Origin of the sequence: Desulfopila sp. IMCC35006 (assembly GCF_005116645.1) — a bacterium.
GTDB lineage: Bacteria > Desulfobacterota > Desulfobulbia > Desulfobulbales > Desulfocapsaceae > Desulforhopalus_A.
Map to the genome: position 1 here is coordinate 1 of NZ_SWCM01000020.1, position 57,671 is coordinate 57,671.

Below are 57,671 nucleotides of genomic sequence, written 5' to 3' on the forward strand. Positions count from 1 at the left end.
TGTTTTTCTTTACTCTTTTTTGTTTTTGTTTCCCGCTGCAATGCGGTGCTGACCGTTCAGGTCGATGCCGCATTCCGTGTTCCTCAAAGACCGCGGCAAACTACTTGATTGCCTGGGTGCCGTCAAGAAGAAAATGGTCATTCTTGACGACATTTGCAAGATTTTAAGAAGAATTAATTCTGATTTGCTTGTTAGCTCACTGATGTTCTGTTGTAAATACGTTCCATGTTGGCGAAGCAATAATACTGATTAATCTTCACTTGTCCATTTCGAAAGGGTGTCGATGATTTTTTTTGCCTGCTCAGTGCTGGAAATATTGAACTTTGATTTGGTAATGTATTCACCCTGTCTTTTCTGATAACGGCGGATGGTATACATGTCCTTGCCGAATTCACCTGTTTTCCGGTCCAGGTTCTGGAAACGATACAATATGGTGGTCCAGGCACCTTTGGAAAGGATCTCCTTGCCGGTTTCTTTGACGACCTGCACTCCGTCTTCTTCGTAATTAATTGTTAGATCTTCTACAGTTGCACTCATTTATTCTATCCAGTTGAGGGGAAAGTGTTGCTTATGGCCTGCCCAGCCGAGGTCGGTTTAAGTTGGCATCAGCTGGGCAGGGGGCGAATATTCACGTCAGTATGTAATGCAAGTCAACAGGTGTGTAAAGCGAAAGGTGCCGCCTTGTCGCTGTCTTGTCATGAAGATTTGTTCTGACGCAAAAATTGTAATCCTCTGGAAGAACCTTCAACCACAATATGGTCTTTGTCGGTAAATTCACCTTCCAGAAGCTTGAGAGCTAAGGTGTCTTCCAGGTACCTCTGGATTGCCCGTTTCAGCGGTCGTGCGCCAAATGCCGGGTCATAGCCATTTTCAACGAGAAACAACTTGGCGCTCTCTCGTACATGGAGCGAAATATCTTTGGTTTTAAGACGAGCAACCAATCTCTTGAGCTGGATGTCGACGATGGCCATCATATCTTCACGTTTTAAACGGTCAAAAATAACTGTTTCATCAATACGATTGAGAAACTCGGGTTTAAACTGTTGGTGCAGGAGTTCATCGATCTGGTTCTGAATAGTACTTTTGGCAATGCCGTCTTCCTCCATTTTCATAATCAAATTACTGCCGAGGTTCGATGTCATAATCAGCAGGGTATTTTTAAAATCAACCGTCCTCCCTTTTCCATCGGTCATTCTTCCATCGTCCAGAACCTGCAGCAATACGTTGAAGACATCCGAGTGTGCTTTCTCGATCTCATCGAGCAGGATGACCGAGTAGGGCCGTCTGCGTACCGATTCCGTCAGGTATCCGCCTTCTTCATAGCCGACATAGCCTGGAGGCGCACCGATCAGTCGGGCTACGGAATGCTTCTCCATGAATTCCGACATATCGATTCTAATCATCGCCTGCTCGTCATCGAACAGAAAATCTGCGAGAGATCTGGCCAGTTCCGTTTTGCCAACTCCGGTTGGACCAAGAAAGATAAACGACCCCAACGGTCGATCCGGGTCCTGCAGCCCGGCCCGCGCCCGTCGAACAGCATTGGCAACCGCATGGATGGCCTGCTCCTGGCCGATAACTCTTTTGCCCAGCATCTCTTCCGCATGAACCAGTTTGTCTTTCTCGCCTTCAAGTAATTTTGCGGTCGGTATTCCCGTCCATTTGGCCACAACCGACGCGATATCCTCTGCATCAACCTCTTCCTTCAGCATCATCTGATTCTTCTGAATCTCCTGGAGCTTGAGGTTCGCTGCCGTCAGGTCGCGTTCAAGCTGGACCTTCTGGCCGTATCTGATTTCTGCGACACGGCTCAAGTCGCCCACCCTTTCGGCTTTTTTCTCCTCGATATGCACCTGGTCGATGCTTTCCTTGATTTTGCGGATATTTTGAATGGTGTCACGTTCCAGCAACCACTGGGCTTTCATGGAGTGGAGGTTCTCGTCCAGGTCGGCAAGTTTGGTTTTGATCTCGTCGAGTCGGATTTTCGAGGCACTGTCTTTTTCTTTTTTCAGCGCCTCCTGCTCAATCACAAGTTTGATTTTGTTCCGTTCCAGTTCGTCGATTTCAGCAGGCATTGAATCTATTTCAATGCGCAGTTGCGATGCCGCTTCGTCAATGAGGTCGATGGCCTTGTCCGGCAGAAACCGATCGGTGATATAACGACTGGACAGGACAACCGCCGCAACCGTCGCAGAATCTTGAATTCGCACCCCATGGTGGATTTCGTATTTTTCTTTAATGCCTCGCAGAATGGCGATAGTGTCTTCTTCGGATGGTTCCTGGACCAGTACCGGTTGGAAGCGTCTTTCCAGAGCGCTGTCTTTCTCGATATATTTTCGATATTCATCAAGGGTTGTTGCCCCGACACAGTGCAATTCCCCCCGAGCGAGGGCTGGCTTGAGCATGTTTGATGCATCCATCGAACCTTCCGCCGCACCGGCGCCGACAAGGGTGTGAATTTCGTCTATAAACAGAACAATTTCACCCGCTTTTTCTTCTACTTCTTTGAGAACCGCCTTCAGCCGGTCCTCGAACTCACCCCGGTATTTGGCACCGGCGATAAGAGATGCCAGGTCGAGGGTTATGACCTGCTTGTTTTTCAGCGTTGCCGGAACATCACCATTGACAATGCGCTGGGCCAGTCCTTCGACAATGGCCGTTTTGCCGACACCGGGTTCACCGATCAGCAGCGGATTGTTTTTGGTTCGTCTGGAAAGCACCTGGATGATACGGCGGATTTCCTCGTCACGGCCGATTACCGGATCGATTTTACCAAGTTTGGCGAGCTGCGTTAGATTGCGGCCGTACTTTTCAAGAGCCTGATATTTTTCTTCCGGATACTGGTCGGTGACCCGGTGACTCCCCCGTATAACTGACAGCGCCTGGAGAAAACTCGACTCGATGATCCCCCTTTTCTTCAACGCTTTGCTGACATCGCTAGTGGAATTTTTAAGAATTGCCAGAAAAAGATGTTCCTGGCTGACGTACTCGTCCTGCATCTGCTTGGCGATACCAAATGCGCTGTCGAGGACCTGCTGGAGCTCTTTTGAGGCGTAGCTTTGGCCTGCTCCTTGTCCGGATACTTTTGGTAGTTTTTCCAGGACCTGGTTTATGTCCATGAGAACCATAGACGGATCGGCACCCGATTTCTGGAGGACCGGGACAACAATGCCTTCCGGCTGTGTTATGATCGCTTTTGCCAGATGGGCGGTATGGATCTCCTGATGGTTGCTGTCCTGGGCAAGCTGCTGGGCAGTTTTGATGGCTTCCTGAGATTTCAGGGTGAATTTATCGAATTGCATGTATCGCTCCTTTTGCTAATTACTCCATTATACTCGACTGATGCAGGAGATCTGCATAACATATCAATTGCGCACAGAATATAAGAATAGCAAATTACAGTGTCAAGTTTTTGACACTGCCGTGAGAGCAAAAAAAAAGCGAGCCCCGTAAGGGACTCGCCTGTTGTTTTTTGCTTCAGGTCGATTACAGAAGCAGGCGCATCAACCGCAGGATCCGGAGCCACAGGATCCAGAACTGCATCCACCACCCGAACTTATCGGATTTACGGAAGTAATTCCAAAACCAGAACGGGGCCCCGCGTCCACATAATCAACTGTTATTCCACCACAAGTTACCATGAGACTGTCTTCTACCAGAAACTTGAGGGTATCGTTCTCAAATACTTTGTCGCTATCTTTTGGCTCATCCAGAGCCAATCCCAAAGAGGGGCCTGCTCAGCCGCCCTGCATCAGCGCAACGCGCAATGCAGATTCGATATTGTTTGCCTGCATGTATTCTTTTAATTTTGTAACAGCCAGATCTGTTACATTTAGGTCAGACATGAAATTCCTCCGTGAAAAATGTTTCTTACATACCTTCTCTTATAAGCGTACTGCTTGTGAGAGAAGCCATACCGATATACAAACACCTTAAGGTGAGATGAAAAATAGTCAATCATCTATCCCGCGTAAAATAATGGTTGTGCCGCAGGGCGCAAGTTTTTTCGTAAATGTTGCTTGAAGGTCGATGTTATTTTTATAAAGGAGTTTCGGAAAATCGGGTCGAATGTGGCTGAAATAAGACGGTATTAGCATGATATTTCCGGAGAAATCATGTCCTGCTCTATATAATCATGGATTATAAATTGTTTTTTGGTTTATAGTTCTTCCGAAGCATAAATATCTGAGCAGTTATCGACAATCCACTCTTCTTGATTATCTTCCCAGAGGAATGCAGGTTGCGATCAAAAATTTTGCAAAGGAATTACTGTTATGAAGAAAATAGTCATTTCGACAGGAGGCGGTGATGCGCCCGGTCTGAATGCCGTTATATATGCCGTTGTTCACTCTTGTTATCGCAAGGGTTGGGAAGTGTATGGCAGCAGGAATGGCTACGGCGGATTTCTGGATATCGAAGATATGGTGCGTCTTTTTCCCAGAGATGTGGAGGGGATTTACTCAACCGGAGGCACTATTCTGGGGTCCACCAATAAAGGCAACCCGTTCTCAAAGCCGGTGAAAAATCTGGCTGGAGAAATACAAGTTATCGATATTTCCGATAAAATCCTTCGCAATTTTAACAGAATGGGCTTTGATTGCCATATTGCCATTGGTGGCGATGGGAGCCTGGCTATCGCCCATCGCTTTGCTGAAATGGGCATGCCGGTAATAGGGGTGCCTAAGACCATTGACAATGACCTGGAAAAAACCAACAGAACTTTTGGTTTTGATACGGCGGTATCTACGGCAACCGAGGCTTTGGATAAGCTGCATTCAACCGCAAAATCCCACAATAGAGTCATGGTTGTTGAGGTCATGGGACGGGATTCCGGCTGGATAGCCCTGTATTCAGGGATATCAGGGGGGGCCGATGTAATCTTGATACCGGAAATTCCTTTTGATATTGAAGAGGTATGTGAAAAAATATCCGATAATGAATTGCATGATAAGCTGTATTCCATTGTTGTTGCCGCTGAAGGAGCGATAACAATTGATGGTCAGAAGTTCAATAAGGGCAAAGGGGAACTGGGCAGAGAAGAGGTCATTTTAGGCGGGGTGGGGGAATGGGTCGCAGCGGAAATCAGAAAGCGAACCGAAAAAGATACCCGCTCTCTGGTTCTTGGCCACTTGCAGCGCGGCGGTTCGCCAACGACATTCGACAGATTGCTCGCCTTAAGGTTTGGTGCAGCGGCAGTTCGTTTCGTGGAGGGAAAAATATTTGATCACATGGTCGCCTTGAACGATTCACAGATGGTTGCGGTACCCATTGCTGAAGCGATTAAAATGCGAAAAAAAGTCGATCTCAGCAGCGACAAGGTTTTGACTGCACGTGATATCGGGATCTGTTTTGGTGATACTGATACCCGCGGACAGGTAGAATAACTCACAGGAACTCCCGCTTGAAGACGAAAAGCTGTACCAATAATTACACAAAAGCGTATCGGCTATTGTATGAATATTTCGGTCCGCAGGGGTGGTGGCCGGGAGATTCTCCCTTCGAAATAATGGTTGGTGCTATTTTGACCCAGAACACCAACTGGTCAAATGTGCGAAAAGCCATCGACAATCTTAAATTTGAAGGCTTGCTCAGCTACCAGTCTCTTTCTCTTCTGACAGCCGAGGAGATAGCGCAATATATTCGCCCGGCAGGGTACTATAACCTCAAGGCACAACGTCTGAAAAATCTCCTCAATATGGTCGCGGGCATTTATGCTGGCGATCTGGCCGCATTTCTCGATGATGAGCTGGGCAACGCCCGGGAAAATCTGCTCGCCGTAAAAGGGATAGGACCGGAGACGGCGGACTCCATTCTCCTGTATGCGTGCGGACATCCTGTTTTTGTCGTCGATATGTATACGCACAGAGTCTTCAGTCGCCATAACATGGTGGAAGAGGAGACGGATTACCTGTCCATCCAGGATGTCTTTCTCGATAACCTGCCTCAGGATAAACAGCTCTTTAATGAATTTCACGCGCTGATCGTCCGTGTTGCCGGCACCTTTTGTAAAAAGACCAAACCCCTGTGCGCGGAGTGCCCGCTTAACGGATTGAATCTATGATTTTAAATGTAATAGGGTTCCCGTCATTTCATTGGCTGTTTCGATCGTTTTCAGGTTGGCTTTATACATGGTGCTGTTCAGGCTCATGTCGACGATTTCTGTTGCCAGGTCAACATTGGAGAGTTCCACTTGTTCCATCTCTGTGCCTGTTTGCTGCAGGATGCTGGTTCCCGGAGTGGCACTCTTCTGAGTCACGGTCTTAACGCCTGACGGGACAACGGCCGCATTGGTGATCTGGGTTTTCTTGAAGCCGTCGGTATTGGCATTGGCTATATTATTGCCATTGGCCTGCAGTTTGGTGCCAAATGCCTGTAGCCCGGTAAGGGCAGTTTGCGACGCTGTTATCATCTGATCCTCCTGTCTGTTAAAAATCAGTTGTTGCTATAATGTGATCTATATATGCACTCGCTTCTTCTGGCGTGTACTCTGCTTTCAGAAGCGCTTTCCGGTAGCGCTCCAAAATCTCTCTTGACTTGAGATGATTGTTATTTCGGCAGTAGAATTTGTAGAGAAGTATGGTAAGTCCTTCCTCAAGATAGTTGAGCAAGAGAATACGTTCGAGGACGGCGATAGCTTCATCCAGCCTTCCTGCCTCGGCGAGATTTTGGGCCCAGGTCGAGCCTATCTCTGTCATGAGGTTGGCCAGAATATCATTGAAAGTAAGCACCTGTTCGCTACGGAAGGTATCCTCGGGCATGGCTCCCCGCCACAAAGGAATTGCCGTTTGAAAGGCGTTATGCGCCTGCCAGAAATAACCTTTTTGACAGTGCGATAAGCCGGCTCTGGCAATTTCCATAAATTGCAGTGCGTCGATGTCACAATGGTTCAGACAGAGGATTCCTTTCTGCAGATAGAAATAATCTTTTACCGGCCGTGGCAGGTGCGGGGCAATAAGTTTACGCAGTCTGGCCAGCAGGGTGTCAAAACTTTTTCTGGCGTTTTCGGGGGTGCTGTCGGGCCAGAGCTCCAGCTGAATTTTTTCCTGGGCGATTCGCTGACCTTTGGCGGTTATCAATAACCCCAGCAATTCGCGTTGAAAAGGGGTGAGATCTTTTGACTGGAACAGCACCTTGCCGGACATGCTCAGTTCAAAGCTGTCCATGAGCTTTATTTTTAACAGAGAAATTATGTCTCCGTTGTCGGAGAAATTGAGATGCAGACGGGTCTTCGCCAGACCCTGGACGAAGTTTATTTTAATCTTTCTTTTTACTGCCAGGGCGAGCAGGGTCGTCATCATTACCGGTTCCCAACTCCAGAAATGGTTGTAGCCGTTCTCCTGCAGAAGAGAAAGGCCGGCTTCCAGATCGTCAAGAGCCGCGTCGGGATTTTCTGCCTCGTACCTGCAATAGCTTAAATTGAAATGGGCGCACATCGTCAGGTACGTCGATGAAATTGTCCGGCTGATGGCTAATCCTTTATCAAGACTGCTGCGGGCATGGGCAAATTTTTTAAGGCGGATATACACTGCACCGGCAAGAATATGGTGAAACGCGGTATAGAAGACGCCTCCGGCTTTTTCCCTTAACTGTCCGGCCTGTACAATGTATTTTTCTGCCTCATTGCCGGCTCCGGTTAGAGCGAGACCGAAGGCTTTCCACTGGAGAAGCTGGCTGTGCATATGATTCGTTGACGCGGTAGCGCTCACGTCCAGACCTTTTTCCAGCAGATCGAGAGCCTTTTGGGCCTGGCCAAGAGAAAATAGATTGCTGCACCCCCAGACATAGAGATACGGAGCAGCGATGGTCTGGTCCACCACAATCTGATCGATGGATTTCTGCAGGGCGAGCTGCTGGGCCGCATAATTCTGATGATCGCCGGTCATGGAAAGATAGCAGAGATTCATGACCCGCAGGGATAAGCGGTTTGATTCGCCGACCAGGGGGTCATTGAAGAGCGAAAAACAGACTTCCGCCTCATGGAGATACTTCGCCCTGTTGCCGCTGAAGAGTTCAATGTATCCTTGGACAAACCGGGTTGAGGCGATAAAATTGTGGCTATGGTGTCTCCCTGCAAGGGTTGTCGCAATCTGGATGTAGTGGCGCGCTTTTTTCATGTCCCCCTTGAAAAAACAGTAGCCGGATGCCAGATTCCGAGCGGCTATAATGATTATCGGGATGGGCAGTGACGCTTTGTTTTTTTCGAGCAGGGCCTCGGTCCGCTGGAGCAGCTCAGCCCCGTTGTTGTATTCTCCCGATACGACAAAATGGAAATAAATGGTTTGCGATAAAGCAATTAATTCGCCGATCTCTTCCTTTGCTGCGATAAATTGTTCCCGGGCAGAATCCCAGAATGGTTGTGTCGTCTGGGGGACAAAATCTACCCGAAGCAGTCCGGCGTATAGCGTAAGCCATCTGTGTTTGAAAAGAATTGCTGATGGAATGCTTTGCAGCAGGCGAAGAATGGAAAATGTCTTGTTCCTGGCAATCAAGTCCATTCCCTTTTCCTGAAGAATGTCTTCCATTGCCGCAAAGTTGGCACCGTTTTTATAACAGGTAAGAGCCTTCTCGGTGAGGTTTCGTTTCTGATAGTAACGCGCTTCCAGGTTGTAAATGTTATTAATTGTTTTTTCGCTGAACAGCGCCTTGGCACGCTGCTGAAGAAACTCCTGAAAAAAATGATGAAAACGGAAAACCTGCTGCCGGTCGTCGAGGTTATAGATAAAAAAGTTTTCCCTGGTCATATCTGAGAGTATCTGGCCGACAGTATCAATGTCGGAAATCTCCCGTGCCAGGTCGGCAGGAATTTCCTGGAGAAATGAAAATTTCAGGAAAAAATCATGCAGTTTCTGGGGAATCTGAGCGAAGATTTCATCTTGAAAAAAATCAAGCATATGGCCGGGTTGTGGTTTGTTGCCGAGGGTATCGGTGGTCGAATCATACCAGAATTTGCTCCTGCCGGATATAGGGTGGCTGGCGAGGATAATTCCCATGATCCAGCCATTGGTGATTTTTTGTATTTTGACGGCATCCTGCCTGCTTATTTCCTTGTGCAGAACGCGCGTGTAGAGGGTTTCAATGTCCTCATTGCCAAGAGCCAGGTCCGCTGTGCTGAGATAGGCTATTTGTGAGCCGTTACGAATTGTTGTCCCTTTTATTTCAAGGGGTTGCCGGCTTATGAAGATGAAGTGCACTCTGGGGGGCGAGGTGTCAAGAAGGTGTTCGAGGAGTTTGTGGGTCAGTGCCCCGAATTCAATACGGTGCAGGTCGTCGAAAACCAGATAGATATCGTTTTTCAGGTACCTGTCGAGATTTTGCAGGAGGATGTTGGCGCAGCGGGTCAGGTCGAATGGTCCGACGCTTCCCTCGTTGAGAATAGTTGTCAGTTGAGGGGAGGTGAATCCCGGCAGGTTGGCCTGGAGATTCATAAGCAGGGAAGACAGCAGGAGTACGGGGTCGGAGTCCTCGGGACCGATCTGATACCAGATATAGGTATGGCCGTTGGTATTGAGGAACTGATAGGCCAGAGTTGTTTTGCCCTGGCCTGCCTGTGCTTCGATTATAATAAGCTTTTTCGTGTTCTTTTGGTCTGGAAATTTCGTCTGAATCAGGCCGGTTCGGTGCAGCGATTGAGACGGATCAATGTGCGGTGGATAAAATTTGTTGGAGGGCACCACATAGCTGGTTAAACTCTCATCCTGTTTCATAACTCACCATCTTCCCCGCTTTTTGGTATTTTCTGCTGCAACAGAAACTTTTTGCTGACACCTCTGATAATATTTGCGTCTTTTGAAGTAAGTTGCATTCTGCTGAAAAGGTTTCGAATATTACTCATCCAATAAGTATGGCTGACTTTTTCCATAAAATCAATTTTGAGCAACATTTTTTCCAGATATGCATACATGCTTTCGAGTTCAAAGGATGTCGCCAGCTGGGGAGAGTGGTGCATGTTCTTCGGGGCATGTATGATGCCGTAATGCAGTTCATAGCAGTGGATCGCCACCGCCTGCGCGAGGTTGAGTGAAGAAAAGTCGGCGGTGGGGATGGCGGAACTCATCTGGCAGTATTTGAGGTCGTCATTGGTCAGACCGGTGTCCTCGGGGCCGAAGATGACGGCTGCCTGATTGTTCTTCAGTTGTGGGAGGAGTGTATTGACCATGTCCCTGGGAGTCTGGGTGACGAACCTTTGGCGACCTCTTCTCGCCGTAGTTCCGACGACCACAGTGAAGTTTGCCAGGGCTTCCGATAAATCGGGGTATACCTCCATGCTATCGATCAGGTGCGCGGCTTTATGGGTAGCCATTTTGGCCATCGCTTCCCGGTCCGGCAGACTGTCCCTGACCACGATGAGCCGATTGATCCCCATGTTCCAGGCAATTCTGGCTGCTGCCCCTATATTTTCGGGAAACTTTGGACGGACCAGGACGATGGCAACATGGTCGAGCAGGGTTGTATTTTGAACCATTGCTATTTATTTATGGCATCGTAAAAGAGGTTCATATCTTCGCATATGAAGCTCTTTACTTAGCCATCCACGATGTTAAATTTTATGAGATTATCACTTATTGCATGAAGGTGGGGGCTAAGGCAAAAAGGATTTTTTTGCTGAGGATATCCACATCGACAACCGTTACCTGAACCAGGTCGCCGATCTGATAGGTTTTGGCGGAAATCTCGCCAAACAATCGGTAGTTTTTCTTGTCGTAAAGGAAATAGTCATCCCCGAGTAATTCTGCCGGTATCGAGCCGCTGATGCACATATCCTGGATTTCGACATACAGTGCATTTTCTGTCACCCCGGAGATAATAGCCTCAAAGGTTTCACCGATTCGGTGCTGCATATAGCCGATTTTCAGGCGGTCATTCATATCTCTTTCGGCCATTACTGCCGTTCGCTCGCGGGCAGAGAGAAACTCGGCAGCCTCTGTCAGTGATAGTTTTCTGGGCGGACTCTTCTGGAGGAGTTGGAGCAGTTGCCGGTGAACGATTAAATCCGGATAACGCCTGATTGGTGAGGTAAAGTGGGTATAGTCGGTTGCGGCAAGGCCAAAGTGGCCGACATTATTGGCTGAGTACTGGGCTTGCTGCATGCTCCGCAACAGCAGATTGTTAATAATGTATTCATATTTGGTTTCTTTGCATTTTTCCAGAACTCCGGCAAACCAGGCTGGCGTGTTGACAAAGGGTGCCACGGGAAGGCCGAGGGTTTTGATAAAATCGAAAAATTCTTCTGCCTTGATCAGTTCCGGTGGTTCATGTACCCGGTATATAGCTGGAATCTGCTGGCGGGTGAAGAATTCAGCGACCGCTTCGTTGGCTGCCAGCATGAATTCTTCGATAATCTGGTGGGCAAAGTTTCTTTCTGCTCTGCTGATCGATTCAATTTTCCCTGATTTTGCCAGGGTGAATTCCGCCTCGACCAGATTGAAGTCAATCGATCCGCGTTTTTTACGTCTATCCTGGAGGGCGGTTGCCAGTTCCTCTGCCCACTTGAGACCGGTGAGGAAAGCTTTGTGTTCTTTTCTGAGAACAGGGTCTTTGTCGATGAGGATTTTTTGGACAGTCGTATACGTGAAGCGTTGCCGGCTGCAAATTATCGATCGGCTGAAACGTTTAGCGAGAAGTGTACCCAAACGATCAAAGTCGAGTATGGCTGAGACGGTAAACCGGTCTTCTCCCGGCACCAGACTGCAGAGGTTATTGGATAATTTTTCCGGCAGCATGGGAATAACTCTGCCGGGAAAATATACGGAGGTGCCTCTGTTATATGCTTCCCGATCGATTGCCGAGCCGGGGGCAACGAAATGGCTTACATCGGCTATGGATACAAAAAGTCGAAAACCATTACGGGTTTTTATCACGCAGATCGCATCGTCGAAATCTTGGGCACTTTCTCCGTCAATTGTAATGTGATTGGTGGTCCGGAGGTCTTCTCTGTCCTGCTCGGGCATAAAGCTCTCGTCGAGTCCCGCTGTTTCCGCTATGATCTCGTCGCTGAATTGCCAGGGCAGGTTGAATTGTTCTATCACCAGCCGCATCTGGCTGTCTACATCATCTGCTGCGCCGAGTATCTCGATAATTTTACCCGGTAAAAAATTGGCCGCCCCGGTTGCTCTGTCAAACTGGGCGATGACGGCGTCACCATTCTTTGGCTGCAGGCCGTCCGCGTCCTTGATTCGAACGGTAAACGGGAATCGGCGATCATCGGGATAGACCAGGCGGTTGCGGCCTTCGGTGCGGAAAATCCCGCCAATTCTGTTGGTCCCTGGAACAAGTACTTTGACCACACTGCTTTCCGGTCGATCATCGGCACGGATACGGAAAACCCGTATCAATACGGTATCTCCGTGATGGGCTTCGCCCATCTGACCAGGCGATATAAAGGGATCTCTTTTCAGGGGGCGGTTGACGGGACTTTTGGTGACACTGACAAAACCGAACCCCTTTGGGTGCAGGGTCAATGTCCCTTCATAGAGGGAGGTGTTTTTGTGGAGTTTGTAGTGGTTTTTACTGTCTTTAACAATCAACCCGGCCTGAAGCAGCGTGTCAAGAGCAGCCCGGATGTCGTCTTCACTGTACCGTGCCTGGGAAAAATTACTGTACAATTGGGCAAATGACAGCGGAGCGTCGGCGGTGTAGAAAAAACCAAGGGCCATATTTTCGACCTGGCTGTATTTCTCGTCGTTTTTATTAGACTGGGACAACCGTTTTGACGAATGTGACTTAACGTGTCTGGAAGATTTTCTTTTTTTAGACATTTTTGGATTTTTGATTTCTCCCATAGGAGAATTTTGTTAAGCTGAAAGATAGTCCACTGTCTTATCACTGGTTAGATAAGGAAAAAGCAAATGGTCGGGAATGTTTTGGCCCATTAATCTAACACATATAAAGATTCTGTCTACCGACAGGCGTTGTTTTTAATATAGTCAGGAGAGTATGCGACGTATTTCATTTGATCTTGAGCTCTATCGCAATCAGATGCTGGCCTTGATTGGCGATAAACCGGAGACGGAAACATTCTGGCAGGCACTTGATTTCTCAGTCGAGGCGCATGCCGACCAGTGGCGCCGTTCCGGAGATGCATATATCCTGCACCCCTGTTCCGTGGCAAAAATTCTTGCCGAAGAAATGGATATAACCCATCCGGAGATCCTTGCCGCTGCACTTCTGCATGATACTGTTGAAGATGTTGAGGAAATCACCGCTGATCTGGTCGGTCAGAAGTTCGGCAGTTATGTCCAGGCGATTGTTGAAGGATGCACCAAGGTGACGCACGTCTCCGGCGATAAACAGGCCAACAGCCAGAATACGCACCGGAAAATATTTAGCGGGGCGGCCTTGCGGCCTGAGGTTATGCTGGTGAAACTGGCCGATCGCCTGCATAATCTGCGAACCCTGATGGCCATGCCCAAAGCCAAACGTCAGCGAATAGCCGATGAAACCATCGATATTTACGCTCCACTGGCTACTGTTTTCGGCCTCTTCAACATGAAGCGGGAGATGTATAATCTCGCTCTTTTGTATAAATACCCCAAGCAGGGTGCCCGCCTTAACAACCATATCCGCCAGTTGCAGAGATCGCCGCTAGGCCAGACAATTGTTGAAAATGTTCTGAAAAATGCTGAAAAGGAAAATTTTTCCTGCAAGGTTACGGTGCGAACCAAAAAACTGTGGGCTTATTATGATTTGGTCAACCGCATCCTTGTCCAGCGTATAGATACACCGCTGGAGATTCTTATTGTTGTCGATGATGTCCAGTCCTGCTACAGGGCACTGGGAATTGCCAATCAGACCTATAAACCGATCCCGCGGACCATCCGTGATTTCATCGCCAACCCCAAACCGACCGGGTACCAGGGATTGCATGCCAAAGCAATTGTCGAAGGGCAAAAGTTTCTCTTTAAGATCCGCACCGATGAGATGGAACGAAAGGCGCAGAAGGGCCTGTTTCGCAACTGGAGCTCGAAAGCAGGAAAACAGGTCAAATTCATTCGGGAAATCCAGGAATTGTTCGATGTAATCGGCTCCGAAGACTCTTTTTCCTACCGGGATGTCATTGCTGCCAGTGGGAGAAAGGAGATTTATACCTACACTCCCCAGGGAGATCTAATCTGTCTTCCGGTCAACTCCACCATCCTCGATTTTGCTTTCCGGGTGCACACCGAAATTGGTCAGACCTGTCTCGGTGCAATGATCCGCAACAAGCGCGTCCCGCCGTCGCATATTCTGAAAGACGGGGATATGGTACGCATTGTCCGCGCTGAGCGGCCTATCAGGTTTGAGCAGCATATGCTGGCCATGTGCAAGACGCCGAGAGCAAGGGGGGAACTTGCCAAAAACTTTAGAGTCAGATGCCAGAAAGTAACGCGGGAAGTGGGAGTATCGATGCTGCGGCAGGAGATGCTTCGCTATGGCATTCCATTTGATGTTCTGGAAGGCAAGGATCTGCCTGAACTTTTGGCCCATGAAGCTCTTCCATCGCTTGACGAGTTATATGTGCGGATAGGCGAGGGGAGAGTGCACCTCAAAGAGTTAATGGAGGACATCAAAAATATTATGTATGGTGGGGTGTCTCCTCTGGTGACACCGACCGGTGCGTTCAATAAAATTGAGTTGACAACCCTCGATCCGGTTTCGGTCAAGCTGTCTTCGTGCTGTAAGCCTAATCCAACGGCCAAAGATAATTGTGCGCTGCTCACCCCGAAAGGGCTTTCGGTCCACCATAAAAACTGTGAACGATTTCGAGAGCTTAAATTTCAGCGGGAAGACGCGGTCGATATCTCCTGGAAAATCAGACAGACCCATGTCCGCAAACAACAGATTCTGCATATTCTCCGGGCGACCAGAAAGAGTGTCATGCAGACTATCGGTTCTGCTCCGCTGGAACTGGATATGCAGAGGCTCGAGATTCTGTCCAGTTATTCTTCGCTTTATCCCGCCTGGGAACTTGTCTTCAGGGTTGTTAATCTGTATGACCTGCAACGGGTGTTAAAACACTTCGATAAATCTGGTCTGCCCTATGAATTTGATCTCGACTGTTGAAAAAATATGTCACTGCGACGGGATCAGGAAACAGCAGTCTCGTTCTTTGCCGTCTCCTTGTCGCGTGGTGATTCCTGTTCTTTTTTGTATTTGGCAAGTATTCTGCCAAGCATGTCCGGCAGGTCGTTTGGCTGCCTGGAGCTTCTCTCCAGTTGAATAAGCGTTTTTTCAAGGGTGAGTCTTTCACCTATGAAAATATGGCGTAAAATAAGAGAAATAAGTCTGGTTATCGTGGTGAGATTGGAGATGCGGGACTGAAGATGCTGGTCACGATCAAAAGCCGTGGAGGCAAAGATTTCCACGGGGTTGCCGTCAAGCTGGCTGACCGAGACATACCAGGTGTTTCTGTCCCTGTCTGTTGTCCGGTGCCGGACTCCATCCAGAACGTCGGGGAGTTCCTGTTCCCCTTGCGGCGATGGAATAGTTGAGACCTCAGAGACGCCAACCATTCTGGACAGCTTTTGCAAGGCATCGGGTTTGTTTTGCAATAGTTCGACGATGCTCGAACAGGTTGCGCAGATCTCATCTTTTCCAGTGCCGGTCAGGGTGCCGTTTTTTCCGCAGAGGGCACATGTACCCTGCTTTTTTTTAACTTTCATTGTTCCAGTCGTCATAAGGGATGATATTTTTGATGTGTTCTTTCAGGTGGCGGCGAAACTCCTTGCCGCTAATTTCTCTTGCCCCGAACCGTAATAAGTGATCGGTTGTCATCTGGCAATCAATCATTTGGAAATTTCTGCTTTGTAAATACTCAACCAAAGCGATCAAGGCAAACTGGGAAGCGCATTTTGTTCGGGAAAACATGGATTCGCCAAAAAAAACTTTATCTAATGCGATACCGTATAAGCCGCCGATCAGAAGATCATCCTGCCAGCATTCAACTGAATGGGCAAAACCGAGATGGTGCAGTCTCGTGTAGGCCTCCTGCATTTCGGGGGTGATCCAGGTCTCCGTCCTGCGCTCTGTCCGTACTTCCGCGCATTCGCTGATGACTCTTGAAAATGCCCGGTCACGGGTTATGCTAAAGGAAGCGTTTCTGGCATATCGGCCCAGTCGTTTTGGTACCCTGAACTCCGCTGGAAAAAGTACCAGGCGAGGGCTGGTGAACCACCAGAGAATCGGATCGCCGATCGAATACCAGGGAAATATTCCCTGGCTGTATGCCATCAGCAGTCTTTCCGGTCGAAGATCCCCGCCTATAGCCAGGAGACCGTTATCTTCTGCATACTCGGGGTGGGGGAATTGAATGTGCTCGTTCAGGCGAAAAATGGGCATTCATTAAATGGTGGTTCGTTTGTTAATAAGTACCTTGCGGATTGTTTTCATCTTTTTTAGAGCGATAAGAGGTGGAATGCGGTCTGCCCGGGGCGATACGGCGACAATACGCTGTTTATTTATTTCTGGAGTAGAGTATTATTATGCCGTCCTCTTGTCGGTGGGGCAAGAGGAGGGTTCGCCAAAGCGAAAAACTATAACCGTTTCCATTCCATTATGATAGAGATTAATAAAGATTTAGACAACGGTGAAAAATCACCATTTCTGGACGAAGTTGTCGTTGCTAACTATTTCCCTTGTGCCAGTCGGGCGGAGGTCTTGTCCCAGATGCAAAAGGCTGTGCAAAACGGGGTTGCTCTCATGCTGCTCTCAGGAGATGAAGGCAGCGGCAAGACAATGCTGTGTCGTATGCTCGAACATGAAGCCTCGTGCCAAACTGTTTTATTCTCCCGCACCGTCGATTCATTTGAAGAGGTTGTACGGACTATAGCCATCAGCCTGGAATTGATAAGTGAGATTGACATTGATAGCGGCGATATTGATCACTCGTTACAGCATATCATTGATTTCCTGCTGGACCAGTCGATGGAACTGCTAATAATTTTCGATGAGGCTGAAAATATATTTCTGGCCACCCTTGAACGAATTCGGAGAATGCTCGACCGATTCAACGAGGCTGGAGTGGTGATACATATCCTTTTGTCCGGCCGAAAAACTCTGCTTGAAAATTGTGATCAGGTCTCCTTGTGCAATTTTCGAAATACCGATGAGCGTCATTTTGAGCTTACCCCGCTTTCTGCGTCCGAATCTGTCGCGTATTTGCAGTGGTGTGCTTCGCGATTAACCGGAATAGATGTGGAAAAGGTGTTTTCCGATGCGGTGTTGCATGACATGAGTGATCAGGCTCATGGTAATTTTCGGAAGATCAACCTCCTTGGTGCCGAGGCCGTAAAACCGCACAACAGCGATAATTCGTTTATGGTGCTTCTGGAAGGTGTCGAGGAGGGCGGCGATATCGAGGAAGAGGTCCCGCCTCGTGCCAGATACCCGCAACTGGTTGAAAAGATAACGGCATATTCTCCCTGGATTGGCGGAGCGGTGTGTTGCCTGCTGTTGCTTTTCTTTCTGTTCAGGTCAGGGGAGCATCCGGTTGAAGTCGGCAAAGAAATACCGCAGCCGCCAAAAGTCGAGCAGGCTGAAACGGTGGCAACGAGCCAGGAAACAGTTGACAGTCTCGCTGAGAAAAAAGAAATGGCAGCCTTGGCTCCGGTAGAGGAATTGCAGCCACCGGAAGAAGATGAATCGTCGGCATCAGCGCCGGCGATAACAGCGCCTGGACAGGATGCTGCTGTTGTTTCTCCGTCTGTTGATAAACCCCCGCAGGCGGCTGTTACCCAGGAACAACCAGTGGCTGAGCATGTTGCACCTGAGACCAACAAAACCGAAGAGGCTGTTGCAACGGCCGACAGCGAAGGTAATCCGCCTGTTGCTCCAAGAGAAGAAAAAGAGGTTGTTGGCTCGGCAGAAGACAATCCATCGCAGGAAGCGGTTACCAATGATATGAAGCCAATAGCCCGGTTGTCTGCAGGCAGCCATGTGAAGAAAAAAACGGTATTGCCGCCGACGCAAAAGCGGGGAAATGTCAAGGCTCAGCCCATAAAGAAACCCGTACCAACGGCGGTTGCATCGAGGCCGCATTCTGCTGCTGACAGGTTGTACGACGCACGACTCACTGCCGGTACCAGATGGGGAAATACAGAAAAGAAAAAAATGTTTACCGTCCAGGTTATGGCTTTGACTTCAAAAAACGCGGAGAAAAATCTTAAAGAAATGCTGGCGCAGGTCAAATACCGCCAAGAGGCAGGGAATTTTTATATTCTTAAGAAAAAGACAGCTCCGGAAGGTCTCTTTGTATTCTACGGGGAGTATTCCAGCATTGACCGAGCCCGTCTTGCTCAGAATAGTCTGCCGCCGTTTCTTCGCGACCACAAACCCTATACTTTGTCAATTGAAGGTGCCATCGCCAAGGTCGGTAAATAACGTCGGCAGCCTGCCGTCGAGCGGCAAAAAAAAAGGGTTGGTTCAGTTTTGCACTGTACCAACCCTTTTTCTATTTGGTGGAGCTAGACGGGATCGAACCGACGACCTCTTGACTGCCAGTCAAGCGCTCTCCCAGCTGAGCTATAGCCCCTTACGTTTGCTGAATTAACTTAACCGTAAAGTTGCACCATCATTAACAGGGATTGTTTTTCGTGTCAATAAAAAATAGTACATTCTTTTGATTGTTATGCCATTTCCATTGCTAATGGAAATGAGGTTTGTTATGCTTTCATGTTTCGTGAGATGTACTGTTATGGCTGTCCCTTTACGTTACTCTGACAAGCCCCGCTCTTCAAGCCAGCGGCTGCTGATATATTTTCAAGGCGCGACATGGCGTCTTTCATAGCAAGGAAGAATGTATGTATTCACCATTTAATTTTCTGTTCGGCTGGTTGTCAAACGATCTGGCTATAGATCTCGGCACGGCAAATACAGTCCTGTATGTCAAGGGCAAGGGGATTGTGCTGCGGGAACCATCCGTCGTTGCTGTTCGGCAGGACGGGCGGATGAGCAAGGTCCTGGCCGTTGGACAGGAAGCTAAAATGATGCTTGGTAAAACACCTGGCAATATCACTGCCATCCGGCCAATCAAAGACGGGGTTATTGCCGATTTTGAAGTAACTGAGGCAATGCTCAGATATTTTATCAACAAGGTGCATAATCGAAGAACTTTGGTTCATCCACGTATTATTATTTCCGTACCGTCCGGAATTACCCAGGTGGAAAAGCGGGCGGTGCGTGAATCCGCTGAGTCGGCTGGGGCGAGGGAGGTTTATCTTATTGAGGAGCCGATGGCGGCAGCAATCGGAGCTGGTCTGCCCATTACCGAGCCGACCGCCAATATGATTATTGATATTGGCGGCGGGACCACCGAAGTGGCCGTTATTTCACTGTCCGGCATCGTCTATGCTAAATCGGTCCGGGTCGCCGGGGACAAAATGGATGAATCCATCCTCCAGTACATCAAACGCAAGCACAATCTGGCGATTGGGGAACGAACGGCAGAGTTGATCAAAACGACCATTGGCAATGTCATGCCGGAAGAACCGTATGAGACGATGGATATTAAAGGGCGGGACCTTGTCTCAGGTGTGCCGAAGACCCTGCAGATCTCAGCTGATGAAATTCAATCGGCAATAGCTGAGCAGGTGGACGTAATTGTTGAGGCGGTAAGGATTGCGCTCGAAGTGACTCCCCCTGAATTGGCGGCAGATATCGTCGACAACGGCATTGTCCTTACCGGTGGCGGCGCCTTGTTAAAGAATCTTGATAAATGTTTACGGGAAGCGACGGGTATGCCAATAATTGTCGCTGAAGATCCTCTGTCTTCCGTTGTCCTCGGTTCCGGGAAAGCGCTTGATAATCTTGATATCCTTCGTGAGGTCACAATCGAGTAATCTCTGCTTCCGGCAATGTATTTCTTTGTGCCGGTTGTAGCTTGCCGGTACTCCATGTGGTGCTCTAACCTGTTGTGATCTGTGCGAAAAAAAACGAAAGCCATACAGGGACGATCTATCTATGGAACCATTCGAATCTTGATTCTGGTGGTGATATTAGGTATCGTTGGTCTGTTGCTGCTGGCCTCAATGCTTGGTGGACGGTTTGGTACGCCGCATCAACTTACCCTGGATTTTATTGGCCCCATGCAGAGCGCAGTGACGCGTTCGCTGTCCGGGATTGTGAGCCTGAAAGACGATTATATCGCTCTGTGGAACGTTAGGGCAGAGAATAAAAGACTTCAGGCGCTTGTCGATAAATATCTGAAAGAACTAGGTGAATATCGAGAAGGATACAGTACCAATTTGCACCTCGAAGAGCTGCTGGCCTTTAAAGACAAACTGAGTTTTCAACCATTGGCAGCCCGGGTTGTCGGCAAGGAACCGGCGTACTGGTATCAGACCATTGTTGTTGATCGCGGTCGGAAAGATGATGTCATGGAGGGGATGATTGTGCTTGCTCCCAGTGGCGTTGTCGGGCAGATCATTCATACGGCGGATCATTACTCGAAAGTTTTGCTTGCCAATGCTCCAAGCAGCGCTATTGACGCGATGATTCAGAAGAACCGGACTCGGGGAATTTTGAAAGGAGCTGGTGAGCATGGTTATGTGCTCGAATATGTCTTGAAAAATGCCGATGTTGAGGAAGGCGATTATATTGTTACCGCTGGTATCGGTGGAGTTTTTCCTGCCGGAATACCCCTTGGCAGGGTGTCGAAGATACATCAAAAGAAGAGGGGGATGTTCCAGGAAATCGAAGTGCAGCCGAGTGTCGATTTCCAGAAATTGGAATTTGTATTTATTGATCCGACAGATCGGAGAAAAATACTCGATTCAGCGAACCTTTCACCAGGGAGGTAGAAGCGGGTAATGTTGTTTCTTTCATTCTGGCTGCTCGGGATTGTCTTGATTGTTCTTCAGACAACTTTGATGCAGTCACTGCCTCTGTGGCTTGGTCGGCCGGATTTTCTTTTTATTCTCGTAACCTTCATTGCTTATCGTTTTGCCTGGGTACCCGGTATTGTCCTGGTTTTTACCCTGGGATGGGTTATGGATGTCCTCGTGGGATTGTATCTTGGTTTTTATCCTCTGATGTGCCTATTTACTTTTGCTGCACTGAAATTCCTCACCAACAAAAGCCCCATAAAGGAGTCGACTTACCAGATTCCCCTTGTTGGCCTGAGTTATTTTCTGGTACAGATAATACTCTATTGTGTGTATTCCCTTGCTCTGCCCGAAGAGTTGCCGGAATGGTCGTGGGGGATTACACTGCAGAGAACTGCCCTGCAGGTGGCGGCGGCAATTCCCCTTATTCTCCTATGCAGCAGTCTGTATGATTTTCTGCTGAAACATCGGTTGCGTACTAAACCTGCCCGTCGTCGCCCTCGAAAACCGATGTGATCGGAAAAGTAGAATGAAGCTTAAATTTTCATTAAAAGATGTTGCCGATATTGCAGAGCATGATGAAGGTGCGCTTGATCTGTTAAAAAAACGATTGCTGGCAGCTTCCGCCGTGGTGCTTTTTTTCCTGATCGTCATTGTCCTGCGCCTGTGGATCCTGCAGATCAATGATGGTGAGGAATACGAGAAACGGGCCTATGGCAACAGAGTCCGGATTCGTCAGGTAGCACCGCCCAGAGGTCATATCCTTGACCGAAATGGCAAGGAGATTGTCACCAACCGTCCGTCATTCAATGTTGCGCTGATCCAGGAAGATTCCCATGATCTGAGTAATGTCCTGAAACGGCTTGCACCTGTCCTTGACATGGGTGTTTCTGAGCTGTGGGAGAAAATCCGGGAGGCATCCGATACTCCAAAATATGTGCCGGTCATGCTCAAAGAGGATATCGACTGGCAGACTCTTGCCTACCTGGAGAATCATAACCACGAGTTTTCCGGGATCCGAACGGAAGTGCAGCCTGTTCGGGTCTACCATTATGAAGACCTGGCGGCAAATATCATTGGCTATCTCGGATCAATTTCCAAAAAAGAGCTGGAGTCAGCCGACCGTGACATCTATACCGGTGGAGACATCATCGGTAAGAAAGGTCTGGAAAAAGAGCGGGAGGAGGATCTTCGAGGCGAGAAAGGATTCAGTTACTCAGAAGTCGACGCAAGAGGCTTTGAACAGCAGTTGCTGAAGGCGGTCGAACCGCTGCCAGGCAGAGAGATCCGGTTAACCCTCGATGTCGATCTGCAACAGATAGCCGAAAGCTATATGATGGCCGGTGAAAAGTCCGGGGCCGTAGTTGTCATGGAGGTAAAGACGGGCCGATTACTGGCCGCTGTTTCCGAGCCCACGATTCATATCAACGATTTTGTCGGCGGGATTTCGGTCAAAAAATGGCAGGAATTACTGGATAACCCCAAACATCCCCTGATCAACAAAGTTGTCCAGGCCACATACCCGCCGGGGTCCACCTACAAAATGGTGGCGGCGCTGGCAGGCCTGGCAACTGGAGTGATAGATGAAAATACGGTCTTTTACTGTCCGGGGCACTACTCGTTTGGCAACAGAATATATCGTTGCTGGAGACATTCAGGACACGGGCCGGTAAATCTTATCAAGGCCCTCAGCGAGTCCTGTGACGTGTACTTTTATCAGGTCGGCCAGAGAGTGGGTGTCGACAGGCTGGCGGAATATGCCAATAAGCTCGGGTTAGGATTGAAGACCGGGGTTGAAATGGAATATGAAAAGGCCGGCCTTACCCCGACAAGAGCATGGAAGGAACGATATCGTAAGGCCAAGTGGCAGGATGGAGAGACGCTTTCCGTTGTTATTGGCCAGGGTTTTAACCTTGTTACTCCTCTGCAGTTGTGTGTTATGACGGCTACACTGGCGAATGGGGGAAAATTATACCGGCCCCAGCTGGTCGAACAGGTTACGGATCCGGAGGGGAAGGTCGTTGAAAACTTTTCACCGGAACTGGTGAATGAAATTACCGGATTCGACCGGTATTTCAAATTGATCCGAAAAGGAATGGAGGGGGTGGTTCAGGGAAAACACGGTACCGCTCGCTCGGTTGCCATCGACGGGCTGACGATTGCCGGTAAAACCGGGACTGCTCAGGTGGTCAGGTTAGCTCAATACCGCAACCTTAAAGAAGAAGATATTCCCTATAAATATCGGGATCATGCCTGGTTTACCTGCTATGCTCCGGCGGAAGACCCGGAAATCGCTGTGACCGTACTGGTTGAACACGGCTTGCACGGTGGGTCGGGGGCCGGGCCGATAGCCAGGGCTGTTTTGAACCAGTATTTCAGCGGCAGGCTGAACCAGACGGGACAGAAGCAAGGCGCAACAGAAGTGCCTTCTGCAGATGAATAGGTATACGGTGTAGGCCATGTTTCGTATAGATCGACGATTGTTTGAACATTTTGATATGGTGCTGATGCTGCTCATCTTCCTGATTTGCACGATGGCTTTTTTCAACCTTTACAGCGCCTCGTTCCCACCTAAAGGGTATGGCATGCCCCCGTATATCAGGCAGGGGTACTTTTTCCTCATGGGCTTTGCCGCGTTTGTCTTTATTGTCAGTTTCGATTACCAGGAACTGCATTCGTGGAATTATCCCTTCTACGTCTTAACTATTCTTCTTCTGCTGTTCGCCTTTGTCGCCGGGCATGAAGCCGGCGGAGCCCAACGCTGGATTAACCTCGGGTTTTTCAAACTGCAGCCGTCGGAACCGGCCAAACTCATGCTGGTTGTCACACTTGCCAGCTATTATTCAAGAAAGGAAATTAACGACGGATATGCAATCAAAGATCTGGTTATGCCAATCGTGCTGACCGGCATCCCTTTTGTGCTTATTTTGCTTGAGCCCGATTTGGGCACGGCCCTGATGCTCGGCATTATTTTTGTCTCGATGACGGTGTTCGTCAAACTCAGGATGTCTACCTACCTCATCATGGGGAGTCTCGGGATTGGGGCGATATTATTTGCCTGGGAAAGCCTTTTGAAACCCTATCAGAAGCAACGCATAGCAACCTTTCTTAATCCCGAGCAAGATCCGATGGGGCATGGCTATCAGGTATTGCAGTCGAAAATCGCCGTCGGCAGCGGAGGACGATTCGGCAAGGGCTATATGGAGGGGACGCAGGGGCACCTGCATTTTCTCCCGGAACGGCACACCGATTTTGCCTTCTCGGTATGGGGGGAAGAATGGGGATTTGCCGGAAGTGTGATTTTTATCGGAATTTATTTCCTGCTTTTGCTTTGGGGCTTGTATGTCGCAATGTATGCAAAAGATCGATTTGGTGTGCTGCTCGCCTACGGGGTGGTTATGCTCATTTTCTGGCAGGCTGTCATCAACCTGTTCATGGTCATGGGCTTCCTGCCGGTCGTCGGTATACCTCTGCCGCTTGTCTCCTATGGCGGTTCTTCTCTTCTGACCACCATGCTTGGGCTGGGGCTGCTGATGAATGTCCGCATGCGCCGGTTTCCAAACTCCATGGGCAGGGGGGAATAGGCAGTCAGCTTTTTTTCTGCAGAACTAAAGACTTAAGTCCTTGAATAAAGCGTGGATTGGTATTGAGCGAGGGACTCGATTTAAGGCACATCCCCAGCTTGGCTGCCTGTTCGCGATACAGCATGTTTATTTCGTACAGGGTCTCAACGTGATCTGAAACAAAGCTTATTGGTACCATCAAGATATTTTTACACCCCTCCTCTGCAAGAGATTGCAGCATTTCCGGGGTTGAAGGGGAGAGCCACTCAACCGGACCGCTCCGGCTCTGATAACAGAGTCTGCCGCTTTGCCCGGTGATTATTTCCACTGCCTTGATGGTCTGCTTGATATGCTCTACATAGGGATCGCCATCCCGGATAAAAGAGACGGGGAGGCTGTGAGCGCTGTAGACGATGTGCACGGGCTGAGACGCAAAGGATGGCAATTCCTTCATAATGTTGTCTGCCAGCGCGGTAATATAGTCGCTCTGGGTGGGCCAGGAAGAGATACAGGTGAAAGGCATATCCGGGGCAAGCCGCTGCAGGCTCTGCTGCAACTGCGACAGCGATGAGCCGGTGGTGGCTTTTGAATAGTGGGGGTACAAAGTGAGAGCGGTAAGATGCGCAACTCCTGCGGCCAGCAACTCCTGTATTGCCTGGTCGGCAAACGGCGGCCAGTACCGCATGGCGACGGTCACTATATAGTCGCCATCCTCACAAAGAACATTCTGCAGGGCTTTTGCCTGACGAAAACTGATATCTTTGAGCGGAGAACCTCCGCCTATCTTGGCATAGATAGCCCGGCTTTTCGGTGCTCTTCGCCTCGCTATTATCCAGGCAAGAAATTTTTGCATAAAAGCGGGACCCAGCTGGATGATGTCCCGATCGGCAAAGAGGTTGAAGAGAAAGGGGCGGACGTTGTCCAGGGTGTCCGGACCGCCCATATTGAGAAGGATGACTCCGTTTTTGCCGTTGCGCAATGTGCCACTCCTTGAGTATCAACAGGTTTTCTGGTGAGGTTGAAAAGCACATAATTATACAGAGAAAATTTATGAATAGCCACGTTTGTCGCTATTTTTTCAGGTAAAAAGTTAGAACTGCCTGAATTGCACCGATAAAATACGGTGCGGACTTGATTCTCGGGAAGAGGGAAATATAATAGCAACAAGAGCAGACCGTCTTCGACCAGGATTTTTGAGATGTACCCTCTGTCTGGTTCGTCGATGGATTGCAGGGGATGCATCGGACGATGCAAGAGTAAAACGGCGGCAAGACTGCCGTTTGAAACAGAGCTGGAGGAACTATATGGAACTGAAGATCGAAGCCAGAAATGTTGAGTTACGTAAAGGTTGGCAGACGAAGATCGAAGAGGAACAGGAAAAACTCATTCGGTTCTATCCAAATTTTGTTTTGCATTTACGTGTCAGCATTGAAGCCACGACCCATTACAAAGAAGGTGGGTTTGAGATCAAACTGGTTGCGACGGTACCCAATGATACGGTTGTTGTCACCAGGAACGCAGAGACTGTACGTGCGGCGCTCACTGAGTCCTTTGACGTGTTGACCTTACAGCTCAAAGAGATCCAGAGGAAAAAAAGAAAAAGTCATAAGCAGCCCGGTCAGGCGGTATCGACCGACAGTCTTGGTATCATCAGAAAGCTTTCTCCACATGAATCCTATGGGTTTATAACCTCATCGGATAAAAGAGATATTTATTTTCATGAAAACGCTCTGAAAGACTTGAACATGGACGACCTTACCGAAGGAGACAGCGTTTCCTTCGGGGAGACTGTCGGTGATAAGGGTCCTCAGGCTTCCTGGGTGAGAGCGCCAAGGTAAGCCAGTAAAAGAGAAAAAACCATAGGCCTCGGGCATGCCATGTCCCGGGGCTTTTTTTTGTCTTTTTCGGCCCGTGCCCAGGAAACCCGATTCTTCAATGTGATTACCACTAATCCTCATCTGTATGGGGATATGAGGTGCCCTTTGCACGGGTGTTCCGCAGCCTGGATGGCTGCGGTCAAGCCCCCAGGGATGGGTTTATGGCGTCCCGTGATAAGGGTACCTCATATCCCTCTGAACCTTCTAAGCTGAACTTTAGTGGTAATCACATTCTTCAATGCAAAAGCATGAAAACCAGCTATAGTCCTCCCATTATATATTACCGAGGCCGGCCTGTTCTCTGGCCTGATCTTGTGCTGAATGATTTTCAAATATAAATGGAGTTACAGGCAGTGAAAGAAGAAATATATATTATTGATGGCAGTGCCTACATCTATCGGGCCTACCACGCCATAGCACCGCTTTCCAACAGCAGTGGCGTTTCAACCCATGCGGTTCTCGGTTTTGTTACCATGGTCAAACGGCTGATACGGGAAAAAAATCCCAAATACCTGGTCATGGCTTTTGATTCCCGGGGCCCGGTATTTCGCCATCAGCTCTATGATCAGTACAAGGCTAATCGTCCACCTATGCCGGATGACCTGAGTATGCAGATCCCGTTTATCAGACGCTTTGTCGCCGCATCAAACATCCTCATGCTCGAGGAACAGGATTTTGAGGCCGACGATATCATTGCCTCCGTGGTGAAACGATTCACCGCTCTTGGTCACAAAGTTGTGATCGTCTCCGGGGATAAGGACCTCCTGCAGCTTGTATCAGACGATGTGGTCATGTGGGACCCCATGAAAGATAAGGTAATGGACCTGGAGGCGGTTAAACAGAAATATGGCCTGCGGCCGGACCAGCTGCTCGATTTTTTTGCCTTGATGGGGGATAGTTCCGACAATGTGCCGGGGGTGCCGGGGATCGGACCGAAAACCGCCGAGAAACTGATCGGAGATTTTGCCAGTCTTGATGGCTTGTATGCCCATCTCGATGACTTGAAAAAATCCAAAATGAAAGAAAATATCATCGGCAATCGCGCCAAGGCCTATCTCTCCAGAGATTTAATCAGTTTGAGATCGGATGTGCCAATCCCAACGCAACTGGACAGCTACCTGTTACGGGATGGAGACGACCTGCAGTTGGCCGAGATTTACACCGAACTCGAGTTCGCCAGCCTCTTGAAAGGAATTGATACCTCAACGGCGGTGCCGGTCGAGGGTTTTATGACCGTCCGCGATAGTCGCCAATTGGCCGAACTGGTTGAGGCGCTAAAGGATATCGACATTCTCGCGGTCGATACGGAGACGACCTCCTTAAATGCCAGAAATGCCCGCCTTGTCGGGATTTCCCTCTGCGCTGATCTCAAGAGGGCCTGGTACATTCCTGTTGGCCACCTTGATGCAGATGGCAATCTGGCCGAAGGGCAACTCGACGCTCGGGAAGTACAGGCTGCTCTGACGCCGATCTTGTCGTCACCGTCGATTACGAAAGTAGCGCACAATCTTAAATATGATTTTACGGTAATAAAACAGCAATGGGGAATTGAGATTGCTGCGCCGCTTGCAGACACACTGATTGCCGCATATCTTCTGGAGAGTGAGGGCCGGTCTCTTAAGCTGGACGCACTCTGCCTGCAGCGAGGTTTGAAGATGACCTCTTTTGATGAGGTAGTTGCCGGGGACAAGAGAGAGGATTGCTTTGCCTATGTGGATATCGGCAAGGCGGGGATCTATAGCTGTGAAGATGTCTACGGCACGCTGCTGTTGTGGCAGGAATTTGAGCCACAGCTCCATGAAAATAAGCTGATGGAGCTGTTCCGTGACGTTGAGATGCCGATTGTGACCATCCTGGCCCGAATGGAACTGACCGGTATCTGTCTTGACCCGAGCGTTCTTGATACCCTGTCGGTCGAGTTTACCGGCAAGCTCAAAATTCTGGAACAACAAATCTATGGCCTGGCCGGTCATGAATTCAATATCAACTCGCCGGCCCAGCTTGCCCAGATATTGTTTGAAGAGCAGGGGTTGCCGCATGGCAGAAAGACCAAAACCGGCTTTTCAACAGACGTAAAAGTATTGGAGCAACTGGCCAAAAAACATGACCTGCCGGCGCTGATTCTGCGCTACCGGACGCTGACCAAACTGCTCACAACCTATGTTGATAAGCTCAGTTTGTTACAGGATCCGAAAACCGGCAGGATACATTCATCATTTAATCAGGCCGTTGCCGCGACCGGTCGGTTGTCGAGCAGTGATCCTAACCTGCAGAATATCCCCATACGTACCGAGGAAGGCGGGCGCATCCGCGGTGCCTTTGTGCCCGGACCCGGGCTGCTGTTTCTCTCGGCGGATTATTCACAGATAGATTTGCGGGTCCTTGCCCACTATTCGCAGGATCCTGCGCTGCTCAAGGCTTTTCGTTCTGGCGAAGATATTCATGCCAGGACCGCGGCAGAAATTTTCGGGGTGTCGCCCCTGCTCATTACCTCTGAGATGCGTCGGGTGGCAAAGAGTATTAATTTTGGTATCGTCTATGGCATGAGCAGCTTTGGTCTTGCCAGTCAGCTTGATATCGGCCGCAAGGAGGCGCAGCGATTTATTGACAGTTACTTCCACCTGTATACCGGGGTTGAAAAATTTATGCGGGACATCGTCGAAAAAGCCAGGGAAAATGGTTATGTGACGACTTTGCTCGGACGTCGGCGAGCTGTGCCGGAGATCAATTCGAAAAACAAGGTGCGTCGGGAATTCGCCGAGAGAATCGCTATCAATACTCCTATCCAGGGGACTGCCGCCGATATTATCAAGCTGGCGATGATACGCTGCGAGAAGGCTCTCATCGAGAGCAGGCTGTCCGCCAGAATGTTGCTGCAGGTCCATGACGAACTGGTTTTCGAACTGCCCGAAGCGGAACTGGAGCGGACCAGACCGATCATTACAGAGGCCATGGAGCATGCCCTGAAAATTGATGTGCCGCTTGTCGTCAATTTTGAAGTGGGTAAGAGTTTGGCAAAGTAAGCAGAGAGAGATAAGCGACACCCGGGCTGATTCGCGAAAATATTACATTCAATTTTCGGAAAATCGACACCTCAAGCACTGGGCGAAAGAGGTGTCGATGGGTTCTAAAGCCGATCTCGCATGGGTACAAATGGACGACGAGTCTGGCCGGAATAGATCTGCCGGGGACGTCCGATCCTGGCATTTTCACGATCTTCCTTCATCTCCGTCCATTGAGCTATCCACCCGGGAAGGCGACCAAGAGCAAACATTACGGTAAACATGTTGGTTGGAATTCCCATGGCGCGATAGATTATGCCGCTGTAGAAATCGACATTCGGGTAGAGATTGCGCTGGATAAAGTATTCATCGGTGGCAGCATGCTCTTCCATTTGCAGGGCAATGTCGAGGAGCGGATCGTTTATTTCCAGTTCGTCCATTATCTCAGCGCATGCCTCCTTGATGATTTTTGCTCTGGGGTCAAAGGTTTTGTACACCCGGTGGCCAAAGCCGGTCAGCCGGAAGGGGTCGTTTTTGTCTTTTGCCTTGGCGATATATTTCTTGTAATTGTTGCCGTCTTTGTGGATCGCCAGCAGCATTTCAATAACCGCCTGATTGGCTCCGCCATGCAGCGGGCCCCAGAGTGCACTGATTCCTGCCGAAATAGATGCGTACAGGTTGGCCCCGGCACTGCCAACCAGGCGGACTGTCGATGTCGAGCAGTTCTGCTCATGATCGGCATGGAGGATCAGCAGTTTATTCAAAGCCGAGACGAATTCAGGTTTAATCTTATAGGGCAGATTCGGCCGATCAAACATCATATTGAGAAAATTTTCACAATAGTTTAAACGTGGGCTGGGGTAGACCAGGGGATGACCGATACTTTTTTTGTAGGAAAAAGCAGCGATGGTCCTGGTCTTCGCCAGCAGACGGGCGGTGGTGACCGAGTATCCCCCGTAAGGATCATCGTCATTGTCCATCTCAGGATAGTAGTTGTGCAGAGAATTGACGGTGGTGGAAAGAATCGACATTGGCGAGGCGTTTGGCGGAAAATGATCGAAGAAATGGATCATATCTTCATGGAGCAACGCAAAGCGACGCATCTCGTGTTTAAAGACCTCAAGGGCATCGAACGTTGGTAATTCGCCGTGCAGGATCAGATAAGCAACTTCGGTAAAGCTGCAGTTCTTGGCAAGATCTTCAATTGCATAGCCGCGATAATCAAGAATCCCGCGCGTGCCGTCGAGATAGGTAATTGCCGAAGTGCATGCTCCGGTATTCATATAGCCGCTATCGAGTGTGATGTATCCGGTTTCCTTGAGCAGCCTGCGGATGTCTATGGCTTTATCGCCTCTGGTTCCTTCAATAATCGGCAGCTTGTACGACTTGTCTCCAATGGAAAGGGTGGCAAATTCTTGTGACATGGCAATTCCTCATAGTTGGCGAAACTGTCCCCTGGATCGGGGCGCAGTTCTCATTGATGGTTTCCCGACAGCGAAGGGAAGAAACGGTATCCTGCAGATGCAACGCAACTGAACGACAGCGGGTACGACTCGCTGAATGTGCCGGAAAGGACTATCGAACGTAAAATAACAGCGTAGAGTGGAGCGTAAGACTTGAATTTGCAGCTGGTATGATTTTCAAGCAGGTACTATAGTATAGTTTTAACGTTTCGGCAAACGATCATAACTTCGTGTCCTTGTCGTGCGTGCAGGCGTCTGATAAAATATCAAACAGAACCCCGCCAGAGAACTGTGCGGGATTCTGTTTCATCCCCGCGCAGTGCGGGGGTAGTTATCCCTGAAATAATTTTCTTCGCATAGAAGCCGGAAAATTATTGTTTAGTCACTAAGGATCATCATGCCACTGGAAAATAAGACCCGTCAACTAATCGAAGAGATAAAACTCTTCATCCAATATTCCGTACCGGAAAATGACCTGCCGGCAGCAACCGCGCTGATTGACCGGTATAAAAACAATGCATTTGTCCTACGGTTATTTCGCGAATATTATGCCAATCTGCCTGAGGCTCGTGAAGAAGCTGTAGGTAAGATCGTCAGGCTCATTGATCACCAGGGGGTGCATCTTTTTGCTGTCTGGACCGCATCATTTTCGTACCTGTACGCCGTCTCCGTTGACCATGTGCTTTTTCTGGGAGAATATCAGCAGGAGGTCGATACGGAGGTTTTGTCATTTTTTGGCTTAGAAAGCCAGGAAGAGTTTCTGCAGTTATGTATGACGGCCAGGGAGCTTAAGGAGTATGTTGCGACTGAGGTAGCTGCAGAGGCTCTCTGTCCGGTATGTGGCGTACCGGAAGGGGAGAGTCATCTGCTGGGATGCACCGTTGAGATCTGCCCCTGGTGCGAAGGGCAGCTGAGCTACTGTAATTGTCGCTTTGCACAACTGGATACAGATGCTATTGAAGATGAGCAGCAACTGGAAACGTTTCTCGATATGCTGACCGCCAAGGGGCGAATTCCCTACAAGAAAAGCCAGGCTCCGGCGTTTCCGGGGACAAGTGGTGGCCTGGACGACAGCCAGGCCACCGGATAGTCTTGGTTCCGTATTGCTATTTCCCGCTCACCGACTTGAGGAACCGATACAGATCGGAGTCTGAAGAGAGCACCAGTGAGGTATTGTTGCCGATAATCTTTGCATAACTCTCCAGAGTTTTTTGGAAACCGTAAAAATCGGGATCCTGAGAATATGCTTCGCCATAAATTTTGGTGGCCTCTGCATCGGCCTTTCCTTTTATGGTCACCGCCTCAAGATTGGCTGTGGAAATTATTTCTTTGAGCTTGCGTTCCACCGTACCAAGAATCTCGGCTTTCTGACCTTCACCGGTCGATCGTTTTTCAGCGGCAATCCGTTTCCGCTCTGAAATCATCCGGTCGTACACCTTGAGCCGTACCGAATCAATGTAGTTGACCCTTTTGATGATTACGTCAATAAGTTCGATGCCATATTGGGGAGTGATTTTTGAAGCTATTTCACGCACCTGGTTGGAGATTCCATCCCGGCCGTTTTTCGGTCGAATACCGATGGTCGAAATCGCGGTAGTTTCAGACATGGTATTAATAGACCAGTCTGAGCTGCGGATGATCTCTATCAGGTCGTTTTTGTTGACCATATCTCGAACAGTACCATCGATAATGTCGCTTAAAAGCGATTGTGCTCTTGTCTCATTGTTGACCGCCTGCAGGAACTTCAGGGCATTAGAGATACGCCACCGTGCGGTTACATCGATAAAAACATAGGTTTTATCGTTGGTCGGGATCTGGTTCGGCTCGCCGTCCCAGATAAGGATCTTTTTCTCGAAAACCTCGACCTGTTGCACAAAAGGCATTTTGAAATGCAGGCCGGCATCGGTGACAGGATCGCCTACCGGCGCTCCGAACTGGGTGATGACCACCTGTTTACCTTCCTCGAGAATAAAAAAACCGTCATAGACCACGACAATTGCCAAAAGGACGAGTCCAACAAGAAAAAACTGGGCTATCTGTTTCATATCTATTTCCTTTACTTAGTGTCTGTCGCTTTCGATTGAATTGCCGGCAGGCCTTTTGCTGAAGAGATGTTCAGGAGCGGCAGCGGTGCCTGCTGGTCTTTGTCGATGACATAGACGGATTGCACGTCAGGCATAATGTCTTTCATGGTTTCCAGATACATGCGTTTCCGCGTCACGTCGGGGGCGTTTTTATATTCTACGAGAATATCATTGAATCGCTGCGTTTCCCCTTTGGCGTTATTGATACGCTCAGCTTGATACCCGTAGGCTTCTTCAACAATTTTTTTGGCATCACCGGACGCCTTGGGGATGACCCGGTTATAGGTTTCCTGCGCCTCATTGACCAGTCGTTTCATGTCCTGATCGGCTTCGTTTACTTCATTAAAAGCAGGTTTTACCTGGTCTGGCGGGTTGATATCCTGAAACTGCACGGTGCCGATATTGACGCCGCTTGCACCTTTGGGAAAAAGTTTGTTCAGCTGTTCCTGCAATTCTTTTTTCACCGATGCAGCGAGCAGTTCACGGTTACTCAATACATAGTCAAAATCCATATTTCCGACTATCCGCCTGGTAACCGCCTCAGAATTATCACGAATTGCCTGGCGTACATTGGCTACTTTAAAGAGATAAGCGTAGGGGTCGGCGACCCGGTACTGAACAATCCAGGCAACGTTGATGACATTTTTGTCGGCAGTCAGCATCAGCGATTCATTGTCAAAGCCCCGTTTGTCAAATGATGTTTCCTGGCCGGTCATACGATTTCGAAAGCCAAACTCTTCCTTGCGGATATTTTCCACATCAACCTTGTACAAATGGTCAATATAGGGGATTTTGAAATGCAGGCCTGGGGGGGTCGTACGCGAATATTTGCCGAGTCGAAGGACCACCCCCACTTCACTGGGGGCGATCTTGAAAAAAGATGAATAAACTCCCTGCAAAACAAAAAGAATAAGGATGACGGAAAGTAACTTGCCCAGATTGGCAAAAGGAGAAGCCGGGGATGAAGGTGGGTCCTGGCTGTCTCCCGGGGAAGCAGATGGTTTCTTTTTATCTGAGAAAAAATCCTGCAACTTGTTAATCAGCTGCGCCACAATCTCTTCAGGAGTCTGCGGCTTCTGCTTTTTCCCCCACGGCGGCTGTTGATCCTGATTGGACATAGAAAGTCTCCTGATCGTAGTAATCTTTTAAACATGCCTTATCGACAGCAACCATATCAATATAAGGTTTTAATGGGTGAGGCATGCTTGAAAATGCTGCAATGAAAGTACAAGGGTAATAACAGATAGTAGTGATTGCAATCTGAATCGTCAAAATAGTGTGTAGATGGATCTCATTTCGATCGTCTTATCCATGGAGGGCTGATATCCAGCAGATAAAGAAAAAGGCAAAACTAACAATGCCAAACAGTGTCTGTGCAGCAAAAGAGCTGCGCAAGGTCATAAAAAGTGGCAAACGGACTACATTGCCACAGATCAGGCCGCACAGCAGACCAAACAGGTGGGCTCCAAGATCCGTTCTTTCACCGCTTGAGCCAAGAAAGGCGAGCAGTGCTAATCCGGACATAATCGGCATGAAAAAATGCAGAGAAAGTCGCTTCGTCTGCATGGCAAAGCTGATAGTGCAGAGCATGCCGATTACACTGAAAATGGCAGTGGAAAATCCGACGAACATATGGCCTTGGCCATGAACCAGAACATTGATAAGGTTGGCCACTGTTGCGGTTATAAGCATGGTGAAAAGACCGATACCGTTGCCCGTCAGGTGGAAAAAAAAATGGAGGAGAAAACCGCCGAGAAAACAGTTGCCCATAAGGTGAACGATATCAGCGTGCAGAGTGAGCGGGGTTACCAGTCGGTACAATTCCAGATTGTTTATGATCGCTGATGAGTCGCCAGCCCCCTTTTGAAACCAGAATGATTTAAGGTGCCATTCTCCTGAGAGACCATACATAAAAACGAGGCAGCCGATCACGACTGTACTCATTGCCCGGAAGGTCGGGATGAAGCTGTCCTGCTCGGGTTTGGGCGGCCAGTCCCGGTTTTCCCGGTCATAGGCGGCGATTTCGTAAAGTGCTCTTTCCTGCTGCCTGACCGCTACATAGATCTCGATGTTATGGGCGGAAAGATATTGTATCCGATGGGTGATGTCGGCCGCAGAAAGTACCAGGGAGTAAGTATTGAGAAGATTAGGGTCTGAAACCCGGGCAATCAGACTTTCGGAGGCCTGTGCCGAAGGGGGATCCATGGTATTGAAGTGTCGTTAAGAGAATGCCACACCCCGACTGCCTTGGCCTGGGTGTGGCAAGAAATACATCAGATAAGGTTATCCATGGCAATAACTGGGCCAAACTTTTCTTTTAACTCAAGGAGTTCTTTTGTCTGATTCTGGTAAATTTCAAAAAGAATCGCCGGGATATCAGGCTCTTTACTGTATGCCTGTTTTTGCAGTTCCAGACGGTCGACAATCTTATCTACATACAGGGAAAATTGCATGTCATAGAGGGATTGAGGATATTCCTTGTTGATGGCCTTGAACAGTGGCACCAGGTCCTGGTATTTAGGCAGGTAGCCGATCGGTGTGGTGATTGCCTGCACATCGCCGTTGGCAAAAAGTTCGAGCCATCCGAGCCAGACTCTGACGTCCTTTTTTTCACCCAGCAGCTTATTGCCTTCCCCGCCTCTGTTGCCGTAGGTCAGAAAATAATTCAGGCCTGCCATGATCGGTCGAGTGGCTTTGGAGAATTTGTTCGAATTAAAAAAAGTGAATTGAGCAACCATGTAGTCGGCCAGCGCACCGGGAATGAAAGGCGCATTGGCCCAGGGCTGACGGTTGACACCGGTAGCACCCACCTCTGTCGCAGTTGCTTTGGAGACGATTGATGCACCAATCGCTACGCCTTCATTGGCGTTCTTGGCCACCCATACCGGGGGCATGGTGTCCGCATCCCTGCCGGAATAGGTAATGACTTTAACCGGTACGCCTTTGGGGTCTTCGGATAATTCAGTGGCATGATTGGCAATTGCCGAGGCGACAAGCGTACAGCGAGAATTTTTGTGGGACATCGGCACCGGGTTTCCGTTCTTGTCGGTTTTTCCTTTAAACCATTCTCCCTGGAAGTTGATACCCTTGTCCGGTACTGCGTCGCCATTGCCAACCCAGTTCGGCACTCCGTCGGTAATGAGCACATTCGACCAGATGACCTCCGTTCCTTCGCCACGCAGACATTGCATTAAATAGGGGTCGCCATCATGGTTGACATCTTCAACGATACCGAAGATGCCTTTTTCCGGGTTGATCGCCCGAAGAACACCGGCTTCGTCAATCCAGAACTGGGCCAGGTCATCGCCGATAAAATCGGTACCCACCATGGCGGTGGTCGTTTTTCCGCATCCTGAGGGAGCTGCTCCGGCGAAAAATGTTTTTCTGCCGCCGGGCCCGGTCATGCCGGTGATAAACATATGCTCTGAAAGTTGTTGTTCCAGTTTGTAATACGTAGCATAATCAACGCTGAACCTATGATTGCCTTTTTTTAGCAAAAGAGTATTGCCGGCATAGGTACAAAAAGTTGCAAAGGTCGTCATCCAGCTTCTGTCCATGAAGATGCGGGCATTCGGGACATCTGCGGAGGTGTTCGTGCCCTGGGAGTGAACATTGGTGAAGAAGAGGCCGGTGCGTTGTGCTTCTGCATCAAAATCTCGGAAACAGTTGCGGTACAGTATTTCAGCAGAATGTAAAACATAGCCGGAAGAGGATATCTCAATTGCTGGAAATGCCGCTTCAGCACCAACCGGGCCGCGGCTGTAAAAACCGACGATCAAAGTCATGCCCTGCATAATGCCTGGCATGAATTTTTTGACGTATTCGGTCGCGTCCGGGCGTAATATCGTTTTGGCGAGAGAGCTCATCTTTTCCCCCTCGTTGATGATATAAAATGTCTGGTTTACCAGTCTGGCCTGATCTTCGGGGAGATCGAAGTGAATTGTATGGCCAGGTTTCGCCAGTTTTTTTTCTTCACCCTGGCGGAGTGAATATTCTCGAATCCATTGTACATCATCCGCTGAGCCGGTATTGACAAAGACGCTGTCCGGACGACACATCGCAATTGCATTGGCAACTTTAATCAGTGCCTCTTCATTCTTGATCAGTGCCAACTTCTTACTATTGTCCGAATCAAGATATTCGGAAAAGACCTTCTGTGCCCCGGCAATGTTGGCGATGCCACCTACAACCGCAAGAATTTCATCGCCTTTTTTCAGTTCCAGCATTCCCCACTCCTTTATGTATGTTGACCTGGCTCGCACCATTCATAGAAAAATAATTGACTCATGAACTTGTCTGATCGTGTTATAATAGGAGGTTATCAGATAGCCGTCAAGTTTTGATACTATCGTTTTCGGAAAAATAAAGAGGGAAAATGTCTTGATATTAAAGGTAAAGGTTGCATTTTTGAAATGCCCGGAAGCAGGTATAGCTACAGCTTCTCTTTATAATGTGTTTACAATAAGTATAAGGAAGTGTGATGGTTGCTTCGGTCGTTCCTGACAAAACCTGACTGTGGAAGACGCTTTTTCAAAGAGTTCGCAGAGTACGGTACATATGGTGGGGAGATGTACGAAACAGATATTTTTACCTCTATGTCAATGGTTTCTCCACAATAAGGCAAAAAAAGTAATAATAGTTAGAGTAGCTGTTCTTTCATGAAGGTGCCAGCTTTCTCCTGATTTCGTTGGTATGTTACCCGGGTTGTTAATCTATACTCACTTTCTGCTACTGGATTGCATCAATGGTGAAGTTTAGAGATTTAACAAAGACGCTGTTGCTCCGATCGATACAATTATCGGCGATGGAAAATCAACAGTTACTGCAAAGAGCCGCTTTTGAAATGGCTGAGCGGTCCATGCCGGGGGTATTTGTTGTGCCGCTCTGTTTTGCCCTGGCGGTTATCACCTCCGGATATATCCATCAAGCGCCAGATCTCAGCATGATACTGGCGGTTATTATGCTCGTCGGTGCTGCCGCACGCTGTCTTTCGATAGTGCGCATAAAACAGTATTCTATTGGGGCCCTGAACCTCTGGGTGCAGATGTTTTTCTGGTCTTGTCTGGTCATGGCGGCAGTCTGGGGGGCAACAACTGCTATTTTTGTGTATTCCTATATTGAAGGATACCCGGTCCTTTTCATACTTGTTCTCTCCTCAGGTATCGGGGCAGGATCAATGGTTAATTTCTGTATCTGGCGAGCGCTTACCGTAAATATTCTTCTGCTGTCCTTTGTACCGGTTATAGTTGTTGGATTGTTGATGCGGCAAACTCAGCTTTTGCCCGCCATTCTTGGGATTGTCCTTTTTGTATTTTATCTGCTGGCTCAGACGAAACGATGGAATTTTCATTTTTGGGATTCGCTGATTACTGCCTATCTTTTTGAGAGGCAGGCTGAAAAACTTTCTGACACGAACCGCCGTTTGGCCGAAACTGTTGCCATGGAACAGGCTTCTCGCCGGGAGGTGGAAAATGGCAAAGTAAAGATCCGTGAACTGTTCAATCTTACCAGCGATGCCATTGTTATTTGTGCACTCGATGGCCGGATTCTCGATGTTAACCGGGCTATGTTGGATATGTTTGACGTGCGTCGGGAGGAGATTATCAACACCATGCCGCTGCAATCATTCGTCATGCAGGCCAACGGTAAATTGAATATCCGGGACCACTGGCAAAGAGCAGTTAGTGGGGTGGAAAATGATTTTGAATGCCGTATGACCCGGCCGGGAGGGCAGAAATCCCTCCTGGTGCGTGCCAACTTGCGCCGGGTCAGTTGGCAGGAAGAACAAATAGTTTTTGTTACTCTGCGGGATGTAACAGCCAGAAAACAGATGGAGGCTGCCCTGGAGATAACCAGAAAATCCCTGTCCGAAAGTGAAGGGTATCTGCAAGCGATACTGCGCAACGTGGAATTGCCCATTTATTGCAAAGACCTCAATGGGTGTTACCTTACTGCCAACAGGCCTTTTGAACAACTCTGCGGTCGCAGTCTGGGCGATATGCAGGGGAAAAATGATCTCCAGATCTTTCCTGAAAACCTCGGACGTTTCTTGAGTTTTAGAGATTCGGACATTGTCGAAACAGGGGAATCGTTTGAACTTGAAGGCACCTTTACCATAGGCGGTCTGGAAAAAAAACTCCTTGTGCATAAATTTCCGCTACGTGAAAGTGGCGGTACCATCTACGCAACGGCAGGCATCTGTACTGATGTAACAACCATGAAGCAGGCGCTGCAGACGGCGCAGCTTGCCAATGAGGCTAAATCGGAGTTTCTTGCCAGTATGTCCCATGAATTACGTACGCCCATGCACAGCATTTTGAGTGTTGCCAGGCTGGGGTTGAAGCGGGTGAACACAGCGACGCGAGAAAAACTGGAATCCTATTTCGCGTTAATCGTAACCAGCGGTGATCAATTGCTCGAATTACTCAGCGATCTGCTTGATCTCAGTACTCTTGAGTCAGCCAAGGCCTGCTATAATTTCGAGGAGTACGATCTGGTGAAGGATCTGGAAAAGGTGGTGGCTGAATTTAAAGCTATGATGGATGAAAAACACATATCACTTTTTCTGGACGCCACCGTAAGTCAAGCCCCGGCACGATATGACAAGACCAAATTCTATCAGGTTGTACGGAATCTGCTGGCCAATGCCATGAAATTCACTCCCCCGCAAGAAGAGGTGCGGGTAGTTCTCCACAAAGATTATCTGGAGCGCAACGGCGACCGTCAGGCGGCCTGGAAAATAATGGTTATTGATCAAGGCATCGGTCTTGAAGAAGGTGAGCTGGATTCAGTCTTCGGTAAATTTGTCAAAGGCCACAAAACCCTGAAGGGAGCGGGTGGGGTCGGGCTTGGCCTCGCCATATGCAAACGAATAGTTGAAGATCATCACGGCGTTATCTGGGCCGAGCGGAATGCAGGAAAAGGTGCGACGTTCTGTTTTTTGCTCCCGGCGCTGGACTAGATTCTGACAAAAAGTAGATACAACAGGATCAACAGTTATGCGCCATTGTCCCAAAGCAGCTCTGGCTGCAGCAAGACCGAAAGCAAAGTTATGGCATGCAAAACTTTGCTAAGTTCATATTTGGCTTGTCTGAAAAGGACAAAAGATTATGATATAGAAAAAGAAAATATCTTTTGCGCTGCATAAAACGGCAAAAGAGAGTAAGAGCCAATGGACAACAAGAAGAAACAAAAAAAGGGTTTAGCCCCGTATGAGGCTAAACCCTGAATTTTTATCTGGTGCCGAAGGCGAGAGTCGAACTCGCACAAGGAAACCCTCACTAGACCCTGAACCTAGCGCGTCTACCAATTCCGCCACTTCGGCAACGCGCATGAATATGCTTCTTGCGCGAGGTTTTGTCAAGACATTCTTGTTCATAACACTAAAAAATTATTTTATTCTGTTCCTATGAAAATTTATCGAAAAATTGAAGATATTACCGAACCCTTCACCAATGCCTGCGTCACGATCGGCAATTTTGACGGAGTTCATTATGGACATCAACAATTATTTGCGACGGTTGTCGAAAAAGCTCAAGTACTTGGCGGTACGAGTGTGGTTATTACTTTTGACCCGCATCCTCTCCAGGTTCTGCTGCCTGCAGGGATCAAGCTGATCTCAACCTGTCAGCAAAAAGAAGAACTCATCGAAAATTCCGGTATTGATGTCCTGCTGGTTATTCCTTTTACCAAAGAGTTTGCCAAAACAACAGCTGATGCATTTGTCGCCGAACTGCTGGTCAAAAGGCTTGGCGTAAAAGAACTGGTGGTCGGCTATGACTATGCATTTGGTAAAGGGCGCAGCGGCAATATCAATTTTTTAAAGCAACAGGGACAGATCTTTAACTTTCCGGTGACAGTAGTTGAGGCATGTTATTTAGGTGACCAACTCGTCAGCTCCACTAAAATCCGGGAGCTGGTTAAAGAAGGTAAGATGGCAGCAGCGAGAGAACTTCTTGGTCGCTACTACCAGATCCGCGGTACTGTTCGGGTGGGCAAACAGCGCGGCGGCAGGGTGATCGGTTTTCCAACGGCGAATCTGAAATTCAACGAGGAAGACCTCGTGCCGAAACACGGCGTCTATGTAACCCAGGTGTGCTGTGAAGGACGACATTACGGAGGGATCCTCAATATTGGTTATAATCCGACATTTGGCGAAGAACAACTGGTGGCGGAGACCCATATATTTGATTTTAATGAGGACATTTACGGAAAACCTATCAAGGTCAATTTGCTGAAATTTTTACGTGCCGAAAAGAAATTTTCCGGGCCAAAAGAGCTGTCGGAACAGATAGGTAAGGATGTCCTGCTGGCAAAAAAAATTCTGGCAGAGCTCTGAAAAACTGCCCTTGCCGGTGATCCATTTTGCAGTGCAAGTATTGGATCATGCTGTGCAAGCAGCATATTTTATTGTTGCAAGTACGCTCAAGGTGTCTATAGTGTATGCGCTCGTTGCGGGCAGGTCTCATTCGGCGTTTGGCAAGAGAACATGCGTCTAAAGGCTATGACTGTTTCTTCGTCTGTGATGATTGAGAACCGGTGAACATAAAGAGAAAAATCAGTCGAATATAATATAGAGGGAAACTATGTCGGAACAGTTGCGGGAAGATTTACCGAAGGTGATTGAAGAGCTTGAAAAAAAATGTAAGGAACATCCCAACTCGGTAATGGCCTTCCATCATCTGGGGCTTGTCTATATGAAAGCCGGGCGCATACCCGAGGCAATTCAGGCCCTGGAGCGAGCTATTGAAATAGACGACCTCAGCAGTGAGAGTATGATCAACCTCGGGGCCATCTACTTTGGTCAGGGAGATCTGGATAAAGCTCAGGAACTCAACGAAAAGGCTCTTTCAGTAAATGCAGACAGCGCTCAGGCTCATGCAAATCTCGGGTTGATCTGGCAGCAGCGCAATGATTTCGACAAAGCGATACAGTGCTACGAAAAGGCCATTCAACACGATCCTAAACTGGCCAGCACCTGGATAAACCTCACCGCGGTTCTTACTATGAAAGGAGAGGATGACCGCGCCGTGGCCGCGGCCAGAAAAGGTCTTGAGCTGAGTCCCGATTCTGCACTTGGGCATAATAATCTGGCGGTGGCTCTCTACTTTAAAGGCAGTTTCACTGATTCCAAGACTCATCTGGATAAAGCCAAAGAACTGGGGTATTCGGTTGATCCAAATTTTGTGTCGAGTCTTCAGAGTAAGCTGGCCTGAATTGAAAGTGTCGACAGGGCAGAAATCTCGATGAAAGAAAAGAGCTAGTTACATGCCGAAAGAAAAGACTATTGTACGACCGTGGTGCCCGTTTTGCGGCCAGAAAGTAGGCAGGCCATCCCATGCACCGCACAGAAAAATGACCGAATTCCCTGTTGGACGATGCCAGTGCGGAGCCGTCTATGCCTCTGAGGCAACGGGGCATAACGTAGGTGCTGCTATCGTGGAAACCCTGGTATATGCCTGCAATGACAACGCAGACTTTGCCTGGGAGTTAATGCCGGAAGATGACTATCTGACCGGGCGTATTGAGAATTACGACGAAGCTCTGCATCAGGTTTTTGATACCGGTAATATGGACGGCAGAGCTATACGCGGGGTACTCTATTTCGTGCGCCTTCATACGGATATTCGCGATATTGCTTATCGAATAAAGGAAAAAAAGGGCGAGGCCGTGGCAAATTCGCCGGGAGCACCACCAAGTTCGGAGTATGGTGGTATCGAGCCAGCACCCGATGCAAAGCGGATACGCCAGAAGTCCAATAAACAAACTGTCAGAGAGCTGGTGGAAAAAGAGGACATCGATGGCCTTGTTGCCTGCTGCTTTGACGACAAAAAAACTCTTCGATTGATGCAGCGGTTGCTCTATGATCCGGTAGAGGATAAACGCTGGCAGGTCGCCTGGACCATCGGCCGGGTCACTGCCCGGACTTCGACCAGGGAACCGGGACCGGTGTCTGAGTTGCTGCATCGTATGTTTGAGGCCTGTTCCGATTCGGCGGCAACACCATGGGGCATGGTTGAAACAATCGGTTATGTTATTTCGCTGCGGACCGATATCTTCGGGGCCTTTACCAGACATCTTCTGAATTACATGGGGGATTCTTCTACCCGGAACCAGACTTTGTGGGCTTTGGCTGAGATCGCTGCGACGCGTCCGGACCTGATTCGCGACACCCCTTTTTACAATCTGTTCCATTTCCTGCAACACCCGGAATCACAGGTGCGAGGGCAGGTAGCCCGGCTCCTGGGCCGTATAAAAGCAACTGAAGTGACCATGCAGCTCATGGGCTTAGGTGCCGATCAGGGAGAATTTTGTTATTATGAGAGAGGACAACGTGTCTCTTCAACAGTCGCTGAAGCTGCACGCACCGCACTACAGCTGATACAAGGAGAAAATAAAAGTGACTGATAATTTGCAATCCTTTGAAAGTATAAGCCAGGTGGGTAAAACCGAGACTAAAAAGCCATCTGATCCATTGCAGGCGGAGTATGAAGAGGGCAAAAAATATTTAGCCAATGAAGAATACGGTCAGGCTGCAGTAGCTCTTCATAACGCGCTTGTTGGTTTTAAAGAAAAAAACGATGAGGTCGGTATCGCTAATGCGAGTAATCAGCTGGGCCATGTCTGTCTTGCCCGGAAGGAATACGAGAATGCCCTGCAGCACTATCTGCAGGCCCTGGCGATCTGTGAAAAATCAAACGATCGGATGAGTATCCTGGCGGTAATGAAAAAGATTGTTACTGTCCGTACGCACTTGAAAAAATACGACGAAGCTCTCGCTGATTGCCTGACGATCCTTGATCATTACCAGGACAACAGGGATCCTCAGGGAACTGTAACAATCCTGGAAGAAATGGCGGAAGTATATATAAAAGCCGGAAAAAAAGAGAAAGCTGCTGATGCGTACCGAACTATCGCATCTATTCATAAAAATTTCAGGCATGATAATATAGCCGCCAAATTTCTGGAAAAAGCAGTCCAGCTCACAAGTGAATCTTAAGTCGGCGCAACGCTCATGTTCACTGGGATAATCGAAGGACCGGGAAAGATCATCGGAAAACGGACGGTTGGCGGTGGAATAGCCTATGACCTTGAGGCCGGTTTTGATCTGACAGAACCCGAGGAAGGCGAATCAATTGCCGTCAGCGGCATTTGTTTGACGGCGTATACTATTCGGGGGAGGAAGTTCTGTGTCGATGTTTCACCCGAGACACTCTCTCGAACCAAGCTCGGTTTGCTCGGTCCCGGCGCCATTGTTAATCTTGAGCGGGCCCTTCGGCTTTCCGACCGACTCGGAGGACATCTTGTTTCCGGGCATGTCGATTGCCTGGCCACCGTCACCGCCAAAAAAGAACTTGGCAGTTATACCATTTTCACTTTTTCTTTACCGGTCGAGCAGGGACGATACATAATTGAAAAAGGATCGATTACTATTGACGGCGTGAGCCTTACGGTGAACAGTTGTGGCTCGGGTGTTTTTACGGTATCAATTATACCTCACACCTTGAAAATGACCACCCTGGGGACATTAAAAACCGGCAGTAAAGTCAATATTGAGGTAGATATAATCGGTAAATATGTTGAAAAATTACTCGCTCCCCGACCATCGATGACCGGTTCCGATGACCATAAAGAGAGCAAGAACAGTGAGGGAATTCATCCCGGATTTCTCGCCCAGCACGGTTTTATGTGATCCCGGCAAGGGGATGAGTTTAATCAATACATTACTTATAAGTGTGAAATATTATGGCAGTGAGTTCAATTGAAGCGGTAATCGAGGACATCAAAGCAGGCAAGATGGTTATTCTGGTCGATGATGAAGATCGGGAAAATGAAGGGGATCTTTATATGGCGGCCGAGAAAGTTAATGCTGAAAGCATTAATTTCATGGCGACATACGGTAGGGGCCTGATCTGTCTGACCTTGAACGGGGAATTGACTGATAAACTCGGCCTGCCAATGATGGTTTCCAACAACACATCTCCGTATGGCACCGGCTTCACGGTCAGTATTGAAGCCAGAACGGGAGTTTCGACGGGTATATCTGCGGCGGACAGAGCGCGAACTGTCCAGGTTGCCGTCGACCCGAATACAAAACCCCTCGACCTTGTCAGTCCCGGTCATATCTTCCCGCTCAGGGCGAGAGACGGAGGCGTTCTCGTTCGCGCCGGCCAGACCGAAGGTTCGGTCGATCTTTCCCGGCTTGCCGGCTTGATTCCTGCCGGGGTGATCTGTGAGATAATGAACGAGGACGGGACGATGGCCCGCATGAATGATCTGGAGAAGTTTTCTGAAAAACACAATTTGAAGATTGCCACCATCGCCGACCTGGTTGCTTACCGGTTGCGTGAAGATACCCTTGTTCAGCGCGAAGTGGAAGCACGCGTCCCCACTGAGCATGCCGGCGAATTCAAGGCGGTGGTTTATTCCAATTCGGTTGACCATCTTGATCATCTGGCTCTCGTCAAGGGTGATATTTCCAAGGCGGAACGGGTCCTGGTCCGGGTTCATTCCGAATGTCTGACCGGCGATGTCTTCGGTTCAGCCCGGTGTGATTGTGGCCTCCAGCTGAATGCGGCAATGAAAATGATTGACCAGGAAGGATGCGGCATTGTCCTGTACATGCGTCAGGAAGGTCGCGGCATTGGCCTTGTCAATAAATTAAAGGCCTATTGTCTGCAGGACGACGAGGGCGTGGATACAGTGGAAGCCAACCATCGGCTTGGCTTTAAAAGCGATCTTCGCGATTATGGCATTGGTGCCCAGATACTCCGTGACCTCGGGGTGAAAAAAATGGCCATCCTGACCAATAATCCAAAGAAAATTGTCGGCCTGGAGGGCTACGGTATTGAAGTCGTCGAAAGATTACCACTCGAAATGCCGGCCACTAAAGAAAACAAAGAATATCTGATGTGCAAGCGTGATCGGATGGGACATCTCATGGCGGTTGAAGATACCTGTCCTATTGATTAATTTCATATTTATGACAAGATAACGAAGGATCTCAAGGCACGTGTATCCTGCACGGGGTATGGAAAAGAATTCCGGCCAGCTCCCCATCGATGGTAATTGCAGGGCGGTTTCCGGAATGGCATGCCGGTGAGAAGTTCCGATAAATTATATATTTCAGGTGAGAGGATATGGCAAAGTTTATTGAAGGGAACCTCAATGCAGCGGGGAAAAAATTTGCGATTGTCGTCGCAAGATGGAATTCCTTTCTCAGTGAGAGACTGTTGGAAGGCGCTTTGGACAGCCTGGTACGATCCGGCGCTGCTGCGGATGACATTGACGTGGTGAGGGTTCCAGGTGCCTTTGAAATTCCCCTCATTGCCAAGAAACTCGCCGGTGCACAAAAGTATCATGCGCTTATTGTTCTCGGAGTTGTCATCAGAGGTGCAACCCCGCACTTTGAGGTTGTGGTGAATGAGGTGTCCAAAGGGACCGCCCAGGCAGGTCTCGAGACCGGAGTGCCGATCCTGTTTGGCGTTTTAACCACAGAAACCATCGAACAGGCGATTGAACGCAGCGGCACTAAAGCCGGCAATAAAGGTGCCGAAGTTGCCGTGGCGGCAATAGAAATGGCTAACCTGATTGATCAGCTGAACTGATATTGATGGGTGAGTAAGGATCGATGCGGCAGTTTGGTCCGTATTGAAAATTGTGGGGCAGAGAGCAGGGACACCCTGTTGACAACTGCCCCTTTTTTATTGTTAATAAACGGTAAGTTAAATTATGGGTACGCGTCGGATATCACGGGAGGCGGCACTGCAGTTCCTCTATCAGGAAGATTTTACCATTAGTCCTGAACAGCAGTTTGGCTATGATCTGGCGGAAAGATTTGATCTCTTCTGCGCTCTTTTTCAGGTTAACAAAAAAGCCCGATCGTATGCACTCTGTCTGTTGCAGGGCATAACTGATCATCTGGCGCGAATCGACGCGCTGATAGCTGAAGCGGCGAGCAACTGGCGACTGGTCCGTATCGCCGCCACGGATAGAAATCTGCTGCGCATTGCTATCTATGAAATGTTGGAGATAGACGATGTGCCGCCCCAGGTTGCCATAAACGAAGCGGTGGAAATCGCCAAGCGTTTTGCCGGAGAGGATTCTCCCAAATTCATTAATGGAGTGCTGGACGCCGTAAGAGCTACCCTGGAGGCCGGCTGATCGTCCTCAGGTTGGCCTCTTCTTGCAATTCTTGTCAATTCCGAGTACATCTTTTGGCCGGAAGCATCACCCAAAATGTACATTCAGGAATGACACAGCTCCATGGCACAGACACAAAATAACTCGACTCCCAAGCCAGGCCTCAAGCAGGAGGCCCTTGCCGTTCTCGGCATATTTGTTTCTCTTTTTCTCTATCTCAGTCTTATTTCCTATTCGCTCCAAACCAACGGGAACTGGTGTGGCGAGATTGGCACCCTGATTGCCCGGGTGCTTATTGGCTTCACCGGGTGGGGGGCCTATCTTCTGCCGGCCCTGTTGTTCTTTTCTTCTTTTCTCTTTTTCAGCCCGAGGATGTCTTTCCAGCGACTGCCGCAGGTGATTGCCGGGCTGACCGGGGCAATTATCTCCTTTTGCGGGATGCTTTCTTCGTTGACCATCAAGGATCCATCATATCTTGATGCAGGGGGATTTTTAGGCAGAACCGGTTTTACCCTGTTGTCATCTGCCGTCGGTCATGGCGGAACAGTGCTCGTCTTTATGATGGTTTTCCTCATTTCGCTGATGCTTTCCAGCCAGTTTTCTCCTTATCAGCTGATGGCTGCCATAAAGCGGATGATCTTGCAGTCTGTCAAAAACATTTTTGGCCGGTTCGACAAAGAGCAGGTGAAAACCCGGGAAAGAAAACAACCCAAAAACGACGGATCGGCCATGAAGATCCTCGACAAACAGGACCAGCCATTGCTGACCCCCCAGGTTCTGCAGACGATTTCAGTGCCGGAAGTTAAAGCGCCGACACGGGCTGCAAAAGAAGCTGATGCGGACGATGAATTCGCAGCAAAACCTATCGCCAGAGGGGACTGGAAGCTGCCGCCGCTGTCTCTTCTCAGTAAAAGCGACAAGGTGCAGGAAAAAATTGATAACGAAGTGTATTACAAGCTCTCAAAGCAGCTAGAGCAGAAATTAAAAAATTTCGGGGTTTCGGGTAAAGTTGTCGGTATTTCGCCGGGACCGGTCGTCACCACCTATGAATATTCTCCCGCCCCCGGGATTAAAATTAATAAAATTGCCGGATTGGCGGACGATCTCGCCCTGGGACTGAAGGCTCAGTCGGTCCGTGTTGTCGGCTCCGTTCCGGGAAAGGCCGCTCTTGGCATTGAGATTCCCAATGAAATACGCCAGATCGTTTATATCCGCGAGCTCATCGGCACCGAGAAATACCGGGCCAACTCACACAAACTGACGATTGCTCTCGGTCTTGATGTAATCGGGAACCTGGCCATGGCCAATCTGGCGAAAATGCCCCATCTCCTGATCGCCGGTGCCACTGGGGCTGGGAAGAGCGTCGGCATCAATACCATAATCGCTTCTATTTTATACAATGCAACCCCTCAGGAAGTACGCTTTTTGATGGTTGATCCAAAACGGATCGAGTTGTCCGGCTATGAAGGCATACCCCATCTGCTTCATCCGGTGGTTGTCGATCCCAAGCTTGCCTCAAGAGCTCTGAACTGGGCGGTAAGAGAGATGGAACGACGCTATCGGCTGCTGGAAGAGGCCCGGGTGAAAAGCTTCGATTCCTACAATGAAGTCAATGAAGAAAAATTGCCCTATATAGTCGTGATTGTCGATGAGCTTGCGGATTTGATGATGGTTGCCTCCAAGGACGTTGAAGCCGCAATAGCCCGTTTGGCCCAAATGGCCAGAGCAGCCGGTATTCATTTGATCCTCGCCACCCAGCGGCCATCGGTCGATGTTCTCACCGGACTCATAAAGGCTAACTTTCCCACCCGAATTTCTTTTAAGGTGTCCTCAAAAATAGATTCCAGAACCATCCTTGATGCATCCGGTGCGGAACATCTTCTCGGTGCCGGCGATATGCTGTTCCTCGCGCCGGGTACGGCTAACATTAAGCGTATTCACGGGGCATATATTTCGGAAAAAGAGACAAGTGATATTGTCGATTTTTGGAAACGGCAGGGGAGTTCCGGCTATGATGAGGCGGTGATGCAGGAAATCGAAAAGGAGCCGAACGGGAGCGGTGATGACAGTGATGGCGATTTTGACGATCGCTATGACGAAGCCGTCGCCCTGGTCACCGAAGCAGGACAGGCTTCAATATCCATGGTGCAGAGAAGACTGCGGGTCGGTTATAACCGGGCTGCACGGATGATCGAAATGATGGAAAAAGAGGGGATAGTCGGACCGGCTGACGGGGCGAAGCCACGAGAGGTTATTGTGCGCAGTAACTACACCTAAGCTTAATTGGTTGATTGTTGAATTTTCTTGACAATTACCAGGCAACCTAATATAAAAAGTTCTCGAGAAAAATGAGTAGTCATTCAGTAAAAACTTAATCAGTTGTTGCGAAGTTATAGCAATTTATGTGAAGTATTACTTGGTTGCCCGGTATAAGGATAGTCCTGGGGGACGAAGGGATTTTTTAGTTGTACTAAGTTTAAGTGGGCCCTGACTGTTCAGGGTTACAACAGTTAATACAAAACTGAGGAGGTAGTTGAATGCCAAGTTATGTAGATCCTGCCAAATGTGATGGCTGCAAAGGTGGAGACAAAACGGCGTGCATGTACATCTGTCCCAACGACTTGATGGTTTTAAATGTTGAGGAGATGAAGGCTTACAATCAAGAGCCGGATGCTTGCTGGGAATGTTATTCCTGCGTTAAGATCTGCCCGCAAGGTGCAATTTTCGTACGTGGTTATGATGACTTCGTGCCCATGGGTGGTCAGGTTCATCCAATGAGATCTTCTGATTCCATTATGTGGACTGTTAAGTTCCGTAATGGCAACATGAAGCGTTTCAAGTTTCCTATTCGAACCACTGCTGAAGGTGCTGCCAATGCTTATGCCGGACAGAAAGGTGCGAACCTCGATGACGAATGTCTGCTTCTTGAGGCCAATCTTCCTACCCCTAAATAAGCTGAGTTAGAAACTTTATAACTACAAAATCTTTATTGTAAGGAGATTTGAAAATGGCATTACCTAATAAACCAAAAGGTGAACTCAAAGCCGTAGTGAACCCCGAGGTGGTGGAGCATGATGTTGATTGTCTCATCATCGGCGGTGGTATGGCTGCTTGTGGAACTGCTTTTGAGATTAAAAAGTGGGCCCCTGAAGGCATGAAGATTGTTCTCGTTGATAAAGCATCTCTCGAGCGTTCAGGTGCAGTTGCTCAGGGTCTGTCTGCTATCAACACCTATATTGGCGAAAACCCGATCGAGAGCTATGTGAAAATGGTTCGTAACGATCTGATGGGCGTTGTACGTGAAGATCTTATCTATGACTGCGGTCGTCACGTAGATGAGTCTGTTAAGCTTTTTGAAGAGTGGGGCCTCCCCATCTGGAAAAAAGATGCCGATGGTGAGAACCTTGACGGTTCCAAGCCCGCTAAGACCCTGCGTGAAGGCGGACAGCCTGTTCGTACCGGTAAATGGCAGATCATGATCAACGGTGAGTCTTATAAGTGTATCGTTGCCGAGCCCGCAGCAACTGCTCTCGGTGCCGAAAACATTATCGAGCGTGTTTTTATTGTTAAGCTGCTGCTTGACAAGAACAAGCCCAATCAGATCGCCGGTGCTGTCGGTTTCTCCACCCGTGAAAACAAAGTACACGTTTTCCGTTGCAAGGCCGCTATGGTTGCTTGCGGTGGTGCTGTTAATATTTTCCGTCCACGCTCAACTGGTGAAGGTAAAGGCCGTGCCTGGTATCCTGTTTGGAACGCCGGTTCCACCTACACCATGTGTGCCCAGGTCGGTGCTACCCTGACCATGATGGAAAACCGTTTCACCCCAGCCCGTTTCAAAGATGGTTACGGTCCTGTCGGTGCCTGGTTCCTTCTCTTCAAAGCCAAAGTACAGAACGGTCTTGGTGAGTTCTATGCGAACAGCGATGCAGTAAAAGAGGAACTCGAGAAATTCATGCCTTATGGCGCATCTGCCGTTACTCCGACCTGTCTGCGTAACCACCTGATGATCAACGAGCTGCGAGAAGGTCGTGGCCCGATCTATATGGCGACCGATGTTGCTCTCAACGCCTTCCTTGATGACCGTAAAGCAAAAGGAATGGATGAAAAGTCATTGAAGAAATTCTGGAAACACCTCGAGTCTGAGGCCTGGGAAGATTTCCTCGATATGTCTGTTGGTCAGGCTGGTCTTTGGGCTGGTGCGAACGTTGAGCCGGAGAAAGTTGGTTCTGAGATTATGCCGACCGAACCCTACATGCTCGGTTCTCACTCTGGTTGTTGCGGAATCTGGACTTCTGGACCGGAAGAGGCATGGGTACCTGATGTCAAGAATGAGTCACGTGCTCATAAGTATAAGTGGGGATACAACCGTATGACTACGGTTGATGGACTCTTCACTGCTGGTGACGGTGTTGGTGCTTCCGGTCATAAATTCTCTTCCGGTTCCCATGCTGAAGGTCGTATTGCTGCCAAGCAGATGGTTAAGTTCTGCCGCGATAACGATTTCAAACCTGAGTTGAAGCAGACCGCTCAGGAATTGGCAGACGAGATTTACGCACCGGTTAGACTCTATGAGGAGTTCAAAGGCGCTTCTACTGCAGCCGACGTCAATCCTAACTACTGCAAGCCTGCTGGTCTGATGATGCGTCTCATGAAAGCCACCGATGAATATGGCGGTGGTGTTGCGACCTATTATATGACCTCCGGTAAATTGCTTAACATCTGCCTCGATCTTCTCAAACTTCTTCGCGAAGATGCAGAGAAGATGGCCGCTGGTGATCTGCATGAGCTGCTTCGTTGCTGGGAAAACTACCATCGTATCTGGTGTGTTGAAACGCATATTCGGCACATCGAGTTCCGGAAAGAGTCCCGTTACCCAGGATTCTACTACAGATCAGATTTCCCAACCTGTGATGACGAGAACTGGAAGTGTTTCGTCAACTCTACCTTCAATCCTGAGACCCAGGAATGGAAGTGCGAGAAGGTTGAATGTATCAATATCCTCCCGACCGACCCTTGGCTGTAATAGCTGGGGATGCAGTTGAGCTGATGTAAAGAAAATCTCCAGGGGTCTCTGACTCCTGGAGATTTTTTAGTGTGCGGGGAATCTCGTTCGCGGTGAGTCCTGATTGCCAGTCGCCTTTTTGACCCAGATGTACCGGGGAAAGATCTCTCAAAGGTTTTTCTTGTCGAAAGTTTCGCTTGCAGAGTTTTTGGTTTATGCAGGTAAGAGATTCTTGCAACTCTTGTCAACATAAGCTAAAAAATTCTTTGTTGAATTTTTTAAGGCTGTCCCTCTGTGTTTAATAGTTGTCATTTTTTGTGCTTTTCTAAGTAGAATGAGCATCTGCTAAAGATGATGATAGTACAATATTTTAAGAGCAATTATGGAGGTTAGGTATGACTGACGAGCATGGCACTTCTGGTGCAGTATTGGTCGTAGGCGGGGGCATCAGTGGATTGACTGCTGCTCTGGAGACCGCTGAAGTCGGAAACGATGTGTTTATTGTTGAAAAAAGTGCATCTTTTGGCGGACGCGTAGCGCAGTTAAATGAATATTTTCCAAAATTATGTCCCCCATCCTGTGGGCTGGAAATCAATTTCCGCCGGGTGAGGGATAACCGCAAGATCAGAACATACACCATGACTACGGTGAAATCTGTGAGTGGCGGGCCGGGCAATTATGAAGTGACGCTGGAGACGGCGCCGCGGTATGTTAACAGCAATTGTACCGCCTGTGGTGACTGTGGTGACGCATGCCCTGATGAGATTGTTAACGAATTTAACTTTGGCATGAATAAATCCAAGGCGGCATATCTTCCCCATGAAATGGCTTTCCCGAGAAGATATGTGATCAACAAGGCGGCATTAAGTGCTGCGGGTGCCAAAGCTGTTAAAGAGGCCTGCAAATACGATGCAGTAGACCTTGATATGCAGGCCGTTACTTTCAAAATCAACGTTGGTTCGATTATCTGGGCAACAGGTTGGACTCCTTATGAGCCAACCAAGATGGAAAATCTGAAATTCGGAAAATCAAAGGCCATTGTCACCAACATGATGATTGAACGCATGGCGGCGCCTAGCGGGCCAACCGGCGGCAAGATTGTCAGACCTGGCGATGAAAAAGAAATCGAATCGATTGCTTTCGTTCAATGTGCTGGTTCGCGTGATGAAAACCATCTAGAGTATTGTTCCCATATTTGCTGCATGGCCACATTTAAGCAGATGACCTATGTGCGTAAGCAGTATCCCGATGCGAAGATATATGTCTTCTACATCGACCTCAGAACTCCTGGGAAATATGAGAAATTCCGTGAAGTTCGCATGGCTGATGAAAATGCTGTTTTCATAAAGGGTAAAGTTGCAGAAATTATCCCGGAAGCTGATGGTGGTGTCTCTGTTGTAGCTGAAAATGCTCTTACCGCTGAGAAAATGACGCAAAAAGTTGACATGGTCGTTCTGGCAACAGGAATGCAACCGTCACTTGCCCTGCAGGGTGCACCAACAGATCTGCAGATGGATACCAGCGGCTTTGTCATTTCAGACTATGCTAAAGCTATGATAGCAGCAGGTTGTGCAAAGAAAGCCGCGGATGTTGTTACCTGTACTCAATCTTCAACTGCAGCTGCCTTAAAGGCAATTCAGGTTTCCAGGAGGTAAATATCGATGGATAAGAAATATTGCGCTTATATTTGTGCCGGTTGTGGCATTGGCGATGCGCTTGATCTTGAGGCACTCGCCGAAGTTGTCACAGGTGAGATGTCCATGGAGTGCAAGACTTTTTCGTGCCTCTGTGGTGCCGAAGGTCGTAGCCTGATTGAAAAGGATATTGCCGACGGGGTTAATACCGTTGTCGTCGGAGCCTGTTCTCCCCGGGTCATGACCCAGGAATTTGATTTTGGTAAGGATAAAATTACTGTTCGGGCAAATCTCAGAGAACAGGTAGTATGGGCTCAGGCAAAACCCGCAGAGGGCGAAGAGCCTCATAGTGAAGCGGCTGAATTTATGCAGGAAACAGCCTCCGACTACATGCGGATGGCGTGTACCCGTGCGAAAAAAACCGAACCTGCTGATCCGTACAAACTGGAAGCTATTAATAAGACTATTTTGGTTATGGGTGGCGGGCTTGCCGGACTCACCGCAGCAAAAGAGGCTGCCGCTGCGGGCTATAACGTCATACTTGCCGAAAAAGACGATAAACTTGGTGGCAAGGCCGTTGGCTGGAGAAAAAGTTTTCCTACCAAGGCACCCTGGACTGATTTGGAAGAAAATCCAATTCATGCACTTATTGCCGAGGTTGAGGCAAACGCCAAAATCACCATAAAAACGGGTATTGAAGTTGCCCGTATCACGGGAGCTCCCGGTGATTTCGGAATAAGCTTTAAAGCCGCCGGCAGCAAGACTGAATGGGACGCTCCGGCAAAAGTCACAACCGAAGAGCAGGACCTGATCAACAAGGGGGAGAAAGACGATCCCAATGTTGGTCTTATGAAGTACACCAAAATCAACCCCGAGGCTACCAAGGTAGGGGCTGTTGTTCTGGCTACTGGTTGGACACCGGCTGATGTTTCACAGTATGAGCATCTGGGGTATGGCAAAGTTAAAAATGTCGTTACCAATGCCGAGTTTGAGAAATTGGCCAAGGATGGAAAGGTTCCGGCTAATGTTGCCTTTGTTCAGAGCCCCGGCGGAAAAGATAACGACAAGGATTTCCCCTACTGTAACTCAGTCACCTCGATGGTTGCCTTGAAGCAGGCACAATACGTCTGCCAGGACAATGCCGAAGGCAAGGCCTATATCCTCTATCAGCACATGAGAACTCCTGGTCATATGGAGCTCTTTTATAAAAATGCTCAGCTGAATGACGGTATCTTCATGACCAAAGGCAATGTCATGAAAGTCGAAGAGGCTGGCGGCGGTCTTTCTGTCGCCGTAGAAGATACCTTGCTGGGAGAGAACATTAATCTTAATGTCGATATGGTTGTTCTTGCTGCCGGCATGGAACCAACCACTCTTCATGAAAAAAGCATTAACCTTGCCTATCGACAGGGGCCCGGCTTCAACGATCTTGGCCTCTTTGACGGTTATGCAGATTCTCATTTTATCTGTTTCCCATATGAGACCAGACGTACCGGCGTTTACACCTGTGGTGGGGTGCGAAAAGCAGAAACAATGGAAGAAGCGGTTGACGATGCGACCGGTGCGGCCTTAAAAGCTATTCAGTGTATCGAATCCGTCGATCGCGGTGTTTCCGTTCATCCACGTTCTGGAGATGCCACGTATCCTGAGTTCTTCATGCAGAGATGTACTCAATGCAAACGTTGTACTGAGGAATGTCCTTTTGGCGCACTCGACGATGACGATAAAGGTACTCCATTACCGAATCCGACCCGCTGTCGTCGCTGCGGTACCTGTATGGGTGCCTGCCCTGAGCGAATTATCGGCTTTAAGGATTACAATATCGATCTCATCGGTTCTATGATCAAATCGATAGAAGTGCCGGAAGACGATGAAGACAGATTGCGAATCCTTGTTTTAGTATGCGAAAACGACGCCTACCCGGCTCTGGATATGTCCGGAATGAGGCGCAATGGCATCAGTCATATGGTTCGTTTTATACCGGTCCGCTGTCTTGGCTCAGTCAATATGGCCTGGATCAGAGATGCGTTGTCAGCCGGTTTAGACGGTGCCATGCTGTTGGGTTGTACCTATGGCGATGATTATCAGTGTCACTTTGTTAAAGGGTCGGAAATTGCCAACAAGCGCATGGAAAATATAGGTGATACTCTGTCGACACTCGGACTCGAGCCAGAAAGATGTGCCGCAAACCAGGTTGCTATCACTGATTATGATAAAATCCCGCAGATCATCAACGATTTCGTTGAAGAAATTGTTGAGATGGGACCGAATCCATTCAAGGGTTTCTAAGCGGTTTTTTAATGACCTGCAGCAGATCATTTCCGCTGCAGGTCATCATCAGCCGGTAGAACGGCAGATTTTTATTGAATGATTTTCATTGATACTATGCAGGAGGAACAAATGAATGTTCAACCCGATTTAGATTTTATAAAATCCTTGAAGGAGGCGGGGGGAGATACACTGAAGAAGTGCTATCAATGTGCAACCTGTTCGGTTATGTGCCCCCTGTCAAAAGATGGCAAACCGTTTCCCAGAAAGGAAATGATCTGGTCCCAGTGGGGTATGAAAGAGAAACTGGTCACCGATCCCGATGTATTTCTTTGTCATCAGTGTGGCGATTGTACGGCTAACTGCCCGAGAGGTGCCAAACCCGGTGATGTACTCAGTGCCATACGGGCCTATGCTTATACTTTTTACGGATGGCCTGCCCCTCTGGCCAAACTTGCCTCAAGTGCCAAGGGCTTGCCGGTACTCATCGGTATCCCGGTGGTGGTGATTTTTATTATGTGGCTGATCTCCGGGGCGATGCATATCCCGACCCAAGAGGAGTTTGCCAGCCATGGCTATCAGCGCTTTTTCGGTCATTGGGATTTTTTCTGGTATGCTAAGAATCCCTTCTTTATCGTGCTGATCATGGTGCCGTCTTTAGGGCTCGGTCTCTACTCAGGATTCAGAGGCATCAGTAAGATGTGGAAGAGTATGAGTGCAGATGCCGGACTCAATAAAGACTACAGGCCTTCTGTTGGTCAGTTCATCAAGGAATTCCTCTGGCCATCTCTTGTTGAGATTGTCAAGCATTCAAGGTTTCGCGAGTGTACTGTAAACACTGACAGAGTTCGCGGGCATCTGCCTTTGATGCTGGCATTTATCGGTTTATTTATTGTAACCTGTTGGTCCCTTTTCAGACTTGATGTCCTTGCTCTTGCATGGCCGTCTCTGCACACCCCTATGCCACTGACCGATCCTTTCAAGATTCTGGCCAATGTGTCGGCCGTTGCCTTGCTGTTCGGGATAGCTGTGCTGTGGAATAACAGAAAGAAGGCTGAAAGTGAACAGGATACCAAGCCGACTTTTTATGATTGGTTCCTTATTTGGGAAATCACCGCAGTTGGTGTCACCGGACTCGGGGCGGAGCTTCTGCGCTGGGCAGGCATGCCGGTTTTGGGATACATCGTTTACTTTTTGCATCTGGTCTCTATCATGATGCTGTTCTTGTATCTGCCCTATACTAAATTTGCCCACTTGATCTACAGGACTGGTGCTTACACTTTTGAAAAATATCGCGAAAGTGGCTATGGCAGAAGTTAAAGAAGTACTATTCTGAACTGTCTCAGGAAAACCCTCGAGAAATAAAAAGGCCGAGTCGTGTGACTCGGCCTTTTTATTCACTTCATCAGTTTTTTATTGCTTATTTTTGCACGCGCGTTCTGACCGGTAGGGGGGGACGCCGTGCAATGTGCAGGTTTTTGATTTTTGGAATGAAGAATACAGCACGAAGAGTAGAATGCAAAAAAAGCAAAAAAGTAAAATTAGAGGTTGATTTAAAATTTTGAAGTGAGTATATTCTCCGGTCTTGTAAGCTGGCGTAGCTCAATGGTAGAGCTCCTCACTTGTAATGAGGTTGTTGTGGGTTCAAGTCCTATCGCCAGCTCCATTAGAAATAACACTTTACAAAGTTGCTGTTAGAGTATAAAGAGTGTCTGTCTATTTCAGGCATTCCCCCATGGAGGGGTTCCCGAGCGGCCAAAGGGAACAGACTGTAAATCTGTCGGCTCAGCCTTCGGAGGTTCGAATCCTCCCCCCTCCACCAATTTGTTAACATTGTAAAG

42 protein-coding genes and 4 tRNA genes are annotated in these 57,671 nt (G+C 48.7%); 29 read left to right on the plus strand and 17 right to left on the minus strand.

What is annotated here, in order from left to right; translation table 11 throughout:
• Positions 1-249: 249 nt before the first annotated feature.
• The 3 genes from FCL47_RS21840 to FCL47_RS25755 form a co-directional block, all read right to left on the minus strand.
• Entirely contained in the window at positions 250-537 is a 288-nt protein-coding gene (locus FCL47_RS21840; RefSeq protein ID WP_136815850.1) for a hypothetical protein, read from the minus strand.
• Positions 538-695: 158 nt separating this feature from the next.
• Positions 696-3,302: an ATP-dependent chaperone ClpB gene (gene clpB / locus FCL47_RS21845; RefSeq protein WP_136815851.1), complete on the minus strand. Its 2,607-nt coding sequence runs from the start codon at positions 3,300-3,302 to the stop codon at positions 696-698.
• A 201-nt stretch (positions 3,303-3,503) separates the two neighbouring features.
• Positions 3,504-3,845 carry an IscA/HesB family protein gene (locus tag FCL47_RS25755; RefSeq protein ID WP_370459589.1) on the minus strand — a complete coding sequence of 114 codons (342 nt, stop codon included), beginning with the start codon at positions 3,843-3,845 and terminating at the stop codon, positions 3,504-3,506.
• Positions 3,846-4,274: 429 nt separating this feature from the next.
• On the opposite strand from FCL47_RS25755, the gene FCL47_RS21860 reads away from it, so the two are divergent.
• A complete protein-coding gene (locus FCL47_RS21860) occupies positions 4,275-5,384 on the plus strand; it encodes a 6-phosphofructokinase (protein WP_136815853.1) in 1,110 nt (369 codons plus the stop codon).
• A 17-nt stretch (positions 5,385-5,401) separates the two neighbouring features.
• Positions 5,402-6,061, plus strand: coding sequence for an endonuclease III domain-containing protein (locus tag FCL47_RS21865; RefSeq protein ID WP_240744339.1), 660 nt, complete (start codon positions 5,402-5,404; stop codon positions 6,059-6,061).
• Here FCL47_RS21865 and FCL47_RS21870 read toward each other — a convergent pair.
• The 4 genes from FCL47_RS21870 to rnr form a co-directional block, all read right to left on the minus strand.
• Entirely contained in the window at positions 6,056-6,409 is a 354-nt protein-coding gene (locus tag FCL47_RS21870; RefSeq protein ID WP_136815854.1) for a flagellar basal body rod C-terminal domain-containing protein, read from the minus strand. The two genes, FCL47_RS21865 and FCL47_RS21870, sit on opposite strands and share 6 nt — an antisense overlap.
• A 16-nt stretch (positions 6,410-6,425) precedes the next feature.
• Positions 6,426-9,704, minus strand: a complete 3,279-nt coding sequence (locus tag FCL47_RS21875; protein ID WP_136815855.1) for a BTAD domain-containing putative transcriptional regulator — start codon at positions 9,702-9,704, stop codon at positions 6,426-6,428.
• Positions 9,701-10,462, minus strand: a complete 762-nt coding sequence (locus tag FCL47_RS21880) for an RNA methyltransferase (protein ID WP_136815856.1) — start codon at positions 10,460-10,462, stop codon at positions 9,701-9,703. The genes FCL47_RS21875 and FCL47_RS21880 overlap by 4 nt, the downstream gene beginning before the upstream one ends.
• 97 nt (positions 10,463-10,559) lie before the next feature.
• A complete protein-coding gene (gene rnr, locus FCL47_RS21885; RefSeq protein WP_167496605.1) occupies positions 10,560-12,755 on the minus strand; it encodes a ribonuclease R in 2,196 nt (731 codons plus the stop codon).
• Between the two features lie 178 nt (positions 12,756-12,933).
• On the opposite strand from rnr, the gene FCL47_RS21890 reads away from it, so the two are divergent.
• On the plus strand, positions 12,934-15,039 hold the full coding sequence (locus FCL47_RS21890) for an HD domain-containing protein (protein ID WP_136815858.1): 2,106 nt from the start codon (positions 12,934-12,936) through the stop codon (positions 15,037-15,039).
• Between the two features lie 23 nt (positions 15,040-15,062).
• Here the strand turns inward: FCL47_RS21890 and FCL47_RS21895 are convergent, their stop codons facing one another.
• Both FCL47_RS21895 and aat read right to left on the minus strand, forming a co-directional pair.
• Positions 15,063-15,638, minus strand: coding sequence for a hypothetical protein (locus FCL47_RS21895; RefSeq protein WP_136815859.1), 576 nt, complete (start codon positions 15,636-15,638; stop codon positions 15,063-15,065).
• Positions 15,628-16,314: a leucyl/phenylalanyl-tRNA--protein transferase gene (aat, locus tag FCL47_RS21900; RefSeq protein ID WP_136815860.1), complete on the minus strand. Its 687-nt coding sequence runs from the start codon at positions 16,312-16,314 to the stop codon at positions 15,628-15,630. The genes FCL47_RS21895 and aat overlap by 11 nt, the downstream gene beginning before the upstream one ends.
• A 216-nt stretch (positions 16,315-16,530) precedes the next feature.
• Here aat and FCL47_RS21905 point away from each other — a divergent pair, with 216 nt between their 5' ends.
• Positions 16,531-18,354 carry an AAA family ATPase gene (locus FCL47_RS21905; RefSeq protein WP_136815861.1) on the plus strand — a complete coding sequence of 608 codons (1,824 nt, stop codon included), beginning with the start codon at positions 16,531-16,533 and terminating at the stop codon, positions 18,352-18,354.
• A 75-nt stretch (positions 18,355-18,429) separates the two neighbouring features.
• On the opposite strand, the gene FCL47_RS21910 is transcribed toward FCL47_RS21905, so the two are convergent.
• A tRNA-Ala gene (locus tag FCL47_RS21910) sits at positions 18,430-18,505 on the minus strand.
• Positions 18,506-18,773: 268 nt separating this feature from the next.
• Here FCL47_RS21910 and FCL47_RS21915 point away from each other — a divergent pair.
• The 5 genes from FCL47_RS21915 (at position 18,774) to rodA (ending at position 24,379) form a co-directional block, all read left to right on the plus strand.
• Positions 18,774-19,811 carry a rod shape-determining protein gene (locus FCL47_RS21915; protein WP_136815862.1) on the plus strand — a complete coding sequence of 346 codons (1,038 nt, stop codon included), beginning with the start codon at positions 18,774-18,776 and terminating at the stop codon, positions 19,809-19,811.
• Positions 19,812-19,892: 81 nt separating this feature from the next.
• Positions 19,893-20,771: a rod shape-determining protein MreC gene (gene mreC, locus FCL47_RS21920; RefSeq protein WP_136815863.1), complete on the plus strand. Its 879-nt coding sequence runs from the start codon at positions 19,893-19,895 to the stop codon at positions 20,769-20,771.
• Positions 20,772-20,780: 9 nt separating this feature from the next.
• A complete protein-coding gene (gene mreD, locus FCL47_RS21925; RefSeq protein ID WP_136815864.1) occupies positions 20,781-21,311 on the plus strand; it encodes a rod shape-determining protein MreD in 531 nt (176 codons plus the stop codon).
• Positions 21,312-21,324: 13 nt separating this feature from the next.
• Positions 21,325-23,238, plus strand: a complete 1,914-nt coding sequence (gene mrdA / locus FCL47_RS21930) for a penicillin-binding protein 2 (protein WP_136815865.1) — start codon at positions 21,325-21,327, stop codon at positions 23,236-23,238.
• Between the two features lie 16 nt (positions 23,239-23,254).
• On the plus strand, positions 23,255-24,379 hold the full coding sequence (rodA, locus tag FCL47_RS21935; RefSeq protein ID WP_136815866.1) for a rod shape-determining protein RodA: 1,125 nt from the start codon (positions 23,255-23,257) through the stop codon (positions 24,377-24,379).
• Between the two features lie 4 nt (positions 24,380-24,383).
• Here the strand turns inward: rodA and hemH are convergent, their stop codons facing one another.
• Positions 24,384-25,337, minus strand: coding sequence for a ferrochelatase (gene hemH / locus FCL47_RS21940; protein ID WP_136815867.1), 954 nt, complete (start codon positions 25,335-25,337; stop codon positions 24,384-24,386).
• Positions 25,338-25,662: 325 nt separating this feature from the next.
• Here hemH and FCL47_RS21945 point away from each other — a divergent pair, with 325 nt between their 5' ends.
• Both FCL47_RS21945 and polA read left to right on the plus strand, forming a co-directional pair.
• Positions 25,663-26,196, plus strand: a complete 534-nt coding sequence (locus FCL47_RS21945; protein ID WP_136815868.1) for an HPF/RaiA family ribosome-associated protein — start codon at positions 25,663-25,665, stop codon at positions 26,194-26,196.
• A gap of 392 nt (positions 26,197-26,588) precedes the next feature.
• A complete protein-coding gene (polA, locus tag FCL47_RS21950) occupies positions 26,589-29,258 on the plus strand; it encodes a DNA polymerase I (protein ID WP_136815869.1) in 2,670 nt (889 codons plus the stop codon).
• A 104-nt stretch (positions 29,259-29,362) separates the two neighbouring features.
• Here the strand turns inward: polA and FCL47_RS21955 are convergent, their stop codons facing one another.
• Positions 29,363-30,661: a citrate synthase gene (locus FCL47_RS21955; protein WP_136815870.1), complete on the minus strand. Its 1,299-nt coding sequence runs from the start codon at positions 30,659-30,661 to the stop codon at positions 29,363-29,365.
• Between the two features lie 436 nt (positions 30,662-31,097).
• On the opposite strand from FCL47_RS21955, the gene FCL47_RS21960 reads away from it, so the two are divergent.
• Positions 31,098-31,790 (plus strand): hypothetical protein, encoded by a 693-nt coding sequence (locus FCL47_RS21960; protein ID WP_136815871.1) that lies wholly within the window; start codon positions 31,098-31,100, stop codon positions 31,788-31,790.
• A 16-nt stretch (positions 31,791-31,806) separates the two neighbouring features.
• On the opposite strand, the gene hflC is transcribed toward FCL47_RS21960, so the two are convergent.
• The 4 genes from hflC to FCL47_RS21980 all read right to left on the minus strand — a co-directional run bounded on the left by hflC (position 31,807) and on the right by FCL47_RS21980 (position 37,010).
• Complete coding sequence (gene hflC / locus FCL47_RS21965) at positions 31,807-32,745, minus strand: protease modulator HflC (RefSeq protein WP_136815872.1); 939 nt, start codon at positions 32,743-32,745, stop codon at positions 31,807-31,809.
• An 11-nt stretch (positions 32,746-32,756) separates the two neighbouring features.
• Positions 32,757-33,902 (minus strand): FtsH protease activity modulator HflK, encoded by a 1,146-nt coding sequence (gene hflK, locus FCL47_RS21970; protein WP_136815873.1) that lies wholly within the window; start codon positions 33,900-33,902, stop codon positions 32,757-32,759.
• Between the two features lie 187 nt (positions 33,903-34,089).
• Complete coding sequence (locus FCL47_RS21975; protein WP_136815874.1) at positions 34,090-34,989, minus strand: rhomboid family intramembrane serine protease; 900 nt, start codon at positions 34,987-34,989, stop codon at positions 34,090-34,092.
• A 68-nt stretch (positions 34,990-35,057) separates the two neighbouring features.
• Positions 35,058-37,010, minus strand: a complete 1,953-nt coding sequence (locus tag FCL47_RS21980; protein ID WP_136815875.1) for a phosphoenolpyruvate carboxykinase (GTP) — start codon at positions 37,008-37,010, stop codon at positions 35,058-35,060.
• 518 nt (positions 37,011-37,528) lie between these two features.
• On the opposite strand from FCL47_RS21980, the gene FCL47_RS21985 reads away from it, so the two are divergent.
• Positions 37,529-39,745 (plus strand): PAS domain-containing protein, encoded by a 2,217-nt coding sequence (locus FCL47_RS21985; RefSeq protein ID WP_136815876.1) that lies wholly within the window; start codon positions 37,529-37,531, stop codon positions 39,743-39,745.
• A gap of 276 nt (positions 39,746-40,021) precedes the next feature.
• Here the strand turns inward: FCL47_RS21985 and FCL47_RS21990 are convergent.
• Positions 40,022-40,108, minus strand: a tRNA-Leu gene (locus FCL47_RS21990).
• An 84-nt stretch (positions 40,109-40,192) separates the two neighbouring features.
• On the opposite strand from FCL47_RS21990, the gene FCL47_RS21995 reads away from it, so the two are divergent.
• From FCL47_RS21995 to FCL47_RS22070, 16 genes are all read left to right on the plus strand, one after another.
• Positions 40,193-41,122 (plus strand): bifunctional riboflavin kinase/FAD synthetase, encoded by a 930-nt coding sequence (locus FCL47_RS21995; RefSeq protein WP_136815877.1) that lies wholly within the window; start codon positions 40,193-40,195, stop codon positions 41,120-41,122.
• 247 nt (positions 41,123-41,369) lie between these two features.
• Positions 41,370-41,999, plus strand: a complete 630-nt coding sequence (locus FCL47_RS22000) for a tetratricopeptide repeat protein (RefSeq protein ID WP_136815878.1) — start codon at positions 41,370-41,372, stop codon at positions 41,997-41,999.
• A 52-nt stretch (positions 42,000-42,051) separates the two neighbouring features.
• Complete coding sequence (locus FCL47_RS22005; protein ID WP_136815879.1) at positions 42,052-43,191, plus strand: DVU0298 family protein; 1,140 nt, start codon at positions 42,052-42,054, stop codon at positions 43,189-43,191.
• Positions 43,184-43,783: a tetratricopeptide repeat protein gene (locus tag FCL47_RS22010; protein ID WP_136815880.1), complete on the plus strand. Its 600-nt coding sequence runs from the start codon at positions 43,184-43,186 to the stop codon at positions 43,781-43,783. Before FCL47_RS22005 ends, FCL47_RS22010 begins: the two co-directional genes overlap by 8 nt.
• Positions 43,784-43,798: 15 nt before the next feature.
• Entirely contained in the window at positions 43,799-44,476 is a 678-nt protein-coding gene (locus FCL47_RS22015) for a riboflavin synthase (RefSeq protein ID WP_136815881.1), read from the plus strand.
• A gap of 53 nt (positions 44,477-44,529) precedes the next feature.
• Positions 44,530-45,756 carry a bifunctional 3,4-dihydroxy-2-butanone-4-phosphate synthase/GTP cyclohydrolase II gene (locus FCL47_RS22020; RefSeq protein ID WP_136815882.1) on the plus strand — a complete coding sequence of 409 codons (1,227 nt, stop codon included), beginning with the start codon at positions 44,530-44,532 and terminating at the stop codon, positions 45,754-45,756.
• A gap of 167 nt (positions 45,757-45,923) precedes the next feature.
• The gene (gene ribE, locus FCL47_RS22025) at positions 45,924-46,391 is read left to right on the plus strand and encodes a 6,7-dimethyl-8-ribityllumazine synthase (protein ID WP_136815883.1); all 468 of its coding nucleotides are present in this window, start codon (positions 45,924-45,926) and stop codon (positions 46,389-46,391) included.
• Between the two features lie 124 nt (positions 46,392-46,515).
• Positions 46,516-46,947 carry a transcription antitermination factor NusB gene (gene nusB, locus FCL47_RS22030; protein WP_136815884.1) on the plus strand — a complete coding sequence of 144 codons (432 nt, stop codon included), beginning with the start codon at positions 46,516-46,518 and terminating at the stop codon, positions 46,945-46,947.
• 102 nt (positions 46,948-47,049) lie between these two features.
• Positions 47,050-49,203 (plus strand): DNA translocase FtsK, encoded by a 2,154-nt coding sequence (locus FCL47_RS22035; protein ID WP_136815885.1) that lies wholly within the window; start codon positions 47,050-47,052, stop codon positions 49,201-49,203.
• Positions 49,204-49,463: 260 nt separating this feature from the next.
• A complete protein-coding gene (gene aprB, locus FCL47_RS22040; protein WP_136815886.1) occupies positions 49,464-49,880 on the plus strand; it encodes an adenylyl-sulfate reductase subunit beta in 417 nt (138 codons plus the stop codon).
• Between the two features lie 53 nt (positions 49,881-49,933).
• Positions 49,934-51,949: an adenylyl-sulfate reductase subunit alpha gene (gene aprA / locus FCL47_RS22045; RefSeq protein WP_136815887.1), complete on the plus strand. Its 2,016-nt coding sequence runs from the start codon at positions 49,934-49,936 to the stop codon at positions 51,947-51,949.
• A 374-nt stretch (positions 51,950-52,323) separates the two neighbouring features.
• Positions 52,324-53,583, plus strand: coding sequence for an NAD(P)-binding protein (locus FCL47_RS22050; RefSeq protein ID WP_136815888.1), 1,260 nt, complete (start codon positions 52,324-52,326; stop codon positions 53,581-53,583).
• Between the two features lie 6 nt (positions 53,584-53,589).
• Positions 53,590-55,851, plus strand: coding sequence for a hydrogenase iron-sulfur subunit (locus FCL47_RS22055; RefSeq protein ID WP_136815889.1), 2,262 nt, complete (start codon positions 53,590-53,592; stop codon positions 55,849-55,851).
• Between the two features lie 111 nt (positions 55,852-55,962).
• Positions 55,963-57,150, plus strand: a complete 1,188-nt coding sequence (gene qmoC, locus FCL47_RS22060; RefSeq protein WP_136815890.1) for a quinone-interacting membrane-bound oxidoreductase complex subunit QmoC — start codon at positions 55,963-55,965, stop codon at positions 57,148-57,150.
• A 271-nt stretch (positions 57,151-57,421) separates the two neighbouring features.
• Positions 57,422-57,496, plus strand: a tRNA-Thr gene (locus FCL47_RS22065).
• A 71-nt stretch (positions 57,497-57,567) separates the two neighbouring features.
• Positions 57,568-57,652: transfer RNA gene (locus FCL47_RS22070), tRNA-Tyr, on the plus strand.
• Positions 57,653-57,671 lie beyond the last annotated feature (19 nt).

Bases quoted from the DNA above. Each gene is read 5' to 3' on its own strand.
- FCL47_RS21840 (WP_136815850.1), bottom strand. From the start codon at position 537: ATGAGTGCAACTGTAGAAGATCTAACAATTAATTACGAAGAAGACGGA.
- clpB (WP_136815851.1), bottom strand. From the start codon at position 3,302: ATGCAATTCGATAAATTCACCCTGAAATCTCAGGAAGCCATCAAAACT.
- FCL47_RS21860 (WP_136815853.1), top strand. From the start codon at position 4,275: ATGAAGAAAATAGTCATTTCGACAGGAGGCGGTGATGCGCCCGGTCTG.
- FCL47_RS21870 (WP_136815854.1), bottom strand. From the start codon at position 6,409: ATGATAACAGCGTCGCAAACTGCCCTTACCGGGCTACAGGCATTTGGC.
- FCL47_RS21875 (WP_136815855.1), bottom strand. From the start codon at position 9,704: ATGAAACAGGATGAGAGTTTAACCAGCTATGTGGTGCCCTCCAACAAA.
- FCL47_RS21880 (WP_136815856.1), bottom strand. From the start codon at position 10,462: ATGGTTCAAAATACAACCCTGCTCGACCATGTTGCCATCGTCCTGGTC.
- rnr (WP_167496605.1), bottom strand. From the start codon at position 12,755: ATGTCTAAAAAAAGAAAATCTTCCAGACACGTTAAGTCACATTCGTCA.
- FCL47_RS21890 (WP_136815858.1), top strand. From the start codon at position 12,934: ATGCGACGTATTTCATTTGATCTTGAGCTCTATCGCAATCAGATGCTG.
- FCL47_RS21895 (WP_136815859.1), bottom strand. From the start codon at position 15,638: ATGAAAGTTAAAAAAAAGCAGGGTACATGTGCCCTCTGCGGAAAAAAC.
- aat (WP_136815860.1), bottom strand. From the start codon at position 16,314: ATGCCCATTTTTCGCCTGAACGAGCACATTCAATTCCCCCACCCCGAG.
- FCL47_RS21905 (WP_136815861.1), top strand. From the start codon at position 16,531: ATGATAGAGATTAATAAAGATTTAGACAACGGTGAAAAATCACCATTT.
- FCL47_RS21915 (WP_136815862.1), top strand. From the start codon at position 18,774: ATGTATTCACCATTTAATTTTCTGTTCGGCTGGTTGTCAAACGATCTG.
- mreD (WP_136815864.1), top strand. From the start codon at position 20,781: ATGTTGTTTCTTTCATTCTGGCTGCTCGGGATTGTCTTGATTGTTCTT.
- mrdA (WP_136815865.1), top strand. From the start codon at position 21,325: ATGAAGCTTAAATTTTCATTAAAAGATGTTGCCGATATTGCAGAGCAT.
- rodA (WP_136815866.1), top strand. From the start codon at position 23,255: ATGTTTCGTATAGATCGACGATTGTTTGAACATTTTGATATGGTGCTG.
- FCL47_RS21945 (WP_136815868.1), top strand. From the start codon at position 25,663: ATGGAACTGAAGATCGAAGCCAGAAATGTTGAGTTACGTAAAGGTTGG.
- FCL47_RS21955 (WP_136815870.1), bottom strand. From the start codon at position 30,661: ATGTCACAAGAATTTGCCACCCTTTCCATTGGAGACAAGTCGTACAAG.
- FCL47_RS21960 (WP_136815871.1), top strand. From the start codon at position 31,098: ATGCCACTGGAAAATAAGACCCGTCAACTAATCGAAGAGATAAAACTC.
- hflC (WP_136815872.1), bottom strand. From the start codon at position 32,745: ATGAAACAGATAGCCCAGTTTTTTCTTGTTGGACTCGTCCTTTTGGCA.
- hflK (WP_136815873.1), bottom strand. From the start codon at position 33,902: ATGTCCAATCAGGATCAACAGCCGCCGTGGGGGAAAAAGCAGAAGCCG.
- FCL47_RS21975 (WP_136815874.1), bottom strand. From the start codon at position 34,989: ATGGATCCCCCTTCGGCACAGGCCTCCGAAAGTCTGATTGCCCGGGTT.
- FCL47_RS21980 (WP_136815875.1), bottom strand. From the start codon at position 37,010: ATGCTGGAACTGAAAAAAGGCGATGAAATTCTTGCGGTTGTAGGTGGC.
- FCL47_RS21985 (WP_136815876.1), top strand. From the start codon at position 37,529: ATGGTGAAGTTTAGAGATTTAACAAAGACGCTGTTGCTCCGATCGATA.
- FCL47_RS21995 (WP_136815877.1), top strand. From the start codon at position 40,193: ATGAAAATTTATCGAAAAATTGAAGATATTACCGAACCCTTCACCAAT.
- FCL47_RS22000 (WP_136815878.1), top strand. From the start codon at position 41,370: ATGTCGGAACAGTTGCGGGAAGATTTACCGAAGGTGATTGAAGAGCTT.
- FCL47_RS22005 (WP_136815879.1), top strand. From the start codon at position 42,052: ATGCCGAAAGAAAAGACTATTGTACGACCGTGGTGCCCGTTTTGCGGC.
- FCL47_RS22015 (WP_136815881.1), top strand. From the start codon at position 43,799: ATGTTCACTGGGATAATCGAAGGACCGGGAAAGATCATCGGAAAACGG.
- FCL47_RS22020 (WP_136815882.1), top strand. From the start codon at position 44,530: ATGGCAGTGAGTTCAATTGAAGCGGTAATCGAGGACATCAAAGCAGGC.
- ribE (WP_136815883.1), top strand. From the start codon at position 45,924: ATGGCAAAGTTTATTGAAGGGAACCTCAATGCAGCGGGGAAAAAATTT.
- nusB (WP_136815884.1), top strand. From the start codon at position 46,516: ATGGGTACGCGTCGGATATCACGGGAGGCGGCACTGCAGTTCCTCTAT.
- FCL47_RS22035 (WP_136815885.1), top strand. From the start codon at position 47,050: ATGGCACAGACACAAAATAACTCGACTCCCAAGCCAGGCCTCAAGCAG.
- aprB (WP_136815886.1), top strand. From the start codon at position 49,464: ATGCCAAGTTATGTAGATCCTGCCAAATGTGATGGCTGCAAAGGTGGA.
- aprA (WP_136815887.1), top strand. From the start codon at position 49,934: ATGGCATTACCTAATAAACCAAAAGGTGAACTCAAAGCCGTAGTGAAC.
- FCL47_RS22050 (WP_136815888.1), top strand. From the start codon at position 52,324: ATGACTGACGAGCATGGCACTTCTGGTGCAGTATTGGTCGTAGGCGGG.
- FCL47_RS22055 (WP_136815889.1), top strand. From the start codon at position 53,590: ATGGATAAGAAATATTGCGCTTATATTTGTGCCGGTTGTGGCATTGGC.
- qmoC (WP_136815890.1), top strand. From the start codon at position 55,963: ATGAATGTTCAACCCGATTTAGATTTTATAAAATCCTTGAAGGAGGCG.